The sequence below is a fragment of the Streptomyces caelestis genome, from assembly GCF_001279005.1.
GTDB lineage: Bacteria > Actinomycetota > Actinomycetes > Streptomycetales > Streptomycetaceae > Streptomyces > Streptomyces heliomycini.
This window is the reverse complement of record NZ_LGCN01000120.1, coordinates 1-57,671: the sequence shown is the minus strand read 5'-3', so window position 1 is coordinate 57,671 and position 57,671 is coordinate 1. Positions and strand designations below refer to the sequence as shown.

Genomic DNA, 57,671 nt, shown 5'->3' with positions numbered 1-57,671 from the left:
GCCGCCGCTCCGCTGCTGGACCTGCAGGCACTGGTGGTGGCGGTGCGCAGGCGGCGCCGCCTCTGGTGCTCCGCGGCGCTGCTGGGGCTGCTCCTCGGCGCGGCCGTGGCGGTCCTGCTGCCGCCGCCGCCGACCGCGGTGACCAAGGTGCTGGTCGCGCACCAGCAGGACCAGCCGAACGACCCCGGAACACTGATCCGCACCGACGCCGCGCTGCTGCACACCACCCGGATCGCCGGTGCGGCCCTGCGGTCCCTCGGGTCCCCGGAGGAACCGGAGGACTTCATGGCGGACTACGAGGGGACCGGCCTGACCAACAACCTGCTGCAGATCACCGCGACGGGCGACAGCGACGCGCAGGCGGCGGCCCGCGCCGGGGCGCTGGCCGACGCGTTCGTCGCGGACCACGTGAGGCGGATACGGGAAGCCTCGGACGCCGAGGCCAAGACCCTGCTCGAACAGCGTGACCGCATGCGGGACGAACTCGCCCAGGTCAACGAGGCGATCGAGGACGGACCCCAGGAGAGCGGGCCGAAGGCGTCGGCGAACCTGGAGACGCTCTTCGCCCGCCGGGCCGAACTCACCTCGCGGATCACCGACTTCGGCCGGCGCGCCGCGGAGGCGCGGGTCGGCACGCCCCAACTCGTCGCCGGCACGCAGATCGTGGACGCCCCGCGCGCGGTACGGCACTCCCTGACCCGGACCGCCGCCACCAACGCCGCGCTCGGGCTCTTCCTCGGGCTCTTCCTCGGGCTCGCGGTGGCCGCGGTCACCGCGGTGGTGGCGGACCGCCCCGTGCTGCGCCGGGACATCGCGGCGCACCTCGGCGCCTCGGTCCTCGCGGAGCTGCCCCGCCGGCCGGCCGGACCGTGGCGGCGCCGGCGGGTCCGGGCGACACGCGAACGGCTCACCGCGTCCCTGGCCCGCACCGCGCGCGGCACCGCCGAGCCGGTGTCGCTGCTGGAACTGGGCTGCGCGCGCGACGCGAGCGGGATCGCCCTGGACCTCGCCCGCGCGCTGGCCGCGGAGGAGCCCGTGGTCGTCGTCGACGGTCTGCCCGGCTCTCAGCTCGCCGGGCGCCGCCCGAAGCCGGGGGACCCCGCCGTGGTCAGCGGCGCGGACGCCGCGGCCGTGCCGCGGCAGGAGCGCCTGCTCGGCGTCGGCTCGGTGGCGCCCGGCACGGCGTGGGCCGACCTCCCGCACCTCGGCACGCGGACCGTGCTCGTGGTGCGCGCCGGGCACGGCAGCGTCGCATGGCTGCACACCGTGGCGCGGCAGCTCGCGGACCGGCGCGTCGCGGTGATCGGCGTGGTGCTGATCGACCCCGATCCGCGGGACCGGACCGACGGCACGCTGTGGGACGGGCCGCACACCGTGCCGCGCGCCCACGGCGAGCGGCCGGGACGACGGAACGGTGGGGGCACCTCCCACGCCGTCCAGGCGGTGGGGGAAGAACGGCCGCGGACGGAACGGCTGCCGATGGCGGCGGCCCGGGTCCCGGACAGCGACCAGGAGGCGCGGTAGGACATGTGTGGCATCGCAGGCACGTACCGGTGGCCGGACGGGAAGGCCGTGACCGACCGGCTCACCGATGTCCTCGCCCACCGCGGCCCGGACGGGGCGGGCCGCTACAGCCATCCCGCCGGTGACGGCGAGGTGCACCTCGGACACCGTCGGCTGGCCATCATCGACCCGTCCGGGACGGGCGCCCAGCCGATGGCCTCGGACGGCCTCGTCCTGACGTACAACGGAGAGCTGTACAACGCGCCCGAGCTGCGGGCCGAGCTGGCGGCCGCCGGGGTGCGCTTCCGCGGCACCTCCGACACCGAGGTGCTCCTTCAGGCCTGGCGGCGCTGGGGCACGGACTGCCTGCCCCGGCTGCGCGGCATGTTCGCGTTCGGGGTCTTCGACGAGCGGACCGGTGAGCTGGTGCTCGTCCGCGACCAGCTCGGCGTCAAGCCGCTGTTCCTGCTCCGGCGCGGGGACGGTCTGGTGTTCGCCTCCGAGCTCAAGGCCCTCGCCGCCGTGGCCGGCGGGTCGCTGGAGGTGGACCACGCGGCCCTTGTGGCCTCGCTGCTGTACTACTGGGTGCCGGACTCGCGGTGCGCGCTGCGCGGGGCCGAGAAGCTGCCGCCGGGGAGCTGGCTGAGGTGCCGGCCCGACGGCCGGGTGGAGCGCGGCCGGTTCTGGAACCTGAGGGACGTCGCCGCCGAGGGGCGGGAGCGGGCCCGGGCCGGCGAGCGGCCGGACCTGCACGCGATCGTCGAGGAGTCGACCCGGCGGCACCTGCTCTCCGACGTGCCCGTGGCGACCTTCCTCTCCGGCGGCCTCGACTCCAGTTACCTGACCGCGCTGGCGGCCCGCGAGCGGCCCGGGATCTCCGCCTACACGATCGGGTTCCGCGCCGAGGACGCCAGGTTCGAGGCGATGCCGGACGACCTGCGCTACGCCCGGCGGGTGGCCGAGCGGTTCGGCGTCGACCTGCGGGAGATCGAGATCGCCCCGGACGTGCTCGACCTGCTGCCGCGGATGACGTACCACCTGGACGAGCCGATCGGCGACCCCGCGGCGATCAACACCTTCCTGATCTGCTCGGCCGCCCGGGAGGCCGGGGTCAAGGTGATGCTCTCGGGGATGGGCGCCGACGAGCTGTTCGCCGGGTACCGCAAGCACCTGGCCAACCTGATCGCGCTGCGCTACCAGCGCGTCCCGCGGCCCCTGCGGCGCGGGGTGTCCGCGGCCGTGGACCGGCTGCCGGTCGCCACGAGCCGCCGGGGGTACCGGTCGGTGCGCTTCGCGAAGCGGTTCCTCTCCTTCGCCGACCTGCCGGAGGAGACCGCGTTCCGGCGCAGCTACACCATGTACGACCGGGGCGAGCTGCTCGCCCTGATCGATCCGGACCTGGCCCCGGCGGTCGAGGACGTGCTGACCGAGCACGCGGACACCTACCGGGACAACGACCTCGACGACTTCGTCAACCGCATGTGCCTGGGCGACGCCCGGATGTTCCTGCCGGGCCTGAACCTCGCCTACACGGACCGCTCCAGCATGGCCGCGTCGACCGAGGTGCGGGTGCCGTACGTGGACGTCGAGGTGGTGAGGGCGGCGTTCGCCGTGCCCGGCGACCGCAAGATCGTCGGACGGCAGGGCAAGGCCGTCCTCAAGGAGGCGGCCACCTCCGTCCTGCCCCGGGAGATCGTGTACCGGCCCAAGGGCCTGTTCAGCGCCCCGCTGCGGGCCTGGATGAGCCGGGACCTGGCGCCGCTGGTGCGCGAGGTGGTCAACGACGGCGAGCTCGTCCGTTCCGGGATCCTGCGCCGCGACGCGCTCCGGCGGCTCGTCGCCGAGGACGCCGCCGGGCAGCGGGACTTCTCCAAGCATCTGTGGCACGTGCTGACCCTCGAGTACTGGTACCGCGGCGCGACCTCCGGGTCCGGCCAGAACTCCCCGACGGCGTAGAGACAAGAGGACTTCGGTGAAACAGGTCGTACAGAACTACAAGAGCGGCGAGCTGGCCCTGCTCGACGTGCCGGCGCCGGGGTGCAAGCCGGGTGGTGTGCTGGTCCGCAGCGCCTACTCGCTGATCTCCACCGGCACCGAGCTGATGAAGGTGTCCGAGGCCGGCATGTCGATGGTGGGCAAGGCCCGCTCCCGGCCGGACCAGGTGGCCAAGGTCGTGCAGAGCGTGGCCGTCAACGGGGTGCCCGCCACCTACCGCAAGGTGATGGGCAAGCTGGACTCCTACACGCCGCTGGGCTACTCGCTGTGCGGGGTGGTCGAGCAGGTCGGCGCCGGGATCGACGACGTGAAGGTCGGCGACCTCGTGGCCTGCGCCGGCAACGAGCACGCGTTGCACGCCGAGCTGAACTGGGTGCCGAAGAACCTCTACGTCCCGGTGCCGGACGGCCTCGCGCCGCGGCACGCGGCCTTCGGCACCGTCGGGTCGATCGCGCTGCAGGGCGTCCGCCAGGGCGAGTCGCGGCTCGGCGAGGTGGCCCTGGTCGTCGGCCTCGGCCTGATCGGGCAGCTGGTGGTGCAGCTCCTCGCCGCCTCAGGAGTCCGCGTCGTCGGGGCCGACCCCGACCCGGTGCGCTGCGAACTCGCCGAGCGGCTGGGCGCGGCGGCCTGCGGCGACCCCGGCTCCGCGGCCGTGGAGAGTGCCGTCGCCGAACTCACCGGCGGCCTGGGCGTGGACCAGGTGTACCTGGCCGCCGGCGGCGGCAGCAACCAGCCCGTCGAGCTGGCCGCCCGGCTGAGCCGGGACCGCGGCCGGGTGGTCGACATCGGCAAGTGCCGCCTCGACCTGCCGTGGAACGCGTACTACGAGAAGGAGCTCGACGTCCGGTTCTCCCGCAGCTACGGCCCCGGGCGCTACGACCCGGAGTACGAGCTCCAGGGGCGGGACTACCCGATCGGCTACGTGCGCTGGACCGAGCGCCGCAACCTGGCGTGCTTCCTCGACCTGGTCGCCCGCGGCCGCGTCGACGTGGAGCCCCTGGTCTCCCGCACGGCCGACTTCGACGACGCCGTCGAGACGTACCGGAGCCTGCAGGACGGCGGCCTGAAGGCGGTGGCCGTGCTGTTCCGGTACCCCGGGCAGGAGACGGCCGGGGCCGGGGCCCCGGCGGTGACCGTGCCCGCGGTGCGGCGCGACGGCACGGCCGGCGCCCCGGTGCGGGCCGCGCGGACGCCGGTGCGCCTGGCGTTCGTCGGCGCGGGCAACTACGCGTCGTCGATGCTGCTGCCGCACCTGGCGCGGCGCGACGGCGTCGAGCTGTCGACGGTCGTCACCACGACGGCGCTGTCCGCGGCCAACGCGCAGCGCACGTTCGGCTTCGGCAGGGCGACCACTGACCTCGACGCCGTGCTCGGCGACAGTGCCGTCGACGCGGTGTTCGTGGTCACCCGGCACAGCTCGCACGCCGAACTGACCCGGAAGGCGCTGCTGGCCGGCAAGGCGGTGTTCGTGGAGAAGCCGCTGGCGCTCACCGGGGACGAACTGGCCGGCGTGCTCGCGGCGGTGGAGGAGTCCGGCAACGACCGGCTCCAGGTGGGCTTCAACCGCCGGTTCGCGCCGCTGCTGCGGGAGGCCCGGGAACGGTTCGGCGCCCGCACCGGGCCGGGGCACCTCCGCTACCTGGTCAACGCCGGCCGCCTCGACCCCGGCAGCTGGTACCTCCGGCAGGGCACCGAGGGCTCGCGGTTCGCCGGCGAGGGCGGGCACTTCATCGACACGGCGAGCTGGCTGCTGGGGGCCGACCCGGACTCGGTGTACGCGATCACCACGCCCGGCAACGAGGACCTCCAGGTCGTACTGCGCTACCCGGACGGGTCCACCGCCACCATCGGTTACGTCACCACCGGCCCGGCCGGCTTCCCCAAGGAGACCCTGGACCTGGTCGCGGACGGCCGCGCGCTGCGGCTCGACGACTTCGTCCGCGCCTCCGTGTACGACGGCCGCAAGCGGTGGGTCAGTTCGCGGCTGCCCAAGGCCCGGGACAAGGGCCAGTCCGCCGAACTGGCCGCGTTCGTCAAGGCGGTGCGGACCGGCGGGCCGATGCCGGTGCCGCTGGAGTCGCTGGTCGCCACCACGGCGGCCACCCTCGCCGTGCCGGCCGGCCTGGCCGCCGGTGTGCCGGTGACGCTGGCGGGAGCGCGATGACGGTGAGCTCGGGGAGTCCGGGCTGGTACCTGCGGCGGCTGTCCCGGATGGGGCCGCGGGAGGTCGGCGGCCGGGCGGCCGACGCGGTGCGCAGGCGGCGGTGGCGGTCGGCGCCGCCGCCGAAGTGCCCGGACGCGGCCGGCGCCCGGTTCACCGCCGTACTGCCTCCGGGCGCGATCGACGCGGTGCCGCCGGACGCCGCGAAACGCCTCGTCGCCGAGGCGGACCGGCTGATGGCCGGGCGCGCCGGGTTCTTCGGGGTGGAGCGCGACGACCTGGCCGACCCGGACTGGTGGTACGACCCGAGGACCGGGCGCCGCGCGCCGGGGGGGTACGCCTTCGACGTGCCGTACCGGGACGAGGAGGCGGTCGGGGACATCAAGCAGATCTGGGAGCCGTCCCGGCACCAGTACCTCACCGTGCTCGCCGCCGCCTACGCGGTCACCGGGAACGAGCGGTACGCCGAGCGGGTGGCGGAGCACCTGCGGTCGTGGTGGGCGGTCAACCCGCCGCTGCGCGGGGTGCACTGGACCAGCGGCATCGAGCTGGGGATCCGGCTGCTGTCCTGGGTGTGGATCCGCCGGCTGCTCGACGGCTGGCCGGGCGCGGCCGGGCTGTTCGAGGACAACCCGGTGGCCCACCACCAGATCTGGCACCACCAGCGCTGGCTGGCCGCCTTCCCCAGCCGGGGCTCCTCGGCGAACAACCACGTCATCGCCGAGGCCGCCGGGCAGTTCGCGGCGTCCTGCGCGTTCGGGTGGTTCCCCGCCTCGGCGCGCCGGCGGGCCGACGCCCTGCGGTCGCTGGAGCGGCACCTGCGCGCCAACACCTTCGGCTCCGGTCTCAACCGCGAGCTGGCCACCGAGTACCACGGACTGGTGCTGGAGCTCGGCCTGGCCGCAGTGGCCGAGGCGGACGCCGCCGGCGTGCCGGTGCCCGCGACCGTCCGGCTGGTGCTGCTGCGGATGACCGACGCGCTCGCGGCCGTCGTGGACGACCGGCTGCGGCCGCCGCGCCAGGGGGACGCGGACGACGGACACGGGCTGGTCCTGGACGGCGCCGGCACCGACCGCTGGGGCTCGCTGCTGGCCACCGGGGACGCGGTGTTCGGGCGGCTCGACTGGTGGCCGGCGGTGACCGGCGCCGATGTGCGCACCCCGCTGCTGGCCGCGCTCATCCGGCCCGGGATCCCGTCGGTCCCCCTCGGCCGCGCTCCCTCGCCCGGAGCCCGCCCAGGACGTACGACACCGTCGGACGGATGGCCGCGCCCGGCCGCCCGTGCCCGCCGAGCGGCTCCGCCGAACGGGGGGCAGCGTCCCGCCCGCCGGGGGCAGGCGCCGGACCTCATGGCTCCCGCCGCCGGCGGGGACCGCCCGGTGGGCGCCGGCGCGCCCGTGTCCCGCCCGGCGCGCCGCCCGGCCCACTTCGCCGACGCGGGGCTCACCGTCCTGCGGGGTCCGGGCGGGATCTGGTGCCGCTGCGACGGCGGCCCGCACGGCTTCCTGTCCATCGCCGCGCACGCCCACGCGGACGCGCTGTCCGTGGAGGTCCGGCACGACGGGGTCGACGTGCTCGCCGACCCGGGGACGTACTGCTACCACGGGCAGCCCGAGTGGCGGCGGTACTTCCGGTCGACCCTCGGCCACAACACCCTGGAGCTGGACGGCGCCGACCAGTCCGTCTCCGGCGGCCCGTTCCTGTGGACCCGGCACGCCCGCAGCCGCGTCCTGGTCGCGGACGCCTGCGACGCCTCCGACGGGGGGACGGCCCGCTGGTGCGCCGAACACGACGGCTACCGGGGCTCCGTGCACCGCCGCCGGGTGGAACTGACCGCCGCGAGCCGGGAGCTGAGGGTGGTCGACGAGGTGCGCGGCCCGCGCCGGGAGGTGCGGCTGGCGTTCCACCTCGGCCCGGCGATCACCGCGGACCTGGCGGGGAACCGGGCCCTGCTCACCTGGCGACGGGACGGCGAGGACCGCTCGGCGGTGCTCGACCTGCCCGGCGGGCTGTCCTGGCGGGCGCACCGCGGCGAGACCGACCCGCCGCTGGGCTGGTACTCCGCCGGCTTCGGCCGCAGGGAACCCGCCACCACGCTGGTCGGCACCGGCTTCACCGACGGCGCGCGGACGTTCACGACCGTACTCGGGTTCCAGGGCTAGGGGGTGTCCGACACATGAGCGCGGAAGGAGGAGCGGCGTCCGGTGCGTGCGATCGCAAGACGCCGGAGCGTGCGTGCCAGGCGCCGCGACGCCGCGGGCATGTGTCGGACGCCCCCCGGGGAGGAGGACGCGTGGGGAGCAAGGGGCGGCGCCGGGCGTTACCGGCGGCACCGCTGGCGCTGGTCCTGCTGGCGGCGACCGGCTGCGAGGGCACGCCGGACGCGCGGCCGGAGCCGACCGCCGCGCCGGCCGCGCCCGTGGCCCGGGTGTGCGCCGCACCCGCGGCCGGGCCGGCGAAGGCGCCGGCGGGCGCGGTGACGGTCGACCCCGCGGTCCCCGGCGACCTGGCCGCGAAGACCAGGACCAGTCCCCCGCACACCACGTTCTGGCTGCGGCCGGGCACGCACCGGCTCGGTCCGGACCGCTACGCCCAGGTCGTCCCCAAGGAGGGGAACAGCTACCTCGGCGCGCCGGGCGCGGTGCTCGACGGCCGCAGGACCAACCAGTACGCGTTCGGCGGCACCGCCCGCGACGTCACCATCCGCCACCTGACCGTGCAGGGTTTCGTCGCACCGCACGACGAGGGCGTGGTCAACCACGACTCGGCCGACGGGTGGACGATCGAGCACGCGACGATCCGGAAGAACTCCGGCGCCGGGCTGATGGCCGGCGCCCGCCAGCAGGTCCGCGCCAGCTGCCTGCGCGACAACGGCCAGTACGGCATGAACGCGTACAAGGCCGGCGGCCGCATCAGCGGCCTGGTGGTCGAGGGCAACGAGATCACGGGCAACAACACCGACGACTGGGAGCGGCGGCGGCCGGGCTGCGGCTGCACCGGAGGCGTCAAGTTCTGGTCCGTCGACGGCGCCGACGTACGCGGCAACTGGGTGCACGACAACCGCGGGGCCGGGTTGTGGGCGGACACCAACAACAACGACTTCCGCATCGAGGGCAACGTGCTGGAGGAGAACGACGGCGCCGCGCTGATCTACGAGACCAGCTACAACGCGGTCGTCCGCGAGAACACGATCCGGCGGAACAACTGGGTCGAGGGCCGCAGGTACGCCGACCGCGGCGACACCTTCCCGTACGCGACCGTCTACCTGTCCGAGTCCGGCGGCGAACCCCGGATCCGGGCCCGCACGGACAGGATCGAGATCCACCGGAACGTGCTGGAGGACAACTGGTCCGGGATCACCCTGTGGGAGAACGCCGACCGGTTCTGCAACAGCCCGGCCAACACCTCCTCCGGTGACTGCACGTTGCTGGTGAAGGACAAGGACCGCTGCGCGCAGCCGGCGATCGCCACCGCGCCGCTCTACGCCGACTGCCGGTGGAAGACCCAGCGGGTGGACGTCCGCGGCAACCGCTTCGTGCTGGACAAGTCCGTCGTCGACTGCGCGGTGCAGTGCGACCGCATGGCGGTGCTGGCCAACTACGGCACCTACCCGGACTGGTCGCCGTACCAGGGCGAGCGGGTGGCCGAGGCGATCACCCTGGAGCAGCACAACCGCTGGCGCGACAACGTCTACGTCGGACCGTGGACGTTCGTCGTCCACGACCCGAGCCGGACGCTCGACTTCGGGCAGTGGCAGGGCGCGCCGTACCGGCAGGACGCGGGCAGCACCCTGCGCGCGGGGGACGGTGGTTGAGGTGGGCGCCGACCGCACGCCGAAGGCCGTCGGGGCGGCCTGGGGACTGCTGGTCCTCAACACGCTCGGCTCCGCCGGGGCGAGGACCGTCGTCCCGCTGCCCCGCTCCCTGATTCAGATGGTCACCATGGGCGCGCTGGCCGCCGCGTTCGCGCTGGCGCTCACGGTCAACCTCCGGCTGCGCGTGCGGCCGAGCGCCTACCTGTTCCTGCTCACCCTGCTGCTGGTGCCGAGCCTGGTCTCCAGCGCGGACCCGGAGTCCGGGTTCGGCGCGCTGTTCCGCTGCGCCCGGCTGGCCCTCTTCGTCGGCACGCTGTGGCTGCTCAGCCGCTGGTGGGACGGCGGCCCGACGTTCGTCCGGCACCACATCCGGATGTACTTCCTGGTCCTGGGGTCGGTGGCCGCCGGTCTGGTCGTCTCCCCGGGCGCCGCCCTGCCCGAGCTCTACGGCGGGCGGCTGGTCGGCGCGTTGTGGCCGCTCACCCCGCCGCAGATCGGACAGTACGCCGCGGTGATCATCGGGCTCACCGTGCTGCTCCTCCTGGGCGGCCGGACCGACCGGCGCGGCGCGGCGCTGGTCGTGGTGCCGTCGCTGGTCCTGCTGGCGCTGACCCACACCCGGACGGCCACGCTCGGACTGATCGCCGGGCTGGTGCTGGCGATCGGCTCGCTCTTCCTGACCAGCGCCGCCGCCCGCCGGTTCTTCGGCTGGACGGTGCTGTGCGCCGCCGTGGCCGCGGTGGGGTTCGGCTCCGCGCTGCAGGCGTGGTTCCTGCGCGGTCAGAGCCAGGAGAACTTCACCAGCCTCACCGGCCGGGCCAAGGTCTGGGACGCCCTGCTGGCGGCGGACCGGACGGCCTCGGAGCTCCTGCTCGGCACGGGCCTGGGCGACAAGTCGTTCGGCGGGCTGCCGATCGACAACAGCTGGCTGGCCGTCTACCACGAGCAGGGACTGACCGGCGTCGCCCTGGTGGCGGCGGTCCTCGTCGTGCTGGGCGGCGTCGCGCTGCTGCGTCCGCCGTCGCTGTCGAGGGCCTGCGCGATCTTCCTGATCAGCTACTGCGCGATCGCGTCGTACACCGAGGCCGGGCTGGGCGACGCCTCGCCGTACCTGCTGCACCTGGCCGTGGCCGCCTCGCTGCTCGCGGCGCCCGCCCCGGCCGCTCCCCTCCCGGCGCCCGACGTCCCCCGACGACGTGTTCCGCGCTGGGCCCGGACCTCGGAGGTGATCTGAGCATGCACGTCCTCGTGGTGCACAACCGCTACGCCTCGGCGCAGCCGAGCGGGGAGAACAAGGTGGTCGACCAGGAGGTGGCGCTGCTGCGCGGGGCCGGCCACCGGGTCGGGGTGTTCGAGCGGCGCAGCGACGACATCGCCGCCCGGTCCCTGCCGGCCAAGGCCGCGCTGCCGTTCCTCGTGCCGTGGAACCCGAAGGTCCGCGCGGAGCTCGCCGCGCGGCTGCGCGCCGAGCGGCCGGACGTGGTGCACGTCCACAACGTCTTCCCGCTGCTGTCGCCGGCGGTGCTGGCCGCCTGCGCCGACGCCGGCGTGCCCGTCGTCGCCACGCTGCACAACTACACCCAGATCTGCCCGCCCGGCACGCTCCAGCGGGACGGCCGGCCGTGCACCGAGTGCGTCGGGGCCACGCCGCTGCCCGCCGTCCGGCACGGCTGCTACCGCGGCTCCCGGCTGGCGACGGTGCCGCTCGCGGTCGGCCTGTCGGTCAACCGGCGGCGGTGGTGGACCGGCGTGGAGCGGTTCTTCTGCATCTCCGCGGCGCAGCGCGACGTCCTGGTGCGGGCCGGCCTGCCGGCCGGACGGCTGGCGGTGAAGCACAACTTCGTGCCCGACCCGGACGCCCGCCGGACGGGCGCCGGCGAGCACCTGCTCTACCTCGGCCGGCTCGCGGAGACCAAGGGCGTACGGCTGCTCATGGCCGCGTGGGACGGGATCGCCGCCGGCGGCGGTGCGGGCGTGCCGCTGGTGATCGCCGGCACGGGGCCGCTGGAGGCGGAGGTGACCGCCTGGGCGGCGGGCCGGGACGACGTGCGGTACGTCGGCCTGTACGACGCCGAGGAGTGCCGGCGGGCCGTCGCCCGGTCGGTCGCCGTGCTGGCCCCCTCGACGTGGCTGGAGGCGTTCGGCCTGGTGGTCGTGGAGGCGATGGCGGCGGGCGTCCCGGTCGTCGCCGCCGGTCACGGCGCCTTCGTCGAACTCGTCGAGGACGGGACGACCGGGCTGCTGCACCGGCCGGGTGACGCCGCCTCGCTCGCGTCCTGCGTGCGGCGGATCACGGCCGACCCGGTCCTGGGCCGGGAGATGGGCGAGGCGGCCCGGCGCCGTTACGAGCGGGGCTTCAGCCCGGCCGTCGGGCTGGAGCGCCTGGTGGAGGGGTACCGCACCGCGATCGCGGGTCGGTCCGGCGGCGGGGACGGCCCGCCGCCGGCAGGGAACGAACACACTGGCCCGCGGCGGGGACACCCGCGCGGGCGGGATGGGGGCAGAAGATGACACGATGCCGACTCTGCGGCTCGGCGGCGCTGGAGAGCGTCGTCGACCTCGGCGCGACCCCGCCGTGCGAGAGCTTCCTCGCCGCGGACCGACTGGACCTGCCGGAGCCGGCGTACCCGCTGCACCTGCGGGTCTGCACCGACTGCTGGCTCGCGCAGATCCCCCCGCTGATCACGCCGGAGGAGACGTTCAGCGAGTACGCGTACTTCTCCTCCTACTCGACCTCCTGGGTGGAGCACGCGCGCACGTTCGTCGACGGTGCCGCGGCGCGGGTGGGGCTGGGACCCGGCTCCTTCGTGGTCGAGGTCGCGAGCAACGACGGGTACCTGCTGCGGCACGTGGTGGACCGGGGGATCCGCTGCCTCGGCATCGAGCCCTCGGTGAACGTCGGCGCCGCGGCGCGGGACGCGGGGGTGCCCACGCTCACGGAGTTCCTGACCCCGGACACCGGCGCCGGCGTCCGCGCCGAGCACGGCCCGGCGGACCTGGTCGTGGCCAACAACGTGTACGCGCACATCCCCGACGTGGTCGGGTTCACCCGGGGTCTGCGCGCCCTGGTCGCCGACGACGGCTGGGTCTCGATCGAGGTGCAGCACCTGCTGACCCTGATCGAGGAGAACCAGTACGACACGATCTACCACGAGCACTTCCAGTACTACACGGTCGCGTCCGCGGCCCGGGCGCTGGCGAGCGGCGGACTCACGCTCGTGGACGTCGAGCTGCTGCCCACGCACGGCGGCTCCATCCGGCTGTGGGCCCGGCCGGACGGGGTGGCCGGCGAGCCGGCCCGCCGGGTGGCCGACGTGCTGGACCGGGAGAAGGCCGCCGGGCTGCAGGAACTGTCCGGGTACGCCGAGTTCTCCGCCCGGGTGGCCAAGGTGCGCCGGGACCTGCTCAGGTTCCTCATCGAGGCGGCCGAGCGCGGCGAGACCGTCGTCGGCTACGGCGCCCCGGGCAAGGGCAACACCCTGCTCAACCACTGCGGCATCCGGCCCGACCTGCTCCCGTACACGGTCGACCGCAACCCCTACAAGCACGGCAGGTTCACCCCGGGCACCCGCATCCCGGTCCTGCCGCCCGAGCGGATCGCCGCCGACCGGCCGGACTACGTCCTCGTCCTGCCGTGGAACCTGCGGGACGAGCTGACCGAACAGCTGTCGTTCGTGCACGAGTGGGGCGGCCGGCTGGTCTTCCCCATCCCGGAACTGAGCATTGTCGAGGTCGAGCGATGAAGGTCGTACTGTTCTGCGGCGGTTACGGGATGCGGATGCGCAGCGGAGCCGCGGACGACGTGCCCAAGCCGATGGCGATGGTCGGGCCCAGGCCGCTGATCTGGCACGTCATGCGCTACTACGCGCACTTCGGGCACAAGGAGTTCATCCTGTGCCTCGGGTACGGGGCGCACCACATCAAGGACTTCTTCCTCAACTACGAGGAGACGACGTCCAACGACTTCGTGCTGCGGGGCGGACGGACCGAGCTGCTGTCCACCGACATCGCGGACTGGACGATCACGTTCGCGCAGACCGGCGTCGAGTCGCCGATCGGGGAGCGGCTGCGCCGGGTGCGGCACCACCTGGACGGCGACGAGATGTTCCTCGCCAACTACGCCGACGTGCTCACCGACGCCCCGCTGCCGGAGATGATCGACCGGTTCGCCGAGCGCGACGCCGGCGCGTCGATGATGGTGGTGCCGCCGCAGTCGTCGTTCCACTGCGTGGAGCTGGGCGAGGACGGCCTGGTGGGCGGCATCACCGCGGTGAGCGAACTGCCGCTGTGGGAGAACGGCGGCTACTTCGTGCTCCGCCAGGAGGTCTTCGACCACATCCCGGAGAACGGGGACCTGGTCGCCGACGGATGCGCGGGACTGGCCAAGCAGGGGCGGACGACGGCCTACCGGCACCGTGGCTTCTGGAAGCCGACCGACACCGTGAAGGAGCGGGCCGCGCTCGACGCCGCCTACACCCGGGGCGACCGTCCGTGGGCCGTGTGGGAGCGGGACGGCGCGGGCGCCGGGGTGCGGGCGTGATCCGGCTCGGGGCCGGGCGCCTGGACCGGGTCGTCGCGGTGGGCGCGCACTGCGACGACATCGCCATCGGCGCCGGCGGCACCCTGCTGACGCTGTGCCTCGCGCGGCCGGGCCTGCGCGTCGACGCGCTGGTGCTCTCCGGCGGCGGCGGTGAGCGGGAGCAGGAGGAGCGGGCCGCGCTCGCCGCCTTCTGTCCGGACGCCGACCTGCGGCTGACCGTGCTCAAGCTGCCGGACGGCCGGATGCCGGCGCACTGGGAGGAGGCCAAGACCGCGGTCGAGGAGCTGCGCGGGCGGACCGAGCCGGACCTCGTGCTCGCCCCGCGCACCGAGGACGCGCACCAGGACCACCGCGGCCTGGCCGGGCTGATGTCCACCGCGTTCCGCGACCACCTCGTGCTCGGCTACGAGATCGTCAAGTGGGACGGCGACCTCGGCCGCATGGCGGCGTACCAGCCGCTGTCGCCCGAGATCGCCGAACGGAAGGTGCGGCTGCTGCAGGAGCACTACCCCTCGCAGCGGCACCGGCCCTGGTACGACCGGGAGGCCTTCCTGGGCCTGGCCCGGATCCGCGGCATCGAAAGCCACACGCGCTACGCCGAGGCGTTCGCCGTCGCCAAACTCACTCTGAACCTGGGGGAATGAACTGTGCGCGTACTGCTGACCGGACACCAGGGCTATCTGGGCACCGTGATGGCGCCCGTCCTCGCGGCCGCCGGGCACGAGGTCGTCGGCCTCGACTCCGGCCTGTTCGCCGGCTGCGTCCTCGGCCCGGCGCCCGCGGACCCGCCGGGGCACCGGGTGGACCTGCGCGACGTCACGGCCGAGCACGTGGCCGGGGTGGACGCCGTGATCCACCTGGCCGCGCTCTCCAACGACCCGCTGGGCTCGCTGGCGCCGGAGCTCACCTACGACATCAACCACCACGCGTCCGTGCGGCTGGCCGAGCTGGCCCGCGACGCCGGGGTCCGGCGCTTCCTGTACGCGTCGACCTGCTCGGTCTACGGTGCCGCCGGCGGCGACGAGCTGGTGGGCGAGGACGCCCCGCTGCGCCCGGTGACGCCGTACGCGGAGTCCAAGGTGCGGGTGGAGGACGACCTGCACGCGCTGGCCGACGGCGACTTCAGCCCGGTCTACCTGCGCAACGCCACCGCCTTCGGCTTCTCGCCCCGGCTGCGCGCCGACATCGTGCTGAACAACCTGGTGGGCCACGCGCTCCTGACCGGCGAGGTGCTCGTGCTCTCCGACGGCACCCCCTGGCGCCCGCTGGTGCACGCCGCCGACATCGCACGGGCCTTCACCGCCGCGCTGACCGCGCCGCGGGACGCGGTGCACGACCGGGCGTTCAACATCGGCAGCGAGACCAACAACGTCACGGTCGCCGAGATCGCCGGGCAGGTCGCCGAGGCGGTGCCCGGCTCCGAGGTGGTGATCACCGGGGAGACCGGCGCCGATCCGCGGTCGTACCGGGTGGACTTCTCCCGGTTCCGCGCCGCGGTGCCCGGCTTCGACTGCGCGTGGACGGTGAAACGGGGCGCGCTCGAACTCGCCGACGCCTACCGGGAGCACGGGCTGACCCGGGAGGACTTCGAACGGCGCTTCACCCGCCTCGCCGTGCTGCGCGCCGCGTCCGACGCCAAGGACGTCGACGACACCCTGCGGTGGCGCCGGTGACCGAGGTCGGCGAGGAGATGCACGCGCTGGTGGAGCGGCTGTACCCGCTGTGCCGGAGCATCACCGGCGACGGCGTGCGCGCCACCCTGGACATCGTCGGCGAGTACGTCCCGCTCGAGGTGCACGAGGTGCCGACCGGGACCCAGGTGCTCGACTGGACGGTGCCGCAGGAGTGGAACATCCGGGACGCGTACGTCGCCGACGCCTCCGGCCGGCGGGTCGTCGACTTCGCCGCGTCCAGCCTGCACGTGCTCGGCTACAGCGTGCCGGTGTCGGCGACCATGCCGCTGGCCGAGCTGCGCCCGCACCTGCACACCCTGCCGGATCATCCGACCTGGGTGCCGTACCGCACCAGTTACTACAAGCCGGAGTGGGGGTTCTGCCTGGCGCAGGAGACCCTGGACGCGCTGCCGGACGGCGAGTACGAGGTGCGGATCGACTCCACGCTCGCCGACGGCCACCTCACCTACGCCGAGCACGTGGTCCCCGGGCGGGTGCCCGACGAGGTGATCGTCTCCTGCCACGTCTGCCACCCGTCGCTGGCCAACGACAACCTGGCCGGCATCGCGGTGGCGGTCTTCCTGGCCCGGGCGCTCGCGGAGCGAGAACCGCACTACACCTACCGGTTCATCTTCGCCCCCGGCACCATCGGGGCGATCACCTGGCTGGCCCGCAACAGGGAGCGGGTGGAGCGGGTCAGGCACGGCCTCGTGCTGGCCTGCGCCGGCGACCCGGGCGACCTGACGTACAAGCGGAGCAGGCGCGGCGACGCGGAGATCGACCGGGTGCTGCGGCACGTGCTGACCGCCTCCGGACGCCCGCACCGCGTCACCGGGTTCACCCCGTACGGCTACGACGAGCGGCAGTACTGCTCCCCCGGGTTCGACCTCGGCGTGGGCTCGCTCAGCCGGACCCCGTACGCCGGGTACCCCGAGTACCACACCTCGGCGGACAACCCGGACTTCGTCTCGCCGGAGGCGATGGCGGACACCCTCGCGGTCTGCCGCGAGGCGTTCGCCGTCCTGGACCGCAACCGGCGGTACGTCAACCTCAGCCCCCACGGCGAGCCGCAGCTCGGCAGGCGCGGGCTGTACGACTCGCTCGGGGGCCGCAGCGACGCCCAGCAGGCCCAGATGGCCATGCTCTGGGTGCTCAGCCTCTCCGACGGGGAGCACAGTCTGCTGGACGTCGCCGAGCGGTCCGGGCTGCCGTTCGACACCGTCGCGGCCGCGGCCGACGCCCTGCACGGCGCCGGGCTGCTCAAGGCGTGACGCCCGTGACCACCGAGGGGGAGACGACGACACCGGCCGGGTCCGCCCGGCGGGGCGTCCTCGGGCGGCTGTCCTGGGGACTGGCCGACCAGGCGGCCTCCAGCATGAGCAACTTCGTGGTGGGCGTCTACGTGGCCCGCTCGCTGGGGGTGACCGCGTTCGGCGTGTTCAGCCTCGCCTGGGTGACCTACGGCGTGGTGCTCAACGTCTCCCGCGGCGTGGCCACCGACCCGCTGGTGGTGCGCTTCAGCGGCGTGCCGGACGCGTCCTGGCGCGGGGCGGTGGCCCGCTCGTCGGGGGCCGCGCTCGGCGCCGGCGCCGCCCTCGGCGCGGCGTCCGTGGTGGCCGGTCTCGCCCTCGGCGGCCGGGTGGGGACCGCGTTCGCCTGCCTCGGCGTCGTCCTGCCGGGGCTGCTGCTGCAGGACGCCTGGCGGTTCGCGTTCTTCGCCGCCGGCACCGGGCGGAAGGCGTTCGTCAACGACGTCGTGTGGGGCGTCGCGCTCGTCCCGGCCCTGGTGGTCGCGGCCCGCGTGGGCAGCGTGTCCGCCTTCGTGCTCGCCTGGGGCGGGTCCGCCGCGGTGGCCGCGGCGTACGGCTGCCTCCAGTCCGGCATCCGGCCCCGGCTGTCCGGAGCGCGCGCGTGGGTGCGCGAGCACCGCGACCTCGGCTACCGGTACCTGGTCGAGAACGTCAGCAACAGCGGCGCGAGCCAGCTGCGGGCGTACGGGCTCGGCGTGATCGTCGGGGTCGGCGCGGTGGGGGTGATCCGGGGGGCCGAGCTGCTGCTCGGCCCGTTCCTCGCGCTGCTGATGGGGCTGTCGCTGGTCACCGTCGCGGAGGCGGCGCGGGTGCTGCGGCGGGACCCGCACCGGCTCGGCGGGTTCTGCCTCCTGCTCGGCGGCGGACAGGCCGTCGCCGCCCTGCTGTGGGGCGGGGCCCTGCTGCTGGTGCCGGACCGGCTCGGCGAAGCCGTGCTCGGCGGCGTCTGGGGCGCCGCCGCGGAGCTCGTCGTGCCGGTCACGCTCGGCGTCGCGGGCGCCGGCCTCGGCACCGGCGCGGCGGCCGGGCTGCGCGCGCTCGGCGCGGCCCGGCGCAGCCTGCGCAGCCAGCTGATCGCCTCCGCCTGTTACGTCACCGGCGGGCTCGGCGGGGCGGTCGTGGCCGACACGGCCGGCTCGGCCTGGGGCGTCGCCGCCGCGACCGTCTGCGGCTCCGCCGTGTGGTGGCTGCAGCTGCGGTCCGCCCTGCGCGAGCACCACCAGAACACCATCCGTGAAGTGAGGACGCCATGACCGCGCAACCCAGGCTGAGCATCGGCCTGCCCGTGTACAACGGCGAGGAGTACCTGGCCGAGTCGTTCGACGCCCTGCTGGGCCAGACCTACGAGGACTTCGAGCTGGTCGTCTCCGACAACGCCTCCACGGACGGGACCCGGGACATCTGCCGGAAGTACGCCGCGCGGGACTCCCGCATCCGGTACATCCGGCTGCCCCGGAACATCGGCGCCGCGCCGAACCACAACCACGTGTTCACCGAGTGCCGCGGCGAGCTGTTCAAGTGGGCCTCGCACGACGACCTGTACGCCCGGGACCTGCTGCGGCGCTGCGTCCAGGCGCTGGACGAGCGGCCCGACGTGATCCTCGCCCACGCCGACCAGGCGGTCGTCGACGGCGACGGCCGGGTGAAGGTCCCCTACCCGTACGGGCTCGCCACCGCCTCGCCGCACGCGCCGGAGCGCTTCCGCAGCCTGCTGTTCGAGCCCGGCGGCGACGACTTCTACGGGGTGATGCGGGCCGACGTGCTGCGCCGGGTGAAGCCGCACGACAGCTACCACCACGCGGACCGCACGTTCGTCGCCGAGATCACCCTGCACGGGCCCTTCCACCAGGTGCCGGAGCTGCTGTACTTCCGCCGCGACCATCCCACCCGCGCCGAGCGGGCGAACCCCTCCAAGCGCTCCCGGTGCGTCAACCTGGACCCGCGCCGGGCCGGCCCGCTGCACCCGACGCCCCGGCTGCTCGCCGAGTACGTCTGGGGCTTCGTCTCGGCGATCCGGCGGGCGCCGCTGTCCCCGGCCGACCGGCGCGCGTGCTACCGCCACCTGGCCGCGTGGATGACCAGCCGGGTCCGGCCGGGCGCCGGCGAGCGGGTCGAGGACCGCGCCCCGGTCGACCCGGACCGGTTCGCCGTCTCCGTCGACGCCCTCGTCGCCGGCCGTGAGGGGAGGCGGGCGTGACCGCCCCCCGCGTCGGGGTGTTCGGTCTGCTCGGCTCCGGCAACCTCGGCAACGACGGGTCGCTGGAGGCCGTGCTCGGGTACCTGCGCGCCGCGCACCCGGAGGCGGCCGTGGACGCGCTGTGCGGCGGACCCGAGGTCGTGACCGCCCGGTACGGCATCCCCGCGACGCGGCTGCACTGGTACCGCGGGGAGTACCGGACCGCGTCGCGGGCGGGCGCGATCGCGGGGAAGGGGCTGGGCAAACTCGTCGACGCCGTCCGCACCGCCGCCTGGGTGCGCCGGCACGACGTGGTGATCGTGCCGGGCATGGGCGTCCTGGAGGCCACGCTGCCGCTGCGGCCGTGGGGTTTCCCGTACGCGCTGTTCCTGCTCTGCGCGAGCGGCAGGCTGCTCGGCACCAAGGTCGCGCTGGTCGGCGTCGGCGCCGCCCCGATCGGCAGCCGGCCCACGCGGGCCCTGGTGCGCTGGTCGGCGCGGCTGGCGGCCCACCGGTCGTACCGGGACGCCCTGTCCCGCGACGCGATGCGGGCGATGGGCGTGGACACCACGCGCGACGAGGTCCACCCGGACCTGGCGTTCGCCCTGCCGGCCCCGCCCGCGCACCCCTCCCCGGGCCTGGTCTGCGTCGGCGTCATGGACTTCCACGGCGGCGACGACGACCGCGCCCGGTCCGAGGAGATCCACCGGCGCTACCTCGACGGGGTGACCCGTTTCGTGCGCGCGCTGGTCCAGGAGGGCAGGCCGGTGCGGCTGCTCACCGGCGACGCCTGCGACGCGGCGGTGGTCGGGACGATCCTCGACGCGGTGGACTCGCCGCTGGTCACCGCCTCCCGGGCGGCCTCGCTGGCCGACCTGATGAAGGAGACGGCGGCGGCCGACGCCGTGGTGGCGACCCGGTACCACAACCTGGTCTGCGCGCTGAAGGCCGGCACCCCGACGCTCGCGCTCAGCTACGCGGCGAAGAGCGACGCGCTGATGACCCGGATGGGCCTGGACGCCTACTGCCACCCGGCCCGCGAGGTCGACGCCGACCGGCTCCTCGAACAGTTCAGGGCGCTGGAGGAGCGGTCCGCCGGGCTGCGGCGGACCCTGACCGAGCGCAACCGCCTCACCACCGAGCAACTCGACCGCCAGTTCACCGCGTTGACGGCGGCCCTGTTCCCGGCAACCGACCACACCCACGCCGTACGGGAGACACCTTGAAGGCGACCGAAGTCCCGGCGATCGCCGGCGCGTACCTGTTCGAACCGACGCCGCACACCGACGAACGCGGCTTCTTCTGCCGCACCTTCGACGCCGACGTGGTCCGCTCGGTGGGCCTCGACCCGGACGCCTTCGTCCAGGACAGCCTGTCCCGCTCGGTCCGCGGCGTGCTGCGCGGCCTGCACCTGCGGACCGGCGCCGGCGAGGCGAAGCTGGTGCGGTGCTCCTACGGGAGGATCTTCGACGTCGTCGTGGACCTGCGGCCGGGCTCGCCGACCTATCTGGGGTGGGCCTCCTTCGAGCTGTCCGGCGACACGCAGACGACCCTCTACGTCCCGGCGGGGTGCGCGCACGGCTTCCAGGCGCTGACGGAGACCGCCGACACCTCGTACCGGATCGACCGCCCGCACGACCCGGCCGAGGACGTGACGATCCGCTTCGACGACCAGGAGCTCGCCATCGACTGGCCGCTGCCGGTCACGTCGACGTCCCCGCGGGACCGGGAGGCGCCGAGCCTCGCCGAGGTCCTGAAGCACCTGGAGAAGTGAGGCCGCGGTGACCATCGAAGAGACCGAAGAGTTCGCGCTGCCCCGCTCGCGGGAGGCGAACGAGCGCCTGCACGCCATGATCCCCGGCGGCGCGCACACCTACGCCAAGGGCGACGACCAGTACCCCGAGGGCTTGGCCCCGGTCATCAGCCACGGCCGCGGCGCCCATGTGTGGGACGTCGACGGCAACCGCTACGTCGAGTACGGCTCCGGCCTGCGGTCGGTCAGCCTCGGCCACGCCCACCCGCGCGTGACCGAGGCGGTGCGGCGGGAACTGGACCGCGGCGGCAACTTCGTCCGGCCGTCCGTGGTGGAGGTCGAGGCCGCGGAACGCTTCCTGGCCACGGTGCCGACCGCCGAAATGGTGAAGTTCGCGAAGAACGGCTCCGACGCCACCACCGCCGCGGTGCGCCTCGCCCGCGCCGCCACCGGGCGCCCGCGGGTGGCCCTCTGCGCCGACCACCCGTTCTTCTCCGTCGACGACTGGTTCATCGGCACCACGCCGATGTCCGCCGGCGTCCCGGCGGCGACCACCGACCTCACCGTGGCGTTCCCCTACGGCGACCTGGCCGCCACGGAGGAGCTGCTCACCCGGTACGAGGGCGAGGTCGCCTGCCTGATCCTGGAACCCGCCACCCACACCGAGCCGCCGCCCGGCTACCTCGCCGGCCTGCGCGCCCTGGCCGACCGGCACGGCTGCGTCCTGGTCTTCGACGAGATGATCACCGGCTTCCGCTGGTCCGAGGCGGGCGCCCAGGGCCTGTACGGCGTCGTCCCCGACCTCTCCACGTTCGGCAAGGCGCTGGGCAACGGGTTCGCCGTCTCCGCGCTGGCCGGACGCCGCGAGCTGCTGGAGCGGGGCGGCCTGCGCCACTCCGGCGAGCGGGTCTTCCTGCTGTCCACCACGCACGGCGCGGAGACCCACTCCCTGGCCGCCGCGATGGCCGTGCAGACCACCTACGTCGAGGAGGGCGTCACCGCGCGGCTGCACGCCCTCGGCGAGCAACTGGCCGCCGGTGTCCGCGAGGCCGCGGCCGGCATGGGCGTCGGCGACCACGTCGTCGTCCGGGGCCGGGCCAGCAACCTGGTCTTCGCCACCCTCGACGGGGACGGGCGGCCGTCGCAGGAGTACCGCACCCTGTTCCTGCGCCGGCTCCTCGCGGGCGGGGTGCTGGCCCCGTCGTTCGTGGTGAGCGGCGCGCTCGACGACGCGGACATCGAGCACACCGTCGACGTGGTGGCCCAGGCGTGTGCGGTGTACCGCAAGGCGCTGGACGCCGGGGATCCCACCCCGTGGCTGGGCGGCCGCCCGGTGAAGCCGGTCTTCCGCCGCCTGGCGTGACATGACGTGAGGTCAGGAGCGCCGCTCCCGAAGGGTGTCGGCCACCCGGTCGACCAGCCACGCGGCCGCCGGTGCCACCGCCAGCGCGGTGCACCAGCCGCCGAGGACGTCGGTCGGGTAGTGCGCGCCCAGGGCGACCTGCGCCCAGCCCATCGCGGCGCCCGCGACGAGTGCCGCGCCGAGCACGAGTGACAGGCCGGCCGTCCTGCCGAGGCCGAGCCGGCCGGTCACGAGCAGCGCCACCACGAGGGCGAGGGCGGTGAGGAAGGCGGTGTGCCCGCTCGGGTAGGACAGGTTGTCGTCGCCGTGGATGGTCCGTCCCACCAGCGGCTTGAGCAGCGTCGTCGCCATCACGGCCAAGCCGGGGCCGGCCACGACGAGCACCGCCGCGCGGGCCCACCGGAGCAGCAGGCAGCCCGTCACGGCCGCCCCGGCCAGCACCGCCGCTCCCCCGGGCTCCCCCAGGAAGTCCGTGGCCAGGGCGGTGTGCCGCCACGACGGCCCCACCCCGTCCACCGCGATCCGCGCATCCACCCCGCCGGGCTCGCCGTCGCCGGCGTACACGGCCCCGAGCACGGCGACCACCAGCGCGGCGAGGACCGCGACCGGCCCGAGCCACGCGCGCAGCGACGGAGGCAGCACCGCGGGCGCCGGACGACCGGCCGGACGCCCACCACGGGTGGGCCGGATCAGATCTTCCACCATCGGTCCATCATCGCCGCCGCGCCCGGCGGATGCCCCGCCCTGTGGACAACTCACCCGCGCCGGCGAGCGCCTCCACGAGAACCGCGCCCCGACCGGTCTCCGCGGAACGGCGTCGACCGCCGGCTCGGCGACGAGCGGGGCGGCGGTGTCGGACGCCTCGCCGCCGTGCGGGACGCCCCGGGTGTCGAGCGGACGAGAGGTGACGCCGCCTCAGATGGTCGGGGTGTCGTCGACGACCGGCCGGTGAATCTCGACGACCGGCTTCCACCCCGTGGAGAACTCGATGAAGTCCGCACGGGTGGGGTAGGTGTCGATCGCGCGACGGTCACGCTTGGGGCTGTCGCTCCCCTTGCGCCCCCGGGGAACCTGCTCCTCGAAGATGTCGACCTTCACGTCGGGAACCTCCTTGAGGCCCTGGCGCCAGATCTGCACGACGTCGGCGCCGAACGCCTGCCGGACCGCGGCGTAAAGGGCCGTGAGGGACCCCTTGTCCCCACCAGGGACGAAAAGCGCCAGGTCCAGCACGACACCGGCGGACTGGAGGACCTCGATGGTCACCGGGCCGTTCTCGTCGGCCACGTGGATTCCGGCTTCGTTCTCGTCGTCGGGGAGGCAGGAGACCTCTTCCTGGAATACGGTCCTCGCCGTGATCGAGCCGCCCTCGAAATCCTCACCGGGCCTGGTCAGAAAAGCAGGGACATAGCAGTCGGGAAGTTTGAGTTCTGCCGTGTCGGCGGAAACGAAGACCCTGTCCTTCACGCCGAGCTTCGTCACCTCTTCCAGCGAGAGGCGGCGAGCGGCGATCTTCTCCGTGTTCACGATTTCCCTTTCAGGTTGCACTGTCCCTCCGAGCGAGGACGTTACCACGAAACCCTGAGGTCAACTGCCCAGGAATCTTTGGGCAAATGGCCTCCGACGACCTGCGCGGGAGGATATTGAGGCGAGTGCCACTCGGCCGGGAACACGCATCCGCCGGGTAGTATCCCTCGGCGCGGCGTTGGGGATCAACTGGCGATTGCATTTCGGTGCGTCGGTAGCACGGAGGAACCAAAAGAGATTTGAGGGCAGATATCGCCCATATCACCTTCGGGAAGGTGCCGGCGAGGCAAGGCGGTCCATTCGTCGCGCATCTCGAAGAGCGCAGCGGAAACCAACCGGACGGCCCGGCGACGCGCCGACGGAGACCTCACCGGCACCATCCGGACGGAGCGCGAAAGCGATCTCCCGGATCTGCTGGAACGCCGCGCGCAGGTTCCGGATCCGCGGGATCCGCGGGGAGTACGGCACCCTCTCGTGACGCTCCTGGCACGGACGGCCCGCGCGGTCCTCGCCGGAGCGCGATCCCTGCTCGAACGGCTCGGCACGGCCGTCGACCCACTGGTCCCGAAACGGCCCCGGCCCGCGAGATCCACGATCCGGCGCGTGCTCGCCGGAGTCGGCGCGGACGCCTTGGACCGGGCGGTCGGAGCCTGACTCGCGGACGGGCGGACCAGGGGACAAGGGCTGCGAGGGCTCGCGGTCGACGGGAAGTCGCTGCGGGTGCGGCCCGCGCGAAGGGACGGAGGATCCGCCTCCCGGCCGCCTGCGCCCCTGTGAACGCACTGGCCCTGGCCCGGGACGTCGGTGAGAGGACCGACGAGATCACCCGCTCCCGGCCTCCGACGGGCGGCCCGGGACCGACCCCGGCCCCTCGCCCTCGCCCTCGCCCTCGCCCTCGCCCTCGCCCTCGCCCTCGCCCTCGCCCTCGCATGATCAGAACGGACGACGTCACACCACGCCGAAGCCCTGCCTCGGCCCCCAGGTGACCTGCGAGGGCTTCCCACTCGACGTCGGCGCCCAGCGCGCCGGCGACAGCGTCGTGTCCTGGGCCCTGTTCTTCGTCGCGGTAAACGACCACTCCGTCACGCGTGACGCCGCACCCGAAGCGGTCCGGCACCGCTGGTGGACGGCGCCATGCCCACCTCGCCACGCCGAACGCCTTCACCGAGGCCAAAGGACGGACATCGTGGAACTGGCGCCGGGGCCGGCCGACCTTTACGGCATCGCGGGTTCACCCTCGGCAGTCGACAGAACAGACATGCGTGATCGCCCCCGTCCATGACTCCGGGACCATGACGGGATCGCTCAGTGCGGCTGCTCCTGACATCGAACGGACTGCGTAACGAGACGAGCCCTCAGCAGGAAAAACGGAATTGTTGACCAGCACCACACCGCGCCGGGTGGTCGACAGCTTCGGCCTTGCCTGCGTCACATACTTCCCTCGTTCTGTCGGCAGCCGCATACGAAGCGATGCGGCGCACCTCCTGTCGAATGTCGGCCTGCCGGAGAGTTCTTTCTTCTCGGCCCGCTTCGACCTCGAAGACGAGGCCTCGGAAAGGATCGACGGCAGGCCGACTCCGGAGACCGTGTTCGAGGCGGACGGCGCCGAATGCCCGCCCGACCCGACCTGGGTGTCATCCTGGGCCACCGCGTACCCGGGCATGTTGTCGATCGGCGGGCAGGTGAAGCTGCCCAAGCGGGGAGACTCATACACCGGGATGTGGCTGTACGTCCTGGATGAGGGCGGCTCCCCCGTCGTGCAGCAGGAGATCAAGAAGACCACGGACGATCCCAGCGGCGACACCCCGGACACCGGGGCCTGGTGCTACGACTGGTGGGCGAGCAACTCCTACCCCACGGACCAGTGTTTCTGGTGGGCCGGCAACGCGCTGGGCGGAATTCTCGAGGACGGCAAGGAGTACTACGCCTGGGTCTTCCTCAACAGCGCCGACGGGACGTCGAGTCCGGGCGGCACCACCTCGCCACTGGTGGAGGCGTTCTACACGCCGGTGATCCCCGGTGCGCAGGCGGGAATCTGTACCTGCTACGCACAGGCGCACCGCGCCGACCCGGTCAACACGGCCACCGGCATGTTCTTCGAACAGCTCACCGACGCCTCCCTGGTGAGCCCCGGTGTACCTCTGACCCTGGAGCGCACCTACCGCTCCGACTCAAGTGCCGTCGGCCTGTTGGGGCGCGGCTGGGCGACGCCGTTCGACGCCAAGCTGACCGTGGCGACGGGAAAGGTGACCTACCGGACGGACGACGGGGCGTCGTTCGTCTTCACACAGAACAATGACGGCACGTACGCCGCCCCGGCAGGTTCTGCGGCCAAGCTGGTCAAGGGCGCGAGCACCTACACGATCACCACGCCGGACCACACAAAGCGGACATTCAACAGCGGCGGCCGGCTCACATCCGTGGTCGACAGAGCCGGCAAAGGACTGACCCTGACGTACGCGTCCGGCACGCTCGCCTCCGTCAAGGACGCCGCCGGCCGCACCACCACCTTCACGCCCGGTGCCGACGGGCTGCTGTCCAAAGTGAACCTGCCCGACGGCACGTCGGTGTCGTACGGCTACACCGGCGGTCTGCTCACCTCGGTGACCGACCCAGCCGACCGGACGTCGTCGTACGCCTACGACGCGAACAAGCGGCTGTCCTCCTACACCGACCCGGCGGGCGGCAAGGTCACCAACTTCTACGACACCGCGGGCCGCATCAAGTCCCAGACCGACCAGAACGACAAGACCACCACGTTCACCTGGGACGGCAAGAGCGAGTCGCACACCACCGCGCCGGACAGCGGCGTATGGACCGACGTGTACGCCGGCAACGTCCTGATGGAGACCATCGACCCGTACGGCAAGAGCATCGCCTACGACTACGACCGCCATCTGCGACCCGTCGCCATCACCGACCAGCGCGGCAACACCACGGAGATGACGTACGACAGCGCCGGGCGGATGCTCACCCGCAGCGCCCCGTCCGCGCTCGGTTACGTGGAGAGCTGGACCTACGACGGTGCGGGCAACATCACCAGTCACACCGACGGCCGCAAGAACAAGACGACGTACACCTACAACACGTCGAACCAGCTGACGTCCACCACGGACCCGTTGGGCGGTAAGACCGCTTACACGTACACCCCGCTCGGTGCGCTGGAGACTGTGACGACACCGCGCGGCAAGGTCACCGTCTACGGCTACGACGCGGCCGGCAACCGGACGTCGGTCACCACGCCGCTGGGTGAGAAGACGACGTTCACCTATGACAAGGCCGGCCGGATTCTGACGAAGACGGACCCGCGCGGCAACGTCACCGGCGCCGACCCGGCCGCCCACACCACGACGTACGCCTACGACGGCCGCGGCCTGCTCAGCTCGGCCACCGATCCGCTGGGCCGCACCACGACCTACGAGTACAACGGGGCCGAGCAACTGACGTCGGCCAGGAACCCGGCGGGCGACACCACCACGTTCGCCTACGACGACGCCGGGCACCTGACCCGGACCACCGACCCGTCCGGCAACTTCGTCACCCGCACCTACGACGCGAGCGGACGCCTGGCCTCCCAGACCGACGCGACCGGCGGCAAGACCACCTACACCTACGACAAGGTGGGACGCCTGCTGAGCAGCGTCTCGCCGCGCGGCAACGTCACCGGCGCCGACCCCGCCGCCCACACCACGAGCTACACCTACGACGCGGCGGGCAACACCACGAGAGTCACCGGCCCGACCGGCGCGTCCACCACCACGACCTACGACGCCGTCAACCGGCCCCTCACGGTCACCGACCCGCTGGACCACACCACCGGCCATACCTACGACGCCAACGACAACGTCACCAAGGTCACCGACGCCGCAGGCGAGACGGTCGCCTCCGTCTACGACAAGAACAACCGGCTGACCAGCAGCACCAATCAACTGGGCAAGACCACCTCCTACGCCTACGACGCCGACGGCAACCTGCTCAGCCGCACCTCCCCGCTCGGCCACAAGGAGAGCTGGACCTACGACGGCGACGGCCGCCGGGCCACCGCGGTCGACCCGCGCGGCAACGCCACCGGCGCCGACCCGGCCCCGTACACGACCACCTACGGCTACGACCCGGCCGGCAACCCCACCACGGTCACCGACCCGCTCGGCGGCGTGACCACCACCGCCTATGACGCCGTGGACAACGTCGTCAAGCAGACGGACGCCGACAAACGCGCCACCGCCTACGGATACGACAAGCTGGACCGGCTGACCGAAGTCACCGCTCCGGGCGGGGCGGTCACCAGGTACGGCCACGACAAGGCCGGCAACATCACCGAGCGCACCGACGCCGACGGGCACGTCACCACGTACGGCTACGACGCGGCCCGCCGCCTCACCTCGGTCACCGACCCGCTGAAGCGGGAGACCACCTACGCCTACGACACCGCCGGCAACCTCACCAAGAAGACCACACCCCGCGGGTCCACCGGCTACACCTACGACCCGCGCGGCCTGCTCACCAAGGTCGACTACTCCGACGCCACCCCCGATGCGACGTTCGGCTACGACGACGCCGGACAGCTGACCGCCCGCGCCAATTCGAAGATCTCCGAGGACTTCGTCTACGACGCGGTCGGCAACCTCACCAAGACCCGCGGCTTCGCCTACACCTACGACGCCGCCGGGCAGATGCTCACCCGCAAGTACTCCGACGGCAACACGATCACCTACGCCTACGACAACGACGGCCGCACCGCCACCATGCTGGCCGACGGTAAGACCACCACCTACTCCTGGGACCCGGCCGGCAACCTCACCAGGTCCGCGCTGCCCAACACCGAGACCGAGGACCGCGCCTACGACCGGGCCGGCCGCCTCACCGCCGTCACCTCCACCAAGGCCGGCACCACGGTCACCAAGACCGCGCACACCCTCTCCGCCGCGGGCCTGCCCACCCACGTCGACATCACCCGCGCGGGCGTCGGCACGACCGGCTACGACCTCACCTACGACACCGCAGGCCGCCTCACCTCCGGCTGCTTCCCGCAGCCCTGGGTCGCCGGCTGCGCCGCCAGCCGCGCCACGTCCTACACCTACGACAAGGTCGGCAACCGTCTGACCTCCACCCTCGGCACCACCTCCACCAGCTACACCTACGACGCGGCCGACCAACTCACCTCCACCACCACCGGCACCACGACCACCGCCTACGACTACGACGCCGAAGGCAACCAGACCAAGAAGGGCACCGACACCTACACCTACGACCTGGCCGGGCAGATCTCCGCCGCCACCGTCGCGGGCACCGCCTACACCTACGACCACGACGCCAGCGGCAACCAGGTCGCCACCCTCAAGGACGGCACGGTCACCCACCGCACCCAGTGGGACCCCAACGCACCGCTGCCGATCCTGGCCACCGAATACGACAGCGCCTGGACCATCAAGCAGTCCTTCCGCTACGACCCCCTCGGCCAGCCCACCTCCGCCAAGACCGGCACAGGGGCGCTCTTCTACTACCACCACGACACCCAGGGCTCACCGGTCGACGTCACCAACAGCACCGGCGCCCTCTACCAGCGCTGGGCCTACGACCCCTTCGGCACCCGGGTCCTGGGCACCACCACCGGCGGCGCCCCCGCCAGCCCTCCCTCCTACACCGGCGCCCGCTACGAGACCACCACCGGCAACCTCGACCTCCACGCCCGCCAGTACAACACCACCACCGGCCGCTTCACCCGCCCCGACCCCGCCACCCGCGCCCAGTCAACCCCGTACATCTCCCCCTACGCCTACGCCGACAACGTCCCCACCCTCCTCACCGACCCCAGCGGACTGACCCCCGAAGACCCCGACAACGACCGCGTCGACAGCCTCGGCGAGGCGGCGCGCATCTTCGGCGACGGCTTCGTCGAGGGCTTGAAGTCCCCCTTCGTCTTCCTCGGAGACGCCTACGACGCGTTCACCGGCCAGAACGGCGGAGCCGGCGCCTTCGTCGACAAGTACCTCCCCGTCCGCCCCGCCTACCGCCTCTACCGCGCCGAATACATGCTCCGCCAGCAGGGCTGCGACGCCCTCGCAGACCTGTACGCCGAAACCGCCGAGGAACTCACCCAGCAGATCGCCCTCGTAGGCATCGGCGGCCTCACCGGCTGGCGCCGGGCGGCTGTGGCGCCCGAGGTACGCGGGCACGACATCCCCACGCACGGCAAGGGTGTCGGCCCGGCCGCCGAACGACTCCCCGGTGGACGTCCTGACGGCCAAGCCGTGATCGCAGGTCACGGCTGGTACGTCCGTGGCACCGGCGACACGCAGATGCCAAGCGGCACCTGGGGCTACTTCTACGTGGAGGACGGCTTGGGTCTTCGCCAGTCCGTCGGACTCGCAGTCGAACAGGGAAAGAAGATCAAGCCCACAGAGATCGTCGGTCCCGGTAAGACACTTCCCGACTACACCGTGGCTCCGGGCCACGACCTCAGGATGATGAACGGCTCGATCACGGTGAGCAAGGACACGCTGCTCAGTGAGATCCTCAAACCCAACATGGGCCCGGTACACCTGGCAATCTGCCGGAAGCACTGCGACCCCCGTCGTTGAGGAGCGACGCATGACCTACTACCCCGACCTGACCCGTTACTCCTACGACGAGTCGGACCAGGAGATGCTCAACGTCGGCTGGCTGGCGCCGGAGCACGGCTACCGCACGGGAGTCGTGGATGAGCGCGTAGTGGACGCGTTGAAGATCCTCAGCGCCGCCTACGACAACCAGATGCGCGGCGTCCACCACTGTGAGTTCTGTGGCATCGACCGTCCCGTCGTCCTCGGCGGCCCCGCCGGGGACACCGAGGTGTGGCTCGGATCGGCGGAGATTCGGGTGCAGGGAGCCGACGGCACGCGCTACGCGGCGCCGAACCTGGTGATCCACTACATGACGGCGCACCATTACTGCCCGCCCGAGGAGTTCTGCCGCGCGGCAGCACGGACGGCAGGCATCGAAACGGCTGGAGAACTGACCCTGGCCGATTGATCCGCGTCGGATCGTGGCCTCCGACACCTACGGAAAGGCCGCGATCCGACGGCGGTCCCATCCAGCTGGTTACCTGCCACGGCACCTGCAAGGCCGCGGACGAACTTTCCGACGCTCTCGGTGGCGTGGAAGTGAGGAACGCGAGCGGTCATCAGGTGGACCTCGATCCACGGACCGGAAAGGTCCGTGAATGGCCTGAGGGCAGCCTGGGCGACCCGAAGTGAACCGGCCCGGAACAGCCCGGCAGTAGCCCGGCGGGGGTGCCCGGAACCGGGTTCCGGGCACCCCCGCGTGCGCTAACGTGACCACATTCACCACCGCCAACAGTCCGACCAGGAGGACATCGCATGCGTCAAGTCCCCCCTCGGCTTGTTCGGCAGCATCTCCGGCCAGTCCCACTTCAGCCGCAACGCGAAGGAGATCAAGGAACTCTCCGGTCAGATGCCCCTGCACGAACGCGCACGTGCAGCGGAATATCTGAGAACGGCACCCGTGATCATCGCTCTCATGGGACACACTGAGGACGTCGTGGATCAGAAATTCTCGGTCATGGGCGGATCCGCCCTTCACAGTGACGGCACCTACTACTGGCGTCGCGACACAGCCGAGTACGTGGAAACTTACGGCACACGCCTTCCTTCCGCGTTCATGGAACACGGAGGGAGAACGGATTGGCACGCACCCTCCCTCACAGACGAAGAGATCATGGATATCGACGACTTTTTCATGTCTCTCCGCACACAGGGCTGAGCAACCGAATTATCCGATCTTGGATCAGAAGACAGCGGTTAGTGACCACCTTGGCCGAAGATTGTCACTTCCCGCCCCTGCTTCCCGACTGCGCCGAGCCGGGCACTTGCGAAGTAGGCGCATCCCGAAAGGCGTCACAGCGACAAGGACCGCGTGATCGCTGACCGCATCGTGCACGACGCGCCGTGCTCGCCGGACCGCCTGTTCTGTCACGTCTACGGCCGAGCGAAGACGGCTTCCCAGGTCATCCCCGGCTGACCATACTCGTTCGTCGTGGCGAACGTGAAGGGAGACGTGATACTCCTCGACGGACAGTCCGAGCACGCTAGTACTCCAGTTGCAGTTCGCTATCTCTGCTGGTCAGAGGCGCCTTCTTGGGTCTATTCGGCTGCCGTGGCGCCTGGTGCCGGAAGTTCGTAACCGCCACCGCGGCAGCCCGTTGTGATTGTCACGCAGGATGTACGGCCCGACGTCTGGTCGGCGGAACTGGAAGAGGTGCTCGTTCGGGTCGGTCACCGGTTCGGGCGGGTGGACCTACGCCGGCAGATGAGGGCCTATCTGAATGGTCTGCTCGGCCCGGTGGGCCGGAAGAACAGCTGGCAGCCGGCCGAGTACGTAGGCCACCGCACCCCTGCGGGCTTGCAGAATCTGCTGAACCGTGCGCGCTGGAGTCCTGACGAGGTGCGTGATGACCTGCAGGAGTATGTCGCCCAGAAGCTTGGGGAGCCGGGCGGTGTGCTGATCATCGACGACACCGGCTTCCTGAAGAAGGGGACGGTCTCGGCCGGCGTCCAGCGGCAGTACTCGGGGACTGCCGGCCGCACGGAGAACTGTCAGATCGGGGTCTTCGCCGCCTACGCTTCCCGGCACGGACGAGCGCTGGTGGACCGGGAGCTGTATCTGCCGAAGTCCTGGACTGCGGACCGGGACCGCTGCGAGGCGGCGAAGATACCCGACGACCGTGACTTCGCGACCAAGGGCAACCTGGCCAAAGCCATGATCCAGCGGGCCCTGGCCTCGCCACTGCCCATCGCCTGGGTGACCGCGGACTCGGCCTATGGCCAGGAATGGCGGCGGATGCTGGAGGAAGCCGGCGTCGGTTACGTCTTGGCCGTCCCGAAGTCCCAGCCCGTCCCTGCGCTGGGCCGGATCGATCTCGTCATCGCCCAGGCGCCGGACGAAGCATGGGAACGTCATTCCTGCGGTGATGGAGCGAAGGGGCCGCGCGTCTACGACTGGGCCGCGGCGAAGCTGCCGGCCGTCTACGACTTCGACGGCGAACAGCCCACGCACGACCGGTGGGTCCTGGCCCAGGGTCTTTGAGAAGTGATCTTGTGTCCGGGTTCGTCAGGTCGGTCCGAGGGTGGTGAGGGGCCGCTGGTGGTTTCGGGCGGTGCGGCGGAGGGCGGCGGCGATGTTGGTGTGACCGTCCTGGCGGTGGATGCCGATGGCGAGGTTGCGCAGGCCGGCCATGACGCGGGGCAGGTGGCGGGTGCGGATGTGCGAGGCGTCCTCGTGGAAGGTGCGGTCGCGGACGTGGTGGAGCTGGTTCTCGATGCGCCAGGCGAACGTGTCCCAGTCGGGTCCGAAGGACAGCAGGTCCGCGGCCGCCTCCCGGAGCAGGTGCGGGTCCCCGGAGCGTCGCAGGCAGGCCAGGCGGTAGGCGAGGTTCCTGGCCCAGGGCGGCAGAGCCGTCCAGTCCTCGGCGAGGACGTCCCGGAGCATGGCCAGGATCTCGTCGGCCGTCGTGAAGGTGAGCTTCTCGACGAACTCACGGGCGGCTTCGTTGACCTGCCGGCTGTCGGCGCCGTCGATCGCCCGGCCGAGGCCTCTGGCCGCGGGGGTGGGATCGGGCATTGCTCACTTCTCCTGGAGGGTCTTTCCGGCGCCTCGAAGAGCAGGGGCGGTCACGGCGAGGCCCGCGGGTTCGCCCGGGCCCGGCACGATCTCGTCCACGAGGCGCGCGCCCGGCAGCGCGGCGTACTCCACCGGCCGCTCCCCGGACCCGTGGTGAAGCGCGAACCGGGCCGGCGCCGCCTCGTCCGTGAAGGCGCACACCCACCGCACCCCGCCCGAACGCGCGCTCCACAGGCGCCCGTCGACGGACGGGACCGGCAGGACCGTCCTGCGCGTCTCGCCGACCAGCGCCCGGGGGTCGCCGGCCCCCGCCCGCCGCTCGGCGATCCGCTCGGCGATCCGCTCGGCCAACGCCGTCCCGGGCTGCTCCACGCCCCCTCCCCCGTCCCGGAAGACGACGGATGAGACCGCAGGCCATGACGCGCGGGACCGGGGTGACGGTTCTCCCTCGGCCCCGGCGTACGCACGAACGGGCGGGCGGGCGGCCGTGGCCCGTCGGCCGACGCGGCGGACCTGGTCGCGGGTGGCGCCGTACCGTCGCCTCCACCACTTGAACGCAAGCGCGTTCGACATTACGGTCCGTGCTCTCACGGTCCGCGCTCTCACGGTGCGGTCGTCCAGGGTTCGAGAGGCACACGAGGCGCATGCGGCAACCACCTGCCCGGATCATCCGTAATCCGGTCCTCCCGGGGTCGCACCCGGATCCGTCCGCGCTGCGCGTGGGTGACGACTTCTACCTGGCGACCTCGACGTTCGAGTGGCACCCCGGCGTACGGCTGCACCACTCCCGCGACCTGGTGAACTGGCGACCGCTGGGCGGCGCCCTGGACACCACGCGCCTGCTCGACCTCACCGGCTGCCCGGACTCCGGCGGAGTGTGGGCGCCGAACCTCTCCTACGCGGACGGGCTGTTCCACCTGGTCCACAGCAACGTCTCCACCTATGCGGGAGGTTTCACCGACTGCCCCAACCTCCTCACCACGGCCCCGTCGATCCAGGGCCCCTGGTCCGATCCCGTGTTGCTGCACGCGCGGGGCTTCGACGCGTCCCTCTTCCACGACGGCCCCGACAGCTGGCTGCTGAACCTGGTCCACGACTGGCGGCCGGGGCACGGCGGCTCGGCCGGCCTGGAGGCGACCCGTTACGACCGGTCCGCGCGCCGGCTGGTCGGGGACCCGGTGCGGATCGTGCTGCCGCCGCGGGCCGGGTGGATCGAGGGCCCCAACCTCTACCGGCACGCCGGCTGGTACCACCTGCTGACCGCGGACGGCGGCACGGGCTACGACCACCAGGTCACCGTCGCCCGCTCCCGCACGCTGGCCGGTCCCTACGCACGCGACCCGCACGGCCCGCTGATCACCGCCCGGCACCGCCCGGACCTGCCGCTGCAGAAGGCGGGACACGGCAGCCTGATCGAGACGGGCGGGGGCCGGTGGTACCTGGCGTACCTCGTCGCGCGGCCCCACGGCCGCCGGGGCCCGTGCGTGCTCGGCCGTGAGACCGCGCTGGCGCCCGTCACCTGGACCGACGACGGATGGCCGCGCGTCCCCACCGGCCTGCCCGCCCTGGAGGTCCCCGCCCCCGAACGGCCCGCCGACGAGGACGGGGTGATGACGCGGAGCGGGGCCGACGAGCCGGACGGCTTCGACGGGCCGGTGCTCGGGCCGCAGTGGTCCACACTGCGTCGCCCCGCGGCCCCCGACTGGGTCTCCCTCACCGCCCGCCCGTCCCATCTGCGGCTGCACGGCGGCCGCTCGCCGCAGAGCCTGACCGGTCCCAGCCTGGTGGGCCGCCGGATGACGTCCACGGACGGCTCCTTCGAGGCGACGATGGAGTACCGGCCGCGGTCCTTCCAGCACCTGGCCGGGATCACCGCGTACTACAACACGCGCAACTGGTACTTCCTGCATGTCACGGCGGACGACGAAGGACGGACGGTGCTGCGCGCGGCCGGCTGCGACCGCGGCGCGCTGAGCGTGGACGAAGCCGGCGAAGTGCCCCTCGGCGAGGTCCGCCGGCTGCGTCTCGGCTTCGACCTGCGGGGGTCCGTCCTGCGTTTCCGCTACGCCACCGGCGACGACTGGCGCCCCCTCGGACCGCCCCTCGACGCCACCGTCCTGTCCGACGAGCACGCCGAGGAGTTCGAGGACGGCCGGATCCGGGCCCTCGGCTTCACCGGCGCGTTCGCCGGCCTGTGGGCCTGGGACCTCACCGGGGGCGGCCTGCCCGCCGACTTCGACGAGGCGACCTGGCGCGCGCTCGGTTGACGTCAGGGTGCGTCCGCCGGCGCCTGCCGCTGCTCGGGGAGGCGGTGGGCCGGCGTCGCGGGGCGGGTGCCGACGGCCGGGGCGAGGAGGATCGCCACGGCGACGAGGACGAGGACGGCGGTCATCGCGGCGCGCAGGCCGTAGTGGTCGCCGAGGAAGCCCAGTCCGGGGGGACCCACGAGGAACGCGACGTAGCCGATCGTCGCGACCAGGCTCACGCGGGCCGTCGAGTCGGGTCCGGAGTCGCCGGCCGCGGAGAGGGCGAGGGGGAAGCCGAGCGAGGCGCCGAGGCCCCAGAAGAACACGGCCGCTCCGGCGACGAGGGGCACGTCGACGAAGACGACGACGGCGAGCCCGAGTGCGGCGGAGAGGGCGCTGGCGCGGACGACGGGGGCACGGCCGAAGCGGTCGATGAAGAATCCGCCGCCGAAACGGCCGATCGCCATGGCGGCGGCGAAGCCCGCGTACACGGCGGAGCCGAGAGCGGGGTCTATGCCGTGTCCGTCGACCATGAGCAGCGGCAGCCAGTCGTTGGCTGCTCCCTCCGCCAGGGCCATGGTCAGGACGATGCCGCCGATCAGCAGCAGGCGCCGGTCCTTCCACACCACCGGCCGCCGCCCCCTCTCCCCGCCCCCGGCGTGCTCCGGGACGTCCCGTGCTCCGCCAGTCCCGGCGGGGACGGCCCGGTAGGCGTGGGCGAAGAGGGCGGCGCAGATGAGCGCGACGGCGGCGAGGTGCCAGGGCACGGGTACGGAGGCGGCGGTGCACGCGATGCCGACGCCGGCGCCGATGACGGTGCCGAGGCTGAAGAAGCCGTGCAGCGTGGGCAGCACGGTGCGCCGGGTGAGGCGCTCGACCTCGGCGCCGTCGACGTTGATGGCGACTTCGCTGCCGCCCGCTCCGGCGCCGAAGAGGAACAGACCGGCGGTGACGGCGGGGGCCGAGGAGGTGGTGGCGCCGAGGCCGATCAGGAGCATGCTCAGCACGATCAGGGTGGTGCCGACGCCGATGACGGGCCGTGGTCCGAAGCGGGAGACCAGGGGGCCGGAGCCGAGGATGCCGAGCATGGAGCCGACGGACAGCCCGAAGAGGACGAGGCCCATCTCGCCGGTGGAGGCGCCGAGCCGGTCCCGCACGTCCGGGGTGCGGGTGACCCACGAGGACATCGACAGGCCGGATATCAGGAAGAAGACGAAGAGCGCTCTACGGCGTCGGCGCACGGCGGAATCGATCATTCAGGAAGCCTCCGCCAGGGCGGAGTCGTTGTCCAGCGGGCCGGGCGGCCCGCGGCGACCGGTGGCGCGGGGGTGGTCGGGGCCGAAGGGAGGGCTGCTCGCCGTGACCGGCGGACGCGTGCGCCCGGAAGCCCGCGACGGGCGCTTCGGGCCGTATGAGCGGGGCTGTGGTAGCTTCCGGACGCCAGTCGAACTCGTGAACGCGGCCGTACGCGTGCACGGGTCAGGGAATCCGGTGGGAGTCCGGAACTGACGCGCAGCGGTGAGGGTGACGGGCGGGGCAGCAGCCACTGGACGACGGTCACGGCCGGGTCCGGGAAGGCGTCCCGCCGGGGTGATCCCGAGTCCGAAGACCTGCTGGCGACCGATCGTCCGCACGGGCCCCGCGTATGGGTCCTGACGTTGAGGAAGCCGCCACCGTGCATCTGCCACGTCCCGCCCGCCGTTCCGTCCTGCTCCTGACCGGGGCGCTGCTGCTCACCGCGTGCGGTTCCGGTTCCGGCTCGTCCGACGGGCCGGCCACCCGCGGGGCGCGGGCCGTCGCGTTCGACAACTGCGGGCGGAGGGTGACGGTCGGGGCCCCGCCGAAGCGGGCCGTGTCCCTGAACCAGGGCACCACCGAGATCATGCTCTCCCTCGGCCTGGCCGACCGCATGGCGGGAACCGCCACCTGGACCGACCCGGTCCTGAAAGGGCTGGAGAAGGCCGACGCGAAGGTGCCCCGGCTCGCCGACGACCAGCCGTCGTTCGAAAGCGTCCTGGCCGCCGAACCGGACTTCGTCGCCGCCTCCTTCGCCTCCACCCTGAGCGCGGGCGGGGTGGCGCCCCGCGAGAAGTTCGAGGAGCTCGGGGTGCCGACGTACCTGTCGCCCGCCGACTGCGAGGGCAAGGACAACAGCGGCGACGGCGACGGCTCACGGACGAGGCCACTGGCCATGGACACCGTCTACCGCGAAGTGGAGGAACTGGCAAGGGTCTTCGGGGTGGAGGACCGCGGCGAGGAACTGGTCGCCCGGCTGAAGAGCCGGGTGGCGAAGGCCGCTTCCGGAGTGCGCGCCGAGGACACCACCGTCCTGTACTGGTTCGCGAACCAGGAGTCCCCCTACATGGCGGGCTGTTGCGGCGCCCCCGGCGTCATCACGAACGCGCTCGGGGCGAAGAACGTCCTCGACGACAGCAGGCAGGAATGGCCCCAGGTCAGCTGGGAGACCGTCGCCGACCGCGACCCCGACGTGCTCGTCGTCGGCGACCTCACCCGCAGGTCGCAGACGGCCGAGTCCGCCGCGAAGAAGATCGCCTTCCTGGAGTCCCACCCGGCGACGAGGAACATGAGGGCGGTGAAGGGGAAGAGCTACGTGCTGCTCAGCGGGCAGGCCATGAACCCGACGATCCGTACCGTCGAGGGCGTGGAGAAGGTGGCCGCGGCGCTGCGCGCGCACGGGCTCGCCGGATGACCGCCGTCCCGCGGTCTCCCCGGTCCCGCCCCCGGCGGGCCGCCGCCGGCGCACTGCGCGACGTGGCCGGCCTGGGCGCCGGTCTGGCGGTGCTCGCCGCGTCCGTCGCCGTGGCCATCACCATCGGCCCGGCGGACATCGGGGTGGGCGACGCCTGGTCCGTGGTCGCCTCCCGCCTGGGCTGGGGCACGACGGAGCTGACTCCGATCCGGGAGGGCATCGTCTGGGAGCTGCGGCTGCCGCGCACCCTGCTCGCCGCGGTGTGCGGCGCCGGACTCGCCGTGTGCGGCGCGGTGATGCAGTCGCTGCTGCGCAACCCGCTCGCCGACCCCTTCGTCCTGGGCGTCTCCTCCGGGGCGTCGACCGGCGCCGTCGCCGTGGTCGTCCTCGGCGCCGGCGGCGGTGTCCTGTCCGTCTCCGGAGGCGCGTTCGTGGGCGCGGTCGGCTCGTTCGCGCTGGTGCTGCTGCTCAGTCACACGCTCGGCGGGACGACGGACCGCGTGGTGCTGTCCGGGGTGGCCGCGATGCAGCTGTTCTCCGCCCTGACCTCTTTCGTGGTGACGACGGCGGCCGACGCGGAGACCACCCGGGGCGTGCTGTTCTGGCTGCTCGGGTCGCTCGGCGGGGCCGGCTGGACCGAGGTGGGGCTGTGCCTGGCCATCCTGGCGCTCGCGCTGCTGGTGTGTCTGGGACACGCGCGCACCCTGGACGCCTTCGCCTTCGGCCGGGACGCCGCGGCGGCCCTCGGGGTCGCGGTCGCCCGGACCCGGCGGGTGCTGCTGTGCGTGACCGCGCTGCTGACCGCCGCGCTGGTCGCTTCGGCGGGCGCGATCGGCTTCGTCGGCCTGGTCCTGCCGCACGCCGCCCGCGCCCTCGTCGGTCCGGGGCACGCCCGGCTGCTGCCGGTCACCGCGCTCGCCGGGGCGGTGTTCCTGGTCTGGGCCGACACCCTGGCCCGTACCGTCCTCGACCCCCAGGAGGTACCGGTGGGCGTGGTGACCTCGCTGGTCGGCGTCCCGGCGTTCGTCCTGGTCCTGTACCGCACGAGGAGGACGCGATGACGGCCGGCGCCGGGCGGCGGGACGACGGCGCCCGGCCGCCCGCAGGGCCGCCCACCCTCGCCGCCGACCGCGTGAGCCGCGGCGCCGACGGGCGGCTGATCCTCGACGGCGTGAGCCTCAGCCCCCGCCCCGGCTCCGTGACCGGGCTGCTCGGCCCCAACGGCTCGGGGAAGTCGACGCTGCTGCGGCTGCTGGCCGGCGTCCTCGCCCCCGCCGCCGGCGTCGTCACCCTCGACGGGCGCCCCCTCGGCGACTGGGGCCGCCGGGCCGTGGCCCGGCGCGTGGCCGTCGTCGAGCAGCACGCCGACACCCTCGTCGAGCTGACCGTCCTCGACGTCGTACGCCTCGGCCGCATCCCGCACCGCCGCGCCTGGACCCCCGCGACCGCGGCGGACGAGGAGGCCGTGCGCACCGCCCTGGAGCGCACCGGCCTCACCGACCGCGCGGACCAGCCCTGGCACACGCTCTCCGGCGGCGAGCGGCAGCGCGTGCAGATCGCCCGCGCCCTGGCCCAGGAGCCGCGCGAGCTGCTGCTGGACGAACCGACCAACCACCTCGACATCCAGCACCAGCTCGGCCTGCTGAACCTGGTCGCCGAGCTGCCCGTCACCAGCGTCGTCGCCCTGCACGACCTGAACCTGGCGGCCATGTACTGCGACCAGGTCGTCGTGCTCCGGCAGGGCCGGGCGGTCGCCGCCGGCGCCCCGGGCGGCACGCTGACCGAGTCCCTGATCGCCGACGTCTACGGCGTGCGCGCCGCGGTCACCCGCCCCGGCCCCGGCGACCGGCCGCACATCCGCTTCCTGGGCACGGTGGCCGGGGACTGACGACGTCCGGCGTCCGGACGCCGGAGCGCGCGTGGAGCGCGTGGTCCGCCTGTGGGCCACGCGCTCCACGGTCACCGTGGACCGGGAAGGTCAGCGCCGCAGGGTGAGGACGCCCGGCCGCCACGGCAGCCGGTTGTAGTCGCCGCCCGCGTTGGGGTCCTTGCCCTGGTAGAGGAGCTGGAGGTTGCAGGGGTCGATGGTCATGGTCTGGTCGGGGCCGGTGCGGATCAGGTCACCGTGGCTGATGTCGTTGGTCCAGGTGGCGCCGCTGTTGGCCTTGCCCGCGAAGGGGTTGCTCTCGGTGGCGGCCTGCGGGGTCCACGAACCGTTCAGGCTGGAGGCCGTGAACGAGCGGAAGTAGCGCTGCTCGCTCGCGCCCCGGGCCTCGACGATCATGAGGTACTGGTTCTTGCCCTGGACCTTGTAGACCTGAGGCCCTTCGAACAGGTTCTTCACCGTGTCGCTCATGACCGTCGTGTACGAGGAGCCGAAGTTGCCCGGGAAGTTCCCGATCGGCATGCTCGCGCGGTAGATCTTGCCGTTGTCACCGGCGAAGAACAGGTACATGTTCTGGCCGTCGGCGATCAGGGTCTGGTCGATCGGGCCGGTGCCGGAGTCGGGGATGCTCCCGGTGAACAGCGGCTGCGGGGCGGACCAGCCGTTGGGGTTGGTGGGGTCGCTCGACGTGCGGTAGATGAAGGGCCACGCACCCCACTGGTACGCCAGGACCCAGATGTTCTTGGGCGCGAAGTAGAACAGCGTGGGCGCCACCGCGGCCTGGTTCATCCCGGTCTGACGGGCCGACGCCATGTCCGACCAGTTCGTGAAGGGGCTGAACATCATGGAGCCGTACGACGACCCCGACACGTTCGACGCGTAGACCAGGTGCTTGCCGTTGTACTTCGCGGTGGTGAAGTCCTTCACCGCGGCCCACCCGTTGGCAGGCTGCGCCAGCACACCCGTCGACGTCCAGCGGTACGTCGACGGAAGGGAGCACGTGCCGTCCGTGGGGGGCGTCCCGGTCAGGCCGGTCCACTTCTGGTTGCTGCCGCCGTTGCACGTCCACAGCTGCACCGCCGTGCCGTTGGCCGTGCCGGCGCTTGCGGCCTCCAGGCACAGCCCGGACTGCACGCCGACGACCGTGCCGTCGGAGTTCACCCGCCACTGCTGGTTCGCGCCGCCGGAACAGGACCAGATCTGCACCCGGGTGCCGGCCGTGGTGGCCTGCCCCGGAACGTCCAGGCACTTGTTGCCGTACACGGTCAGCTGGTTGGCGTCCGTCAACGTCCACTGCTGGTTGGTCCCGTCCCAGCAGTCGTAGATCTGCAGGTACGTGCCGTCGGTCTGGACGGCGCCCGGTACGTCGAGGCACCGGTTCGAACCGACACCGCGCAAGGCGCCGCTGGTGGCCGCCTGGGCCGGGGTGGTGGCGACGAGCATCGCCGCCAGCGCGGCCAGGGCCGCGACCACGGCGGCGAGCACCGCGGACGGACGCCTGCGGGTGGAACTTCCTCTGCGCATGGGGACTTCCTCAACCTCGGGTGAGCGGCTCCGGACGACCTGGTCGAAGGCCGTCCGGACTGTCGGTTCGTGGTTTCCCGGCCCTTCGCGGCCCTCCGGAGGACCGGTGGCGGCCGTCGGAGCGCGACGAGGGGGAAAATTTGTTGCGGTCATGACATATGCAGGTGCGGCGCCGTCCTTTGCGTCGTGACGTTTCGACGGGTGCGACCCGGAGGCGCCCCTATGGTGCGAGTGGAGCGGATGGAGCGGCTCAAGCGCGTTCGTGATATCGAACAAGGGCCGAAGTGTCGAGCAACCTGAATGATAGGGACCCGGCGAACGGCGTCAATACCTCTCGCATGAATCGAGGGAGAGTTCGAAATGTTCGCCGAACCTCCGGGCGAATCCGCGCAGTTCACGCGTCGAACGGCGAAGACGGATGACCGTGCGGCGCCGGGGCCGGGACGCGTCCGCGGACGGCGGTGACATGGCCGGACGCGTCCGCGGCATCCCGTGACACCCCGCTTTCCGAACGACGCCCGAACGTTCGAACCTTCTTCGGGTGATCCCGGAAAGGAGCCCCAGGCCGCCCGGACGATCAGCCGGACGGCCCGGCGCTCACCCCGCCGCCGGGGTGGAGCAGCTGGAACGGCTTCGGGTGCGGGATCGCCGGGGCCCAGGTGCGCCGGGCCGCCGGGCCGCCGCCGCGGTGGTGTCCTCGGGCATGCGGGACACCACCGGGTTCCTGCCGGGTCCGAACGGTCGGCTCCGGGGTTCGGTCCGGGTCCGCTCCGCGTCCGCGGGCGGCCGGCCTCGTCACGACGGCGATCTCCGGTTCGGCCCCGCCGCCGGACAGGACCGCACGTCCGGCCTCGGGGGGAAGTCCGCCGCGTCCGCGCGTCCGGGGCGGGCTTCGCGGGGCGACGTTTCCCGCATTCCCGCACGGTTACCCATGGAGTGTCGTGCCCCACGCGTCCCGACGCCGGGGACAGCCGTTCACCAGCGGGATCGGAAAGGGAGCTTGCATGGCCAGCACGAAGGTGTCCGACTACGTTCTCCAGCGGCTGCGCGAGTGGGACGTCGACCACGTCTTCGCCTACGCGGGTGACGGCATCAACGGGCTGCTGGCCGCCTGGGGACGGGCGGACAACAAGCCGAAGTTCGTCCAGGCCCGGCACGAGGAGATGGCCGCCTTCCAGGCCGTCGGCTACGCCAAGTTCTCCGGCAAGGTGGGCGTGTGCGCGGCCACCTCCGGACCGGGCGCGATCCACCTGCTGAACGGGCTCTACGACGCCAAGCTCGACCACGTTCCGGTCGTGGCGCTGGTCGGCCAGACCAACCGCAGCGCCATGGGCGGCTCCTACCAGCAGGAAGTGGACCTGGCGAGTCTGTACAAGGACGTCGCCTCGGACTTCTGCGAGACGGCCATGGTGCCCGAGCAGCTGCCGAACCTGATCGACCGGGCCTTCCGCACCGCGTACGCCAAACGGACCGTCACCGCGATCATCCTCCCCGCCGACGTGCAGGAGCTGGACTACAGCCCGCCCACCCACGCCTTCAAGATGGTGCCCTCCAGCCTCGGACTGGGACGGTACGCGCCGGTCCCGGCCGACGAGGACCTCCAGCGGGCCGCGGACGTGCTGAACGCCGGCGAGAAGGTCGCCGTGCTGATCGGGCAGGGGGCCCGCGGGGCCCGCGAGGAGGTCGAACGGCTGGCGGACGTGCTCGGCGCGGGCGTGGCCAAGGCCCTGCTCGGCAAGGACGCCCTGCCCGACGACCTGCCCTACGTCACCGGCTCCATCGGACTGCTGGGCACCCGCCCCTCCTACGAGCTGATGCAGGAGTGCGACACCCTGCTGATGATCGGCTCCAGCTTCCCCTACACGCAGTTCATGCCGGAGCTGGACCAGGCGCGGGCCGTGCAGATCGACATCGACCCGCACATGATCGGCCTGCGCTACCCCAACGAGGTCAACCTCGTCGGCGACGCCCGCGAGACGCTGCGGCGGCTGCTGCCGCGCCTGCACCGCAAGACGGACCGGACCTGGCGGGAGAAGGTCGAGAAGAACGTCGCCCGCTGGTGGGAGGTCATGCAGCGGCGGGCCGCCGTCAGCGCCGACCCGGTCAACCCCGAGTACGTCGTGCACGCCCTGGACGGCAAGCTGCCCGACGACGCGATCCTCGCCGCCGACTCCGGCTCGGCCGCCAACTGGTACGCCCGCCATCTGCGGCTGCGCGGCCGGATGCGCGGCTCCCTGTCCGGCACCCTGGCGACGATGGGCCCCGGCGTGCCGTACGCCATCGGGGCGAAGTTCGCCCACCCCGACCGGCCCGCCATCGCCCTGGTCGGCGACGGCGCCATGCAGATGAACGGCTTGATGGAGCTGGTCACCGCCGCGAAGTACTACCGCGAGTGGTCCGACCCGCGCCTGATCGTGGCCGTGCTGAACAACGGCGACCTCAACCAGGTCACCTGGGAGATGCGGGCCATGTCCGGCGCCCCGCAGTTCGAGGAGTCGCAAGCCATCCCCGACCTGCCGTACGCGGACATCGCGCAGCGCATCGGCCTGGACGGCGTCCGGGTGGAGAAGCCCAAGCACGTCGAGTCCGCCTGGGACCGGGCCCTCGCCGCCGACCGGCCCTTCGTCATCGACTTCCGCACCGACCCGGCCGTCCCGCCCGTCCCGCCGCACGCCTCGCTGGACCAGATCGAGGCCGCGGCCACCGCGATCCTCAAGGGCGACAGCGACCGCGGCTCCGTGGTGAAGCAGGGACTCAAGGCCAAGGTCCAGGAGATGCTGCCGGGCAGCCGGCACCGCGACGACCGCCCCGGCGCCGGAGCGCACGACAGCACCGAAGAGAACAAGTGACCCGGGCGGCACCACACGGCCGGACCCCGAACCGGGCGGCCGCCGACCGCCCCCGCATCGCATGACCCGGCCCGGCACGGCCGACGACGCGGCCGCCACCCCGGCGGACGGCCCGTGGACACTGCGCGACTACGCCCTGATCGCCGACGGGGAGCGCGGGGCGCTCATCGATCCGCGCGGCGGGATCGCCTGGCTGTGCGCGCCCGCCTGGCACCACGGCGCCGTCTTCAGCGGCCTCCTCGGCGGGCCCGGCCACTACCGCGTCCGCCCCGCGGACCGGTGGAACGTGTGGGGCGGCTACTACGAGGACGGCACGCTGATCCGGGTCGGCCGGTGGGTCACCGCCGACGGGATCGTCTCCTGCCGGCAGGCCCTGGCGGTCCCGGCCGACGCCGGGCGCGTGGTGCTGCTCCGGCAGGTCCGCGCCGTACGCGGCACCGCCCTCGTCGACGTCGACCTCGACGTGCGCGCCGACTACGGGCGGCGCCCCATGACGGAGGTGCGGCACGGCGACGGCGCCTGGCGGGCCCGTACCGGCCCCCTGCACGTGCGGTTCACGGGGGCCGAGGACGCCCGCCCCGGCGCGGACGGCGGGTTGCGCACCCGGCTGCGCCTGCCGGAGGGCGGCGCCCACGACCTGGTGCTGGAGATGGCCACGGAGCCGCAGGGCGCCCCCCTCGACCCGCGGGCCCTGTGGGACGCCACCGAGCGGTGGTGGAAGCAGGCCGTGCCCGACTGCTCCGACACCGCCGCCCCCCGCGACACCCGCATGGCGTACGCGGTCCTGAACGGGCTGACCAGTGCCGACGGGGGCATGGTCGCCGCGGCCACCACCTCGCTGCCCGAACGCGCCGACACCGGCCGCGACTACGACTACCGGTACGCCTGGGTCCGCGACCAGTGCTACGCCGGCATCGCGGTCGCCACGCACGGACCGCACCCGTTGCTGGACCGCGCGGTGCGCTTCGTCGCCGACCGCGTCCTGGAGGACGGCGCCGCGCTGCGTCCCGCCTACACGGTCGACGGGTCGCCGCTGCCTCCCGAACGCGACCTGCCGTTCGTCGGCTATCCCGGCGGCGGCGACCGGACCGGCAACCGCGCGGGCCGGCAGTTCCAGCTCGACGTCTTCGGGGAGGCGCTCCAGCTGTTCGCCGCCGCCGCCCGCCACGGCGTGCTGGACGGCCGGGCGGCCGAGGCCGCCGCCCTGGCCGCCGAGGCCGTCGCGGACCGCTGGACGCGGCCGGACGCCGGACTGTGGGAGCTGGAGGACCGCTGGTGGACGCACTCCCGGCTCTGCTGTGTCGTCGGCCTGCGCGACCTGTCCCGGCAGCTGCGCACTCCCGCGTCGGCGGACTGGTCACGCCTGGCCGATCGCATCCTGGACGCCACCCGGGCGCGCTGTGTCCATCCCGACGGCCACTGGCAGCGCGCCGACGACGACCCGGGGCCGGAGGCGGCCCTCCTGCTGCCGTTGGCCCGCGGGGCGGTGCCGCGCACCGATCCCGCGCTCGCCCTCACGCGCTCGCAGGTCGCGCGCCGCCTGGCGCGGGACGGCTACGTCTACCGCTTCGAGCACGGGGACGAGCCGCTGGGCGACGCGGAGGGGGCCTTCCTGCTGTGCGGCTTCACGATGGCGCTGGCCGCCCACGCGCAGGGCCTGCACACGGAGGCGGCGCGGTGGTTCGAGCGGACGCGCTCGGCGTGCGGGCCCACGGGACTGTTCGCCGAGGAGTACGACGTGGCGCAGCGCCAGCTGCGGGGCAACCTGCCGCAGGCCTTCGTCCACGCCCTGCTGCTGGAGTGCTCGGCACGGTTCGGGCGTGGCCCGGACGCGATCCCGTCCGTCGGCTGGTGAACGTCCCGGCGCGCCGGGAGGGGGGCGTGCTCACCGTGGAGGACGGCCCGGGCGGCGCGTACGGCGAAGGCGCCGCACGACGGCCGACACCGCCAGTGCGCCCGCGGCCGTGCCGGCGACGCCCCACGGCAGCAGGGCCCGGGGCCCGGGGGCCTCGGGACGCTCCGGGGCGGCTTCCCGGCCGGTCAGCCCGGCCGCCAGCACTTCCGCCAGGTGCAGCGGGGTGCGTCCGGTGCCGGCCTGGTCGACCTGGGTGCGGCAGCTGAAGCCGTCCGCGAGCACCAGCGTCGCGTCGTCCGCGTCCCGCACGGCGGGCAGCAGTCCCGCCTCGGCGCAGGCCATGGACACCTCGTAGTGCCCCTTCTCGAAGCCGAAGTTGCCGGCCAGTCCGCAGCAGCCGGCGTCCAGGACGTCGGCGTCGACCCCGGCGCGCCGCAGGATCTCGCGGTCGGCGTCGAAGCCCATGACGGCGTACTGATGGCAGTGGCGCTGGACCACCGCGCGCGCGTCGACGCGGGGCGGCGGCCAGTCCCCGGCGCGTTCGAGGAGGAGTTCGGCCAGCGTGCGGGTCTGCTCGCGCAGCCGGCCCACGTCGGGGTCCTTCGGCAGGAGCTCGGCCGCGTCCGCGCGGAAGACGGCCGTGCAGCTGGGTTCCAGGCCGATCACGGGGGTGCCGCGACGGAGGTCCTCACGCAGCACGTCGATCGTGTGCCCGAGCACCCGCCGGGCCACGTTCAGCTGCCCGGTGGAGATCCAGGTCAGGCCGCAGCACACCGCCGCCCGGGGCACCTTGACCCGGAAGCCGGCCGCTTCCAGCACCTCCACGGCGGCCCTGCCGATCGCCGGATGGAAGTGGTCGGTGAAGGTGTCGGGCCACACCACGACCTCACCCCGGTGTCCCTCACCGCGCGGCCCTCCCCGCTCGCGCCACCAGTCCGTGAAGCGCTGTTCCGCGAAGACGGGCACGTCGCGCTCGGGGGCGACGCCCCCGAGCGCCTTGGCCGCGCGGGCCACCCACGGCACCGACGCCCACGCGTTGACGGTGCGCGGCGCGAGGGCGACCACCCGGGCGAGCGCCGGCAGCCAGCCCATGGAGTAGTGCGCGAGGGGCCGCGGTCGTCCCTTGTAGTGGTGGTGCAGGAACTCCGCCTTGTAGGTGGCCATGTCGACGTTGACCGGGCAGTCCGTCTTGCAGCCCTTGCAGGCCAGGCAGAGGTCGAGGGCGTCGTGGACCTCGTCGGACCGCCAGCCGTCCGTGATCGGCGAGTCGCCGTCGTTGTCGACCATCTCGAACAACAGCCGGGCGCGGCCCCGGGTGGAGTGTTCCTCCTCCCGGGTGGCCCGGTAGCTGGGGCACATCACGCCGCCCTCCAGGGAGCGGCACTTGCCGACGCCGACGCAGCGGGTGGCGGCCCGGCTGAACCTGCCCTCGTCGTGCGGGAAGGAGAAGACGGTCTCCGGCTCCCACGGCAGGTGGTCCGCGCCCAGGCGCAGGTTCTCGTCGAGGCGGTACGGAAGGACGATCTTCCCGGGGTTCATGCGGTTGTCCGGATCGAACAGCCCCTTCAGCCGCTCGAACCCCTCGATCAGCTCCGGCCCGAACATCCTCTCCAGCAGCTCGCCCCGGGACTGGCCGTCGCCGTGCTCGCCGGACAGCGATCCGCCGTAGGACACGACCAGATCGGCGGCCCTCTCCACGAAGGCGCGCATCCGGGCGACGCCCTCCTCGGACTCCAGGTCGAAGGGGGTGCGGGTGTGGACGCAGCCGTGACCGAAGTGCCCGTACACGGACGGGTGTCCGTAGTCGAACTCCTCGTACAGCCGCTTGAGGTCGCGCAGGTAGTCGCCGAGGCGGTCGACCGGGACCGCGGAGTCCTCCCAGCCCTCCCAGGTGTCCGGCTCGCCGGGCACGTGCGCGGTGGCCCCCAGACCGGACTCGCGGACCAGCCACAGCTCGTGCACGTGCCGCTCGTCGTCGTACCAGGTGTGGTCGACGTCGTCCGGCTTGGCGTCGATCAGCGCCCGGGCCCTGGCGTCGGCCTCTTCCCGCGTGTCGCCGGCGAGCTGCACCATCAGGTACGCCCGGCCGCGGGGCAGCTCCCCCAGGGCTTCCGGGTTGAGGTGCTTGATCCGCTGGAAGTGGATCAGCTGGTGGTCCACGCCCTCCAGGGCCACCGGCTCGTGCTCCAGGACGGCCGGCACGTGGTCGGCCGCCCGGCAGATGTCCTCGTAGCCGAGCACGACCAGGGCGGTGTGCTTCGGCACGGGCACGAGTTCCAGTTCCGCGCGCAGGACGGTCACCAGCGTGGACTCGGAGCCGGTCAGGAGTCCGGCGACGTCGAACCCGTGCTCGGGCAGCAGCGAGTCCAGGTTGTAGCCGGAGACCCGGCGCGGGATGTCGGGATACCGCTCGCGGACGAGCCCGGCGTACCGGTCCCGCAGCGCCACCAGACCCCGGTACAGCTCCCCCGTACGCCCGTCGGACGCCGTGAGCCGTTCCAGTTCGCCCTCGTCCGTCCGCCCCACCCACATCCGCACGCCGTCGTGGGTGAGGACCTCCAGGCGGTGCAGGTTGTCGACGACCTTGCCGTACGCCTGGGCGGTCGACCCGCACGAGTTGTTGCCGATCATCCCGCCGATGGTGCAGTTGGGGTGGGTGGCCGGCCGGGGCCCGTACTGCAGGCCGTACCCGGCCAGCCGCCGGTTCAGGTCGTCCAGGACGATGCCCGGCTCGACCACGCAGCGCCGGCCGTCCGGGTCCACCGACAGCAGACGGTTGCCGTACTTGCTCCAGTCCAGCACCACCGCGGTGTTGCAGCACTGGCCGGCCAGGCTCGTGCCGCCGCCGCGGGACAGCAGCGGTGCCCCGTGTCCCCGGCAGACCGCCACCGCCTCGACGGCCGCCTCCACCGTCCGTGGGACGACCACCCCGATCGGCACCTGCCGGTAGTTGGAGCCGTCCGTCGAGTACGCCGCACGCGTGCCCGCGTCGAAGCGGACCTCGCCGTCGACCCGCGCGCGCAGGTCCCGTTCCAGAGCCCTCGCGTCGATGGACGCCCGCGGGCGCCTGACGACGGGAAGGGGCAGATCGACCGGTTCCATGGACGACACTCCCCTGGGTGACGGATGGTCCGTCGACGGACGCGGCGCCGGGGGACGCCGCGCTCCGTCAGTCCTTGCCGCGTCCCGTCAGGGCGTCCCTGATCCGGTCCACCATGCCGGCGCCGGGAGCCAGCAGCTTGTTGGCCGACGGCGTGTCCGGGGCCGACGGGTGCGGCCGGGTGGGAGCGGTCTTCTTGGCCTGGCGGACCTTGTCGCCCAGCTTCATCAGCTCGTCCTCGGAGGCCGCCGACCGCAGCCGGGGGAAGAGGTTGTCCTCCTCGTCCCGGACGTGCGAGCGGATCTCGGTCATCAGCTCGCCGATGAGCCGGTCGAACTCCGCGTCGCCGGCGTCGACGCCTTCGAGCGCCTTCATCGTCCGCTCGGCCCCGGCGTGGTCCTCGATCTCCCTGTCGGCGATCGTGTCACCGTCCGGCAGGAACGTGCGCACGGCCGGGTAGAGGTACGCCTCTTCGGCCACCGAGTGCCGCACCAGCTCGATCACGGCCTGGTCGGCGTACTTCTTGCGCTGCTCGTCCCCCGGCGACAGGGCCTCGATCTTCCCGAACAGTTCTTCGACCTCGCGGTGATCGGTGGTCAGTTCCGCGATGACGTCCCCGCCGTGTCCCATGGCTGCTCCCTCTGCTGTGTGCTGATCGCCGTGCGCTGATCCCTGTGCGTCGACCGGAACGCCTCGACCGTGTATCCCCGGCCCCGCACCCGCAAACCGGGGCGGCGTTCGGCGCATCGGAGCCACCGCGCGGGGCCGCGCGGGCGGCCGGAGCGCGTGACGGGCCGGACGGTCACCGCCCGCCGCGACGGCGCAGCAGCGCGTATCCCGCGCCGGCGAGTCCCGCGACGGCCACCGCCTTGCCCACGTGATGGCGGCTCGCCCACACCTGCGGGTCGGCGTCGTGCGCCCGGTCGTCGAACACGCCGTGGGCGCCGTAGTCCTCCCTCTCGTCCGCCGGCGCGAAGAGGTTGCCGTCCCCCTCCGGCTGCCGGTGGGCGTCGGTCTGCTGGGAGTCGAACCCGGTGCGCGCCAGATAGCGGTCGAGCAGCCCCGGTACGACGGCGTTGGCCAGCAGCGTCAGCGCCGTGGACGTCCCCACCCAGTACTCGCGCCGTCGGGGGTGGTCCGCGGCGCGCAGCACGGCGCGGGCGGCCATCTCGGGCTGGTAGATCGGCGGCACGGGCTGGGCGTGGCGCGGCAGGTGGGTGCGCAGCCAGGTGAACTGCGGGGTGTTGACGGCCGGCATCTGGACCATGGTGACGTGCACCCGGGACCTGTCGTGCAGCAACTCGCAGCGCAGGGACTCGTTGAAGCCCTGGATGGCGTGCTTGGCTCCGCAGTACGCGCTCTGCAGCGGAATGCCGCGGTAGGCGAGCGCGGAGCCCACCTGCACGACCGTGCCGTGATCCTGCGGGACCATGCGCTCCAGCGCCGCCCGGGTGCCGTGCACATAGCCGAGGTACGTCGACCTCGTCGCCTGCAGGAACTCCTCCGGGGAGATGTCGGTGAACTTGCCGAAGGCCGCCGTGAAGGCGTTGTTCACCCAGACGTCGGGCGGCCCGAACTCCTCCTCGACGCGGCGGGCGGCGTTCTCCACCTGGTCCCATTCCGCCATGTCGGTGACGAGGGGCAGCGCCTGCGCGCCGGCCGCCCGTACGTCGGCCGCGACCGCGTCGAGGCCCGCCCGTCCCCGCGCCAGCAGCGCGACCCGCGCTCCGCGGGCGGCGAACATCCTGGCGGTCGCCCGCCCGATCCCGGCGCTCGCCCCGGTCACCACCACCGTCTGCCGTGCCGTCCCGCTCATCGATCCTCCACACCGGTCGTGCGTACGCTTCGGGTCCCGCGTGCGCCGCACGGGAAAGCGAGACCCGGGACGCCGGGGACGAGTACCCCGGCGCCGGTCGGAGACCACCACAGTCCGTGCACCGCGCCCTGGCCCGGCATCGCCGTACCCGCCGCCGTCGGCACCGGGAGGGCGCTGTGCGGCGGAAAGGCGGTCCCGCCGGTCCGACGCGGCCGCGGGAACACCGGGTCGGACCGGCGACGTTCACGGCCGGGTCCTGACGGGTCGGCGACCGGTACGCGGATCTCGGCCGGGTCTTCGCCGAGGAGGGCTTCTCCGCACCGACCACGCCGAGCACCTCGCCCCACCTGGTCCGGACGGGGCCACGGGGCTCACGAGCTCGCGAGGCCGGTCCCCGCCCGGCGGCTTGCCCCGCTCACCACGACAGCCCGGCACCGCCCGAGCCCTCGGCCCGTCACGAACCCGTCGAGGACGACCGGCCTTCGTCGAGGGCCGGTCGGACCTGGCCACACGTGGCCGACCGGGTCCACAGTGGGAGGAGCGGAACGGTCGGCCCCACCGGGTCGGGCGGAGGGTGTGATGAACGGTTCCCTCATGATCGGGCACGTCGCCGGTGTGCCGTTGCGGCTGCACTGGAGCGCGCCGCTGCTGGTTCTCGTACTGAGCATCGGACTGGGCGGCAGCGTCCTGCCGGCCTGGGCCCCGGGCCACTCCGCGTCCGCCTACCGGCTCTGGGCGATCGCGGGGGCGCTGCTGCTGACGGCGAGCCTGATCGCTCACGAGGGCGGTCACGCCCTCGTCGCGCGACGATCGAGGATCGCGGTGAAGGACGTGACCGTCTTCGCCCTCGGGGGCGTGACCCGGATGGCATCCCCCACCACCGCGAGAAGCCAGGGCCTGGTGGCGGCCGCGGGCCCGGCGATCAGCCTGGTGCTCGGCGGTCTGTGCCTGGGCGGCTCGTTCCTGGCCCGTGACGTCCTGCACTGGCCGCTGCCGGGTGGGGTCCTGGCCTGGGGCGGGTGGACGAACATCGTGCTCGCGGCGTTCAATCTGCTGCCGGCAGCGCCGCTGGACGGTGGCCGAGTCCTCCAGGCGTTGATCTGGCGCGTGCGGGGCGATCGCGAGCGGGCGGCACGGGCGTCCGGCCGCTGCGGACAGGTCGCGGGAACGGTCATGGCGGCAGGCGGCTTGTTCCGGTTCCTTCACGGAACCGGGGCGGGTCTGTGGCTGGGACTGATCGGACTGTTCGTGATGGCGGTCGCTTCCGCGGAGATCCGCCGCGCCCAGTTGCTCGAATCTCTGCGCGGGCTGCGGGTGGCCGAGGCCATGCGGCCCGTGATCACGGGGCAGGAGTGGCAGAGCGTCGACCGCTTCCTGGCCGAGACCGCACGGCACGCCGGCGACCAGCCGGTGATCCCCGTCACCGATCTCGACGGCCGTCCCACCGGCTACGTCACGGTGCCCGTACTACGCGCCGTCCCCGACGCGCGCAGGCCGGCCACCCGTGTCCGGGATGTCGCCGTGCCGCTGGAGCGGTGTGTGCTGGCCCGTCCGGACGAGATGCTGACCGATCTCCTGGAGCGCGCCGCCATGTCTCGCGCGGGACCCGTCCTGGTCGTGGATCATCATCACGTCGTCGGCGTGGTCACCGGCGCGGACCTCGCCGGTGCCGGCGGCCGTCACTCGGACCCACGGGGCCGGCCCCCACCGGACGCACGGGCGGGGCACGGCCGCTGACCGGCGTGACGGAGCCGGGCGCGGAAGGGCCGTTCGCCGGCGCGGAGCTTCAGGGGGTGTTCCGGCATCGTGGTTGATCGCGGGGAGGGACGCCGGCTCGTCGGTGACGGCTCGCCGGGCCGGGCCGCCGGCTCGCACCGCTGGCCGCGTCACGTCTGGTGGTTCCTCTCCGGGGCGGTGCTGGTCGCCCTGGCCGTCACGGCGGTGGCGCGCAGGAGTGAGGTCGCCGACGCCGTACGGCTGCTCGCCGACGTCCGTCCCCTGGTACTGGCCGCGAGTGCCGTGTGCGAGGCGGCGTCGCTCCTGTGCTTCGCCGGGGTGTGGCGGTGGCTCCTGAACGCCGGCGGCGCCGATTGGCCCCTGCGCCGTGCGGCAGCGGTGACCCTGGGCGCGAACGCGGTCGCCGGATCCCTGCCCGGCGGGGCGCTCCTGGCCACTGCCTGGGCCTACCGGCAGTTGCGCCGCCGTGCGATCGGGCCCGAGCTCGCGGCGGCGGTCCTGGCCGTCGCCGGCGCCCTGTCCGCCCTGGGCCTCGGCGCCCTCATGACGGTGGCGCTCATCGCCTCGGGGCCGTCCGCCCGGACCGTGGGAGTCTGGACGATGTCGGTCGCGCTGGCCGCCCTGACGGTGGCGGGCGCCGGTGCCGCCCTGGTCCAGCGGTCGAAGACCGTACGACGGCGTCTGCACAGGCTCTGGGCCAGGGCGTCGAAGCACTCCACCTGGGCGCGCGACCTCGGCGCCGCCGCGGGCAGGGTCGCCGAGCAGGCGTGGCACCTCAAGCCGGGACTGCGCCCCTGGCTGTCACCTGCCGCCCAGGCCCTCCTCAACTGGGTCCTCGATGTGGCGTGTCTGGCCCTGTGCATGCGAGCTCTGCACATCGACGTCCCCTGGCCCGGGGTACTCGGCGCCTACGTGCTCACCCAGATTCCGGCGAGCCTGCGACTGACGCCCGGCAACATCGGTGTGGTCGAGGCTGGCCTGGCCGCGCTGCTGTCCGCGTACGGCGTGCCGCCGGGCCAGGCGCTCGCCGCCGCGCTGCTGTACCGCACCGTCAGTTACTGGGCCGTCCTGCCGATCGGCTGGTGCTGCTGCGCCGTCGTGTCCCTCCACGGCAGGCGGCGGTGGCGCGGCAGGGCGCGCCTGCGGTCCGGGGCCACCCGTGGACCACGGTGAGCGCAGGCCCTCGGCCCGCGGACGGGGCGGTCGCCCGCCGGGGGGAGGACGACGGTTACAGCGGCCTCTCCGCTTCACCCACCACGAACCGCCGCTCTCGGCCGGCCCCCAGGACACCACCGGCCACGCACCCCGGCGTTCCGTCGCCCTGCGGCAGCGACGGTGCGAGGCCAGAATGGAGGGACCACAACGAGACCCGGCCGAAGCGAACGGCCACCTCGAGTGAGAGGCAGCCCATGGAGCGAGCCGCCATCGACGTCGACGGCCTCAGCAAGCGCTTCGGATCACTCGTGGCCCTCGACCGGCTGACCTTCGAGGTCCGGCCCGGGGAGGTCTTCGGGCTGCTGGGCCCGAACGGCGCGGGCAAGACCACCGTCATCCGGATCCTGACGACGATCCTGCACCCCAGCGCCGGGCGCGCCGAGGTACTCGGGCACGACGTGGTGCGGGAGGCCGCCGTGGTCCGGCGGCTGATCGGGCTGGCCGGTCAGTACGCGGCCGTGGACCCCAACCTGACCGGGCGGGAGAACCTGCGGCTGATCGGCCGGCTGACCCGGCTGGCCCGCTCCCGGATCCGTCCCCGGGCGAGCGCCCTGCTGCACCGTTTCGACCTCGCGGCGGCCGCCGACCGCCCGGTGCGGACCTACTCGGGCGGGATGCGGCGCCGTCTCGATGTCGCCGCCGCCCTGGTCGCCGAACCGCCCCTCCTCTTCCTGGACGAGCCGACCACCGGCCTGGACCCGCAGAGCCGCAACGCCTTGTGGGAGCTGATCCGCGAGCTGGTGAGCGACGGAACCACAGTCCTCCTGACCACCCAGCACCTGGAGGAGGCGGACCAACTGGCGGAGAGGATCGTCGTCGTGGACGAGGGGCGCCTGATCGCCGACGACACGCCCGCCGCCCTCAAGGCCCACCTGGGCAACACCGTGATCGAACTGGACATGGGCGACCGGCGCCACGCGGTGACCGCAGCCGCCACCATCGAAGGACGCCTCGGAGAGACAGCGGAGATCGAGGGCTCGCGGCTCAGACTGCCCTGCCGGAGCGCCTTCGGACTGCTGCGCGGCATCCTCAACCTGCTGGAAGCCGACGGGCTCGCCCCGCGGAACGTCACGGTGCGCGAATCCAGTCTCGACGACGTCTTCCTCGCGCTGACCGGCCACCGCACACGGACCGGCCCGGCCACCGCAGGGGGGCGGGAATGACCACGACCACCACCGGGCAGTCCTTGTCGGCAGGGCGGCAGGGCAGCCGGATCGCCGCCACGGTCCAAGACGGTCTGGCGGTTGCCTGGCGGAACCTCATAGCACTGCGCAGGGTGCCGAGGCTGCTGGTGTTCTCCACCATCCAGCCGCTCGTCTTCGTGCTGATGTTCCGCTACGTCTTCGGCGGTGTCGTCGGCCCGTCACTGCCGCCCGGCGTCTCCTACGTCGACTTCCTGATTCCCGGGATCTTTGTGCAGACCGCCGTCTTCGGATCGATGAACACGGCGATCGGGCTGGCCACCGACATGCAGACCGGCCTGATGGAGCGCTTCCGCTCGCTGCCGATGGCCCGCTCGGCCGTGCTGGTCGGCCGGACCACCGCCGACCTGGCACGCAACGTCTTCGTGGTGGCGCTGATGACCGCCGTCGGCTTCGCCCTCGGCTTCCGGATCCACGCCGGCGTCCCGGCGTTCCTGGGCGGTGTGCTGCTGGTCCTGGCGTTCGGCTTCGCGATGTCGTGGGTCTTCGCGGTGGTCGGCATGGCGGTCGGCGACCCGGAGACCGCGCAGGCCGCCGCCTTCCCGGTGCTCGCACCGCTGGTCTTCGCTTCCTCGGCGTTCGTCCCCGTGGACACCATGCCCGGCTGGCTGCAGGCGTTCGCGAACCACCAACCGGTCTCGCAGACCGCCGAAGCCGTGCGGACCCTGGTACTGGGAGGGCCGGCGACCACCGACGTGTGGCAGGCGCTCGTCTGGGACGCCGGGATCGTGGCGATCTTCGCGCCGCTGGGCGTGTGGTTCTACCGCAGGGCCGTCTAGAGGCCGTTCGGCCGGGACGGCGTCGTCACCCCGGCCGGACGGCGCGGCGTGACACCACCAGGACGGCCGGCACGTACCGCGGATCCTCACTCCACGCAGGTGGTCACCGCCCGGGCCGGATGCGGGCCAACTCGCCGACGGCTCCGCGGAACCACGCTCCTCCGCGTCCGGGTTCTCGTCGCCCACGCACACCTGCCCGACGCCATGAGGCTGCGCTAGCCTGTGGCTGCCGGCTTTTGCCTGCTGACTCTTCGTCACCACGGGGGCGTGCGTGTCTCACTATTCGAGGTCCGCGAGGACAGGAACAGTCGGAGAATTCGGCTTGGCCGCCGGGCCGCGTATGCCTGGGGCCAGTCGACGGATCATGGCCTGGCTGATCGATTTCGTCCTCGTGGTCGCGGTGGCCGTGCTTCTGGGCTCCTTCACCTTCCATCGCATCAGCGCGCTGCTGACCGACACCACCGAGCTGGTCGGCAGCAGTGCCTGGGAGGTTCTCACCTCGGGCGGTCACCCTCTCGACGCCACCGAGCAGGTGTGGGACCACATCTGGGGCTCCGCCGTGAGCGCCGTCCAGCAGGCTTTCGTCGCGTTGGCACTCATCACCTTCGCCTACCATTTCACGGCGCTCGTGCTGACCAGCCGCACGGTGGGCAAGCTGTTGCTCGGCCTGCGCGTCTCCCCCACCGAGCCGGGTGTCCTCGGGCCTCGCCGGGCCGCGATCCGAGCCGGTGTCACCACGCTCGCCGACGTCGGCTGCTTCGCGCTGGCCTGCTGCGTGCTGATCAGCGGCTCGGTCGCGCTGTCGGTGTTGTGCTGGATGGTCGCGGTGACCGTCTTCTGGGCCAACGGCGTCCCCGCCCTCCGGGGCCGCAGGCTCTCCCTCGCCGACCGCCTGGCCGGTACCACCGTCGGCAACATCACGCTGCCCCAGCCCGATTGGGGCGCCGCGCGGCAGGGTGTCTCCCAGACGATGGACCTGGGGCTCACCAGGGCCCGTGAGGGCCGGGCAGCCTGGAAGAACACGGTCCGGAACGCCCCGGACAGCGGGCAGAGGACCGCCGGGTACGAGACCGTGCGGCGAGTTGTCGACTCCGAACCAAGCCGCGCCGCGGCGAGCAAGGGCCGGGCTGCGTTCGACCGTGCCAAGGCCGCCGCCACCCGCAAGCACCGCGAAGACACGCCCCCGATCCCGCCTCAGCCCCCGCGTCCCCCCGTTCCGTCTTACCCCCCGCGTCCCCCGGAGGCACCTCGTCCGCCGCTCCACCGGAGGGACTGAAGTTTTCCCGGCGTGAGGGCCGTCAGGCAGTGCCACACCGCTGACCG

General features: G+C 73.0%; 42 protein-coding genes, 1 pseudogene and 1 riboswitch (1 of these 44 running past the window's edge). Of the genes and pseudogenes, 34 read left to right on the top strand and 9 right to left on the bottom strand.

The genetic code is table 11. The features are described 5' to 3' along the window. The 17 genes from ADK41_RS12135 to ADK41_RS12055 form a co-directional block, all read left to right on the top strand. Positions 1–1,524: the 3' portion of a Wzz/FepE/Etk N-terminal domain-containing protein gene (locus tag ADK41_RS12135; RefSeq protein ID WP_030824202.1), read on the top strand. The gene continues 30 nt to the left of window position 1, outside the view; only the last 1,524 of its 1,554 coding nucleotides appear in the window; its start codon lies beyond the left edge, outside the window; the stop codon is at positions 1,522–1,524. Positions 1,525–1,527: 3 nt separating this feature from the next. After that, positions 1,528–3,459, top strand: a complete 1,932-nt coding sequence (asnB, locus tag ADK41_RS12130) for an asparagine synthase (glutamine-hydrolyzing) (RefSeq protein WP_030824199.1) — start codon at positions 1,528–1,530, stop codon at positions 3,457–3,459. A 16-nt stretch (positions 3,460–3,475) separates the two neighbouring features. After that, positions 3,476–5,662 carry a bi-domain-containing oxidoreductase gene (locus ADK41_RS12125; RefSeq protein ID WP_030824196.1) on the top strand — a complete coding sequence of 729 codons (2,187 nt, stop codon included), beginning with the start codon at positions 3,476–3,478 and terminating at the stop codon, positions 5,660–5,662. Further along, a complete protein-coding gene (locus ADK41_RS43075; protein ID WP_030824193.1) occupies positions 5,659–7,821 on the top strand; it encodes an alginate lyase family protein in 2,163 nt (720 codons plus the stop codon). The genes ADK41_RS12125 and ADK41_RS43075 overlap by 4 nt, the downstream gene beginning before the upstream one ends. Positions 7,822–7,952: 131 nt before the next feature. Beyond that, complete coding sequence (locus ADK41_RS12115; protein WP_030824189.1) at positions 7,953–9,473, top strand: right-handed parallel beta-helix repeat-containing protein; 1,521 nt, start codon at positions 7,953–7,955, stop codon at positions 9,471–9,473. A 1-nt stretch (position 9,474) separates the two neighbouring features. Further along, positions 9,475–10,707 carry a membrane protein gene (locus ADK41_RS12110; protein WP_030824187.1) on the top strand — a complete coding sequence of 411 codons (1,233 nt, stop codon included), beginning with the start codon at positions 9,475–9,477 and terminating at the stop codon, positions 10,705–10,707. Between the two features lie 2 nt (positions 10,708–10,709). Then, positions 10,710–11,984, top strand: coding sequence for a glycosyltransferase (locus ADK41_RS12105; RefSeq protein WP_030824182.1), 1,275 nt, complete (start codon positions 10,710–10,712; stop codon positions 11,982–11,984). Then, on the top strand, positions 11,981–13,216 hold the full coding sequence (locus tag ADK41_RS12100) for a class I SAM-dependent methyltransferase (RefSeq protein WP_030824180.1): 1,236 nt from the start codon (positions 11,981–11,983) through the stop codon (positions 13,214–13,216). Before ADK41_RS12105 ends, ADK41_RS12100 begins: the two co-directional genes overlap by 4 nt. Beyond that, on the top strand, positions 13,213–14,013 hold the full coding sequence (locus tag ADK41_RS12095; protein ID WP_030824178.1) for a glucose-1-phosphate cytidylyltransferase: 801 nt from the start codon (positions 13,213–13,215) through the stop codon (positions 14,011–14,013). The genes ADK41_RS12100 and ADK41_RS12095 overlap by 4 nt, the downstream gene beginning before the upstream one ends. Continuing rightward, positions 14,010–14,657: a PIG-L deacetylase family protein gene (locus tag ADK41_RS12090; protein ID WP_030824176.1), complete on the top strand. Its 648-nt coding sequence runs from the start codon at positions 14,010–14,012 to the stop codon at positions 14,655–14,657. Before ADK41_RS12095 ends, ADK41_RS12090 begins: the two co-directional genes overlap by 4 nt. Before the next feature lie 3 nt (positions 14,658–14,660). Then, positions 14,661–15,686 carry an NAD-dependent epimerase/dehydratase family protein gene (locus ADK41_RS12085; protein WP_030824174.1) on the top strand — a complete coding sequence of 342 codons (1,026 nt, stop codon included), beginning with the start codon at positions 14,661–14,663 and terminating at the stop codon, positions 15,684–15,686. Then, a complete protein-coding gene (locus ADK41_RS12080; protein ID WP_030824171.1) occupies positions 15,674–16,957 on the top strand; it encodes a DUF4910 domain-containing protein in 1,284 nt (427 codons plus the stop codon). Before ADK41_RS12085 ends, ADK41_RS12080 begins: the two co-directional genes overlap by 13 nt. A 5-nt stretch (positions 16,958–16,962) precedes the next feature. After that, on the top strand, positions 16,963–18,249 hold the full coding sequence (locus ADK41_RS12075) for a membrane protein (RefSeq protein ID WP_030824169.1): 1,287 nt from the start codon (positions 16,963–16,965) through the stop codon (positions 18,247–18,249). Beyond that, a complete protein-coding gene (locus ADK41_RS12070) occupies positions 18,246–19,193 on the top strand; it encodes a glycosyltransferase family 2 protein (RefSeq protein ID WP_030824165.1) in 948 nt (315 codons plus the stop codon). The genes ADK41_RS12075 and ADK41_RS12070 overlap by 4 nt, the downstream gene beginning before the upstream one ends. Next, positions 19,190–20,398 (top strand): polysaccharide pyruvyl transferase family protein, encoded by a 1,209-nt coding sequence (locus ADK41_RS12065; protein WP_030824163.1) that lies wholly within the window; start codon positions 19,190–19,192, stop codon positions 20,396–20,398. Before ADK41_RS12070 ends, ADK41_RS12065 begins: the two co-directional genes overlap by 4 nt. After that, complete coding sequence (rfbC, locus tag ADK41_RS12060) at positions 20,395–20,946, top strand: dTDP-4-dehydrorhamnose 3,5-epimerase (RefSeq protein WP_030824162.1); 552 nt, start codon at positions 20,395–20,397, stop codon at positions 20,944–20,946. The genes ADK41_RS12065 and rfbC overlap by 4 nt, the downstream gene beginning before the upstream one ends. 13 nt (positions 20,947–20,959) lie before the next feature. Further along, the gene (locus ADK41_RS12055) at positions 20,960–22,288 is read left to right on the top strand and encodes a glutamate-1-semialdehyde 2,1-aminomutase (RefSeq protein ID WP_037803939.1); all 1,329 of its coding nucleotides are present in this window, start codon (positions 20,960–20,962) and stop codon (positions 22,286–22,288) included. A 12-nt stretch (positions 22,289–22,300) separates the two neighbouring features. On the opposite strand, the gene ADK41_RS12050 is transcribed toward ADK41_RS12055, so the two are convergent. After that, positions 22,301–22,993: a phosphatase PAP2 family protein gene (locus ADK41_RS12050; protein ID WP_051843104.1), complete on the bottom strand. Its 693-nt coding sequence runs from the start codon at positions 22,991–22,993 to the stop codon at positions 22,301–22,303. 210 nt (positions 22,994–23,203) lie between these two features. Beyond that, positions 23,204–23,812 carry a hypothetical protein gene (locus ADK41_RS12045; RefSeq protein ID WP_030824153.1) on the bottom strand — a complete coding sequence of 203 codons (609 nt, stop codon included), beginning with the start codon at positions 23,810–23,812 and terminating at the stop codon, positions 23,204–23,206. 474 nt (positions 23,813–24,286) lie between these two features. On the opposite strand from ADK41_RS12045, the gene ADK41_RS43070 reads away from it, so the two are divergent. The 6 genes and pseudogenes from ADK41_RS43070 to ADK41_RS12020 all read left to right on the top strand — a co-directional run. After that, positions 24,287–24,466 carry a hypothetical protein gene (locus tag ADK41_RS43070; RefSeq protein WP_051843103.1) on the top strand — a complete coding sequence of 60 codons (180 nt, stop codon included), beginning with the start codon at positions 24,287–24,289 and terminating at the stop codon, positions 24,464–24,466. A 150-nt stretch (positions 24,467–24,616) separates the two neighbouring features. Further along, entirely contained in the window at positions 24,617–24,745 is a 129-nt protein-coding gene (locus ADK41_RS43895; protein ID WP_267883141.1) for a hypothetical protein, read from the top strand. A 728-nt stretch (positions 24,746–25,473) separates the two neighbouring features. Beyond that, positions 25,474–30,393, top strand: a complete 4,920-nt coding sequence (locus tag ADK41_RS12035) for a DUF6531 domain-containing protein (RefSeq protein ID WP_420706751.1) — start codon at positions 25,474–25,476, stop codon at positions 30,391–30,393. 10 nt (positions 30,394–30,403) lie between these two features. Then, positions 30,404–30,823, top strand: a complete 420-nt coding sequence (locus ADK41_RS12030; RefSeq protein WP_030824145.1) for a hypothetical protein — start codon at positions 30,404–30,406, stop codon at positions 30,821–30,823. 369 nt (positions 30,824–31,192) lie between these two features. After that, positions 31,193–31,573 carry a hypothetical protein gene (locus ADK41_RS12025; RefSeq protein WP_051843102.1) on the top strand — a complete coding sequence of 127 codons (381 nt, stop codon included), beginning with the start codon at positions 31,193–31,195 and terminating at the stop codon, positions 31,571–31,573. Positions 31,574–32,017: 444 nt separating this feature from the next. Further along, positions 32,018–32,887 (top strand): annotated as a pseudogene (locus ADK41_RS12020) (IS701 family transposase); the annotation flags it as partial. A 33-nt stretch (positions 32,888–32,920) separates the two neighbouring features. Here ADK41_RS12020 and ADK41_RS44050 read toward each other — a convergent pair. Both ADK41_RS44050 and ADK41_RS12010 read right to left on the bottom strand, forming a co-directional pair. Continuing rightward, a complete protein-coding gene (locus tag ADK41_RS44050; protein ID WP_078661897.1) occupies positions 32,921–33,430 on the bottom strand; it encodes a hypothetical protein in 510 nt (169 codons plus the stop codon). A 3-nt stretch (positions 33,431–33,433) separates the two neighbouring features. Next, positions 33,434–33,802 carry a hypothetical protein gene (locus ADK41_RS12010; RefSeq protein ID WP_063756505.1) on the bottom strand — a complete coding sequence of 123 codons (369 nt, stop codon included), beginning with the start codon at positions 33,800–33,802 and terminating at the stop codon, positions 33,434–33,436. A 272-nt stretch (positions 33,803–34,074) separates the two neighbouring features. Between ADK41_RS12010 and ADK41_RS12005 the strand changes: the two genes are divergently transcribed. Beyond that, complete coding sequence (locus ADK41_RS12005) at positions 34,075–35,697, top strand: family 43 glycosylhydrolase (RefSeq protein WP_199822372.1); 1,623 nt, start codon at positions 34,075–34,077, stop codon at positions 35,695–35,697. 2 nt (positions 35,698–35,699) lie between these two features. On the opposite strand, the gene ADK41_RS12000 is transcribed toward ADK41_RS12005, so the two are convergent. Then, positions 35,700–36,932, bottom strand: coding sequence for an MFS transporter (locus tag ADK41_RS12000; protein WP_037803912.1), 1,233 nt, complete (start codon positions 36,930–36,932; stop codon positions 35,700–35,702). Between the two features lie 168 nt (positions 36,933–37,100). Further along, positions 37,101–37,308: riboswitch (cobalamin riboswitch) on the top strand. A gap of 13 nt (positions 37,309–37,321) precedes the next feature. On the opposite strand from ADK41_RS12000, the gene ADK41_RS11995 reads away from it, so the two are divergent. The 3 genes from ADK41_RS11995 to ADK41_RS11985 are packed head-to-tail and all read left to right on the top strand — an operon-like array spanning position 37,322 to position 40,274. Then, positions 37,322–38,386 carry an ABC transporter substrate-binding protein gene (locus ADK41_RS11995; RefSeq protein WP_051843101.1) on the top strand — a complete coding sequence of 355 codons (1,065 nt, stop codon included), beginning with the start codon at positions 37,322–37,324 and terminating at the stop codon, positions 38,384–38,386. Further along, the gene (locus ADK41_RS11990; protein WP_030824118.1) at positions 38,383–39,447 is read left to right on the top strand and encodes a FecCD family ABC transporter permease; all 1,065 of its coding nucleotides are present in this window, start codon (positions 38,383–38,385) and stop codon (positions 39,445–39,447) included. Before ADK41_RS11995 ends, ADK41_RS11990 begins: the two co-directional genes overlap by 4 nt. After that, entirely contained in the window at positions 39,444–40,274 is an 831-nt protein-coding gene (locus tag ADK41_RS11985; RefSeq protein ID WP_051843100.1) for an ABC transporter ATP-binding protein, read from the top strand. The genes ADK41_RS11990 and ADK41_RS11985 overlap by 4 nt, the downstream gene beginning before the upstream one ends. A gap of 90 nt (positions 40,275–40,364) precedes the next feature. Here ADK41_RS11985 and ADK41_RS11980 read toward each other — a convergent pair whose 3' ends face one another. Beyond that, the gene (locus tag ADK41_RS11980; RefSeq protein ID WP_030824112.1) at positions 40,365–41,795 is read right to left on the bottom strand and encodes a non-reducing end alpha-L-arabinofuranosidase family hydrolase; all 1,431 of its coding nucleotides are present in this window, start codon (positions 41,793–41,795) and stop codon (positions 40,365–40,367) included. 1,004 nt (positions 41,796–42,799) lie between these two features. On the opposite strand from ADK41_RS11980, the gene ADK41_RS11975 reads away from it, so the two are divergent. Continuing rightward, entirely contained in the window at positions 42,800–44,644 is a 1,845-nt protein-coding gene (locus tag ADK41_RS11975) for a thiamine pyrophosphate-requiring protein (protein WP_030824110.1), read from the top strand. Positions 44,645–44,705: 61 nt separating this feature from the next. Then, positions 44,706–46,499 (top strand): glycoside hydrolase family 15 protein, encoded by a 1,794-nt coding sequence (locus tag ADK41_RS11970; RefSeq protein WP_030824107.1) that lies wholly within the window; start codon positions 44,706–44,708, stop codon positions 46,497–46,499. Positions 46,500–46,529: 30 nt separating this feature from the next. Here ADK41_RS11970 and ADK41_RS11965 read toward each other — a convergent pair whose 3' ends face one another. From ADK41_RS11965 to ADK41_RS11955, 3 genes are all read right to left on the bottom strand, one after another. Continuing rightward, positions 46,530–49,601: an FAD-binding and (Fe-S)-binding domain-containing protein gene (locus tag ADK41_RS11965; protein WP_030824104.1), complete on the bottom strand. Its 3,072-nt coding sequence runs from the start codon at positions 49,599–49,601 to the stop codon at positions 46,530–46,532. Between the two features lie 67 nt (positions 49,602–49,668). Then, positions 49,669–50,229, bottom strand: coding sequence for a hemerythrin domain-containing protein (locus ADK41_RS11960; protein WP_030824101.1), 561 nt, complete (start codon positions 50,227–50,229; stop codon positions 49,669–49,671). Positions 50,230–50,401: 172 nt separating this feature from the next. Then, entirely contained in the window at positions 50,402–51,415 is a 1,014-nt protein-coding gene (locus ADK41_RS11955) for an SDR family oxidoreductase (RefSeq protein ID WP_030824098.1), read from the bottom strand. A gap of 579 nt (positions 51,416–51,994) precedes the next feature. Here ADK41_RS11955 and ADK41_RS11950 point away from each other — a divergent pair. The 5 genes from ADK41_RS11950 (at position 51,995) to ADK41_RS41640 (ending at position 57,624) form a co-directional block, all read left to right on the top strand. Continuing rightward, positions 51,995–53,152, top strand: a complete 1,158-nt coding sequence (locus ADK41_RS11950) for a site-2 protease family protein (RefSeq protein ID WP_063756504.1) — start codon at positions 51,995–51,997, stop codon at positions 53,150–53,152. Between the two features lie 69 nt (positions 53,153–53,221). Beyond that, positions 53,222–54,325, top strand: coding sequence for a lysylphosphatidylglycerol synthase transmembrane domain-containing protein (locus ADK41_RS11945; protein ID WP_106979427.1), 1,104 nt, complete (start codon positions 53,222–53,224; stop codon positions 54,323–54,325). A 236-nt stretch (positions 54,326–54,561) separates the two neighbouring features. Further along, a complete protein-coding gene (locus ADK41_RS11935; RefSeq protein ID WP_030824086.1) occupies positions 54,562–55,530 on the top strand; it encodes a daunorubicin resistance protein DrrA family ABC transporter ATP-binding protein in 969 nt (322 codons plus the stop codon). Continuing rightward, positions 55,527–56,348: an ABC transporter permease gene (locus tag ADK41_RS11930; protein WP_030824082.1), complete on the top strand. Its 822-nt coding sequence runs from the start codon at positions 55,527–55,529 to the stop codon at positions 56,346–56,348. Before ADK41_RS11935 ends, ADK41_RS11930 begins: the two co-directional genes overlap by 4 nt. Positions 56,349–56,688: 340 nt before the next feature. Then, positions 56,689–57,624 carry an RDD family protein gene (locus tag ADK41_RS41640; protein WP_078661896.1) on the top strand — a complete coding sequence of 312 codons (936 nt, stop codon included), beginning with the start codon at positions 56,689–56,691 and terminating at the stop codon, positions 57,622–57,624. Positions 57,625–57,671: the final 47 nt, after the last annotated feature.

Excerpts from the sequence above, each read along its gene's own strand:
- ADK41_RS12050 (WP_051843104.1), bottom strand. The coding sequence starts at position 22,993 with ATGGTGGAAGATCTGATCCGGCCCACCCGTGGTGGGCGTCCGGCCGGT.
- ADK41_RS12005 (WP_199822372.1), top strand. The coding sequence starts at position 34,075 with ATGCGGCAACCACCTGCCCGGATCATCCGTAATCCGGTCCTCCCGGGG.
- ADK41_RS12095 (WP_030824178.1), top strand. The coding sequence starts at position 13,213 with ATGAAGGTCGTACTGTTCTGCGGCGGTTACGGGATGCGGATGCGCAGC.
- asnB (WP_030824199.1), top strand. The coding sequence starts at position 1,528 with ATGTGTGGCATCGCAGGCACGTACCGGTGGCCGGACGGGAAGGCCGTG.
- ADK41_RS11955 (WP_030824098.1), bottom strand. The coding sequence starts at position 51,415 with ATGAGCGGGACGGCACGGCAGACGGTGGTGGTGACCGGGGCGAGCGCC.
- ADK41_RS11930 (WP_030824082.1), top strand. The coding sequence starts at position 55,527 with ATGACCACGACCACCACCGGGCAGTCCTTGTCGGCAGGGCGGCAGGGC.
- ADK41_RS12030 (WP_030824145.1), top strand. The coding sequence starts at position 30,404 with ATGACCTACTACCCCGACCTGACCCGTTACTCCTACGACGAGTCGGAC.
- ADK41_RS11995 (WP_051843101.1), top strand. The coding sequence starts at position 37,322 with ATGGGTCCTGACGTTGAGGAAGCCGCCACCGTGCATCTGCCACGTCCC.
- ADK41_RS11990 (WP_030824118.1), top strand. The coding sequence starts at position 38,383 with ATGACCGCCGTCCCGCGGTCTCCCCGGTCCCGCCCCCGGCGGGCCGCC.
- ADK41_RS12070 (WP_030824165.1), top strand. The coding sequence starts at position 18,246 with ATGACCGCGCAACCCAGGCTGAGCATCGGCCTGCCCGTGTACAACGGC.
- ADK41_RS11950 (WP_063756504.1), top strand. The coding sequence starts at position 51,995 with ATGAACGGTTCCCTCATGATCGGGCACGTCGCCGGTGTGCCGTTGCGG.
- ADK41_RS12000 (WP_037803912.1), bottom strand. The coding sequence starts at position 36,932 with ATGATCGATTCCGCCGTGCGCCGACGCCGTAGAGCGCTCTTCGTCTTC.
- ADK41_RS11980 (WP_030824112.1), bottom strand. The coding sequence starts at position 41,795 with ATGCGCAGAGGAAGTTCCACCCGCAGGCGTCCGTCCGCGGTGCTCGCC.
- ADK41_RS11965 (WP_030824104.1), bottom strand. The coding sequence starts at position 49,601 with ATGGAACCGGTCGATCTGCCCCTTCCCGTCGTCAGGCGCCCGCGGGCG.
- ADK41_RS12035 (WP_420706751.1), top strand. The coding sequence starts at position 25,474 with ATGTTGTCGATCGGCGGGCAGGTGAAGCTGCCCAAGCGGGGAGACTCA.
- ADK41_RS43075 (WP_030824193.1), top strand. The coding sequence starts at position 5,659 with ATGACGGTGAGCTCGGGGAGTCCGGGCTGGTACCTGCGGCGGCTGTCC.
- ADK41_RS11960 (WP_030824101.1), bottom strand. The coding sequence starts at position 50,229 with ATGGGACACGGCGGGGACGTCATCGCGGAACTGACCACCGATCACCGC.
- ADK41_RS11975 (WP_030824110.1), top strand. The coding sequence starts at position 42,800 with ATGGCCAGCACGAAGGTGTCCGACTACGTTCTCCAGCGGCTGCGCGAG.
- ADK41_RS12100 (WP_030824180.1), top strand. The coding sequence starts at position 11,981 with ATGACACGATGCCGACTCTGCGGCTCGGCGGCGCTGGAGAGCGTCGTC.
- ADK41_RS11935 (WP_030824086.1), top strand. The coding sequence starts at position 54,562 with ATGGAGCGAGCCGCCATCGACGTCGACGGCCTCAGCAAGCGCTTCGGA.
- ADK41_RS44050 (WP_078661897.1), bottom strand. The coding sequence starts at position 33,430 with ATGCCCGATCCCACCCCCGCGGCCAGAGGCCTCGGCCGGGCGATCGAC.
- ADK41_RS41640 (WP_078661896.1), top strand. The coding sequence starts at position 56,689 with ATGCCTGGGGCCAGTCGACGGATCATGGCCTGGCTGATCGATTTCGTC.
- ADK41_RS12105 (WP_030824182.1), top strand. The coding sequence starts at position 10,710 with ATGCACGTCCTCGTGGTGCACAACCGCTACGCCTCGGCGCAGCCGAGC.
- ADK41_RS11985 (WP_051843100.1), top strand. The coding sequence starts at position 39,444 with ATGACGGCCGGCGCCGGGCGGCGGGACGACGGCGCCCGGCCGCCCGCA.
- ADK41_RS11970 (WP_030824107.1), top strand. The coding sequence starts at position 44,706 with ATGACCCGGCCCGGCACGGCCGACGACGCGGCCGCCACCCCGGCGGAC.